Annotated in this window: 55 protein-coding genes (1 of these 55 running past the window's edge); 20 read left to right on the top strand and 35 right to left on the bottom strand. The window is 42.4% G+C overall.

Annotation, left to right across the window (positions count from 1 at the left end; all coding sequences use genetic code 11):
- Nucleotides 1–105: the 3' portion of a chitinase C-terminal domain-containing protein gene (locus tag ACED48_RS16215; protein WP_029627240.1), read on the top strand. Its footprint begins 3,063 nt before the window's first position; the window shows 105 of its 3,168 coding nt (coding positions 3,064–3,168); its start codon lies off the left edge, out of view; the stop codon is at nt 103–105.
- 145 nt (nt 106–250) lie between these two features.
- Here ACED48_RS16215 and ACED48_RS16210 read toward each other — a convergent pair whose 3' ends face one another.
- Complete coding sequence (locus ACED48_RS16210) at nt 251–505, bottom strand: YgjV family protein (protein ID WP_029627241.1); 255 nt, start codon at nt 503–505, stop codon at nt 251–253.
- A gap of 268 nt (nt 506–773) precedes the next feature.
- Here ACED48_RS16210 and ACED48_RS16205 point away from each other — a divergent pair, with 268 nt between their 5' ends.
- The 3 genes from ACED48_RS16205 to ACED48_RS16195 all read left to right on the top strand — a co-directional run bounded on the left by ACED48_RS16205 (nt 774) and on the right by ACED48_RS16195 (nt 3,228).
- Nucleotides 774–1,364 carry a DUF4136 domain-containing protein gene (locus tag ACED48_RS16205; protein ID WP_017058160.1) on the top strand — a complete coding sequence of 197 codons (591 nt, stop codon included), beginning with the start codon at nt 774–776 and terminating at the stop codon, nt 1,362–1,364.
- Nucleotides 1,365–1,529: 165 nt separating this feature from the next.
- Nucleotides 1,530–2,717, top strand: coding sequence for a D-alanyl-D-alanine carboxypeptidase family protein (locus tag ACED48_RS16200; RefSeq protein ID WP_017058161.1), 1,188 nt, complete (start codon nt 1,530–1,532; stop codon nt 2,715–2,717).
- 214 nt (nt 2,718–2,931) lie between these two features.
- Entirely contained in the window at nt 2,932–3,228 is a 297-nt protein-coding gene (locus tag ACED48_RS16195) for a YkgJ family cysteine cluster protein (RefSeq protein ID WP_077681393.1), read from the top strand.
- Between the two features lie 272 nt (nt 3,229–3,500).
- Here ACED48_RS16195 and ACED48_RS16190 read toward each other — a convergent pair whose 3' ends face one another.
- From ACED48_RS16190 to ACED48_RS16165, 6 genes are all read right to left on the bottom strand, one after another.
- The gene (locus ACED48_RS16190; protein WP_017058165.1) at nt 3,501–5,171 is read right to left on the bottom strand and encodes an RluA family pseudouridine synthase; all 1,671 of its coding nucleotides are present in this window, start codon (nt 5,169–5,171) and stop codon (nt 3,501–3,503) included.
- A gap of 150 nt (nt 5,172–5,321) precedes the next feature.
- The gene (locus tag ACED48_RS16185; protein ID WP_017058167.1) at nt 5,322–5,942 is read right to left on the bottom strand and encodes a glutathione S-transferase family protein; all 621 of its coding nucleotides are present in this window, start codon (nt 5,940–5,942) and stop codon (nt 5,322–5,324) included.
- Between the two features lie 35 nt (nt 5,943–5,977).
- Entirely contained in the window at nt 5,978–7,009 is a 1,032-nt protein-coding gene (locus tag ACED48_RS16180; protein ID WP_017058168.1) for an NADP-dependent oxidoreductase, read from the bottom strand.
- Between the two features lie 143 nt (nt 7,010–7,152).
- The gene (locus ACED48_RS16175; RefSeq protein WP_017058169.1) at nt 7,153–7,743 is read right to left on the bottom strand and encodes a TetR/AcrR family transcriptional regulator; all 591 of its coding nucleotides are present in this window, start codon (nt 7,741–7,743) and stop codon (nt 7,153–7,155) included.
- Between the two features lie 173 nt (nt 7,744–7,916).
- Complete coding sequence (locus tag ACED48_RS16170) at nt 7,917–8,390, bottom strand: FKBP-type peptidyl-prolyl cis-trans isomerase (protein ID WP_017058170.1); 474 nt, start codon at nt 8,388–8,390, stop codon at nt 7,917–7,919.
- A 76-nt stretch (nt 8,391–8,466) separates the two neighbouring features.
- Entirely contained in the window at nt 8,467–9,093 is a 627-nt protein-coding gene (locus ACED48_RS16165) for a thiol:disulfide interchange protein DsbA/DsbL (RefSeq protein WP_017058171.1), read from the bottom strand.
- 255 nt (nt 9,094–9,348) lie between these two features.
- Between ACED48_RS16165 and ACED48_RS16160 the strand changes: the two genes are divergently transcribed.
- Entirely contained in the window at nt 9,349–9,984 is a 636-nt protein-coding gene (locus ACED48_RS16160; RefSeq protein ID WP_017058172.1) for an OmpA family protein, read from the top strand.
- Between the two features lie 108 nt (nt 9,985–10,092).
- On the opposite strand, the gene ACED48_RS16155 is transcribed toward ACED48_RS16160, so the two are convergent.
- A complete protein-coding gene (locus ACED48_RS16155; protein ID WP_017058173.1) occupies nt 10,093–10,452 on the bottom strand; it encodes a glutaredoxin in 360 nt (119 codons plus the stop codon).
- Between the two features lie 89 nt (nt 10,453–10,541).
- The gene (gene norR, locus ACED48_RS16150; RefSeq protein ID WP_017058174.1) at nt 10,542–12,134 is read right to left on the bottom strand and encodes a nitric oxide reductase transcriptional regulator NorR; all 1,593 of its coding nucleotides are present in this window, start codon (nt 12,132–12,134) and stop codon (nt 10,542–10,544) included.
- A 366-nt stretch (nt 12,135–12,500) separates the two neighbouring features.
- Here norR and hmpA point away from each other — a divergent pair, with 366 nt between their 5' ends.
- Nucleotides 12,501–13,697, top strand: a complete 1,197-nt coding sequence (gene hmpA, locus ACED48_RS16145) for an NO-inducible flavohemoprotein (RefSeq protein WP_017058175.1) — start codon at nt 12,501–12,503, stop codon at nt 13,695–13,697.
- A gap of 134 nt (nt 13,698–13,831) precedes the next feature.
- On the opposite strand, the gene ACED48_RS16140 is transcribed toward hmpA, so the two are convergent.
- Together ACED48_RS16140 and clcA are read right to left on the bottom strand one after the other, a co-directional pair.
- Entirely contained in the window at nt 13,832–14,812 is a 981-nt protein-coding gene (locus ACED48_RS16140) for a TDT family transporter (protein WP_017058176.1), read from the bottom strand.
- 209 nt (nt 14,813–15,021) lie between these two features.
- A complete protein-coding gene (gene clcA, locus ACED48_RS16135) occupies nt 15,022–16,434 on the bottom strand; it encodes a H(+)/Cl(-) exchange transporter ClcA (protein ID WP_017058177.1) in 1,413 nt (470 codons plus the stop codon).
- Nucleotides 16,435–17,146: 712 nt separating this feature from the next.
- Between clcA and ACED48_RS16130 the strand changes: the two genes are divergently transcribed.
- The 3 genes from ACED48_RS16130 to ACED48_RS16120 all read left to right on the top strand — a co-directional run bounded on the left by ACED48_RS16130 (nt 17,147) and on the right by ACED48_RS16120 (nt 20,384).
- On the top strand, nt 17,147–18,130 hold the full coding sequence (locus tag ACED48_RS16130) for a GTP-binding protein (protein WP_017058178.1): 984 nt from the start codon (nt 17,147–17,149) through the stop codon (nt 18,128–18,130).
- A gap of 181 nt (nt 18,131–18,311) precedes the next feature.
- Nucleotides 18,312–19,598: a DEAD/DEAH box helicase gene (locus ACED48_RS16125; RefSeq protein ID WP_017058179.1), complete on the top strand. Its 1,287-nt coding sequence runs from the start codon at nt 18,312–18,314 to the stop codon at nt 19,596–19,598.
- A 165-nt stretch (nt 19,599–19,763) separates the two neighbouring features.
- Entirely contained in the window at nt 19,764–20,384 is a 621-nt protein-coding gene (locus ACED48_RS16120) for a LysE family translocator (RefSeq protein ID WP_017058180.1), read from the top strand.
- A 194-nt stretch (nt 20,385–20,578) separates the two neighbouring features.
- Here ACED48_RS16120 and ACED48_RS16115 read toward each other — a convergent pair whose 3' ends face one another.
- On the bottom strand, nt 20,579–22,615 hold the full coding sequence (locus tag ACED48_RS16115) for a PhoX family phosphatase (protein ID WP_017058181.1): 2,037 nt from the start codon (nt 22,613–22,615) through the stop codon (nt 20,579–20,581).
- Between the two features lie 251 nt (nt 22,616–22,866).
- Between ACED48_RS16115 and ACED48_RS16110 the strand changes: the two genes are divergently transcribed.
- Nucleotides 22,867–23,208 carry a YggL family protein gene (locus ACED48_RS16110; protein ID WP_017058182.1) on the top strand — a complete coding sequence of 114 codons (342 nt, stop codon included), beginning with the start codon at nt 22,867–22,869 and terminating at the stop codon, nt 23,206–23,208.
- 257 nt (nt 23,209–23,465) lie between these two features.
- Here ACED48_RS16110 and ACED48_RS16105 read toward each other — a convergent pair whose 3' ends face one another.
- A complete protein-coding gene (locus ACED48_RS16105) occupies nt 23,466–23,921 on the bottom strand; it encodes a hypothetical protein (RefSeq protein WP_017058183.1) in 456 nt (151 codons plus the stop codon).
- A gap of 140 nt (nt 23,922–24,061) precedes the next feature.
- The gene (locus ACED48_RS16100) at nt 24,062–24,991 is read right to left on the bottom strand and encodes a DMT family transporter (protein WP_017058184.1); all 930 of its coding nucleotides are present in this window, start codon (nt 24,989–24,991) and stop codon (nt 24,062–24,064) included.
- Nucleotides 24,992–25,140: 149 nt separating this feature from the next.
- On the opposite strand from ACED48_RS16100, the gene ACED48_RS16095 reads away from it, so the two are divergent.
- Entirely contained in the window at nt 25,141–25,599 is a 459-nt protein-coding gene (locus tag ACED48_RS16095; RefSeq protein WP_017058185.1) for an Lrp/AsnC family transcriptional regulator, read from the top strand.
- Nucleotides 25,600–25,763: 164 nt separating this feature from the next.
- Here the strand turns inward: ACED48_RS16095 and ACED48_RS16090 are convergent, their stop codons facing one another.
- Together ACED48_RS16090 and ACED48_RS16085 are read right to left on the bottom strand one after the other, a co-directional pair.
- Nucleotides 25,764–26,006 carry a hypothetical protein gene (locus ACED48_RS16090; RefSeq protein ID WP_017058186.1) on the bottom strand — a complete coding sequence of 81 codons (243 nt, stop codon included), beginning with the start codon at nt 26,004–26,006 and terminating at the stop codon, nt 25,764–25,766.
- Between the two features lie 269 nt (nt 26,007–26,275).
- Entirely contained in the window at nt 26,276–26,851 is a 576-nt protein-coding gene (locus ACED48_RS16085) for a hypothetical protein (RefSeq protein ID WP_017058187.1), read from the bottom strand.
- A 96-nt stretch (nt 26,852–26,947) separates the two neighbouring features.
- On the opposite strand from ACED48_RS16085, the gene ACED48_RS16080 reads away from it, so the two are divergent.
- From ACED48_RS16080 to phaC, 5 genes are all read left to right on the top strand, one after another.
- Complete coding sequence (locus tag ACED48_RS16080) at nt 26,948–27,628, top strand: hypothetical protein (RefSeq protein WP_029627244.1); 681 nt, start codon at nt 26,948–26,950, stop codon at nt 27,626–27,628.
- Between the two features lie 456 nt (nt 27,629–28,084).
- Entirely contained in the window at nt 28,085–28,825 is a 741-nt protein-coding gene (locus ACED48_RS16075; RefSeq protein WP_017058189.1) for an SDR family oxidoreductase, read from the top strand.
- Nucleotides 28,826–28,851: 26 nt separating this feature from the next.
- On the top strand, nt 28,852–30,063 hold the full coding sequence (locus tag ACED48_RS16070) for an acetyl-CoA C-acetyltransferase (RefSeq protein ID WP_017058190.1): 1,212 nt from the start codon (nt 28,852–28,854) through the stop codon (nt 30,061–30,063).
- Between the two features lie 130 nt (nt 30,064–30,193).
- The gene (locus tag ACED48_RS16065) at nt 30,194–30,541 is read left to right on the top strand and encodes a phasin family protein (protein WP_017058191.1); all 348 of its coding nucleotides are present in this window, start codon (nt 30,194–30,196) and stop codon (nt 30,539–30,541) included.
- A 75-nt stretch (nt 30,542–30,616) separates the two neighbouring features.
- On the top strand, nt 30,617–32,428 hold the full coding sequence (gene phaC, locus ACED48_RS16060) for a class I poly(R)-hydroxyalkanoic acid synthase (protein ID WP_017058192.1): 1,812 nt from the start codon (nt 30,617–30,619) through the stop codon (nt 32,426–32,428).
- 124 nt (nt 32,429–32,552) lie between these two features.
- Here the strand turns inward: phaC and ACED48_RS16055 are convergent, their stop codons facing one another.
- The 6 genes from ACED48_RS16055 to napF all read right to left on the bottom strand — a co-directional run bounded on the left by ACED48_RS16055 (nt 32,553) and on the right by napF (nt 37,187).
- Complete coding sequence (locus tag ACED48_RS16055; protein ID WP_010430103.1) at nt 32,553–32,690, bottom strand: TIGR02808 family protein; 138 nt, start codon at nt 32,688–32,690, stop codon at nt 32,553–32,555.
- Nucleotides 32,691–32,701: 11 nt separating this feature from the next.
- Nucleotides 32,702–33,283, bottom strand: a complete 582-nt coding sequence (locus ACED48_RS16050) for a NapC/NirT family cytochrome c (protein ID WP_009845456.1) — start codon at nt 33,281–33,283, stop codon at nt 32,702–32,704.
- Nucleotides 33,284–33,312: 29 nt separating this feature from the next.
- Nucleotides 33,313–33,768 (bottom strand): nitrate reductase cytochrome c-type subunit, encoded by a 456-nt coding sequence (locus ACED48_RS16045; RefSeq protein ID WP_010430099.1) that lies wholly within the window; start codon nt 33,766–33,768, stop codon nt 33,313–33,315.
- A gap of 125 nt (nt 33,769–33,893) precedes the next feature.
- Complete coding sequence (napA, locus tag ACED48_RS16040; RefSeq protein ID WP_371692194.1) at nt 33,894–36,383, bottom strand: periplasmic nitrate reductase subunit alpha; 2,490 nt, start codon at nt 36,381–36,383, stop codon at nt 33,894–33,896.
- Nucleotides 36,380–36,685 (bottom strand): chaperone NapD, encoded by a 306-nt coding sequence (locus tag ACED48_RS16035; RefSeq protein WP_017058194.1) that lies wholly within the window; start codon nt 36,683–36,685, stop codon nt 36,380–36,382. The genes napA and ACED48_RS16035 overlap by 4 nt, the downstream gene beginning before the upstream one ends.
- A gap of 22 nt (nt 36,686–36,707) precedes the next feature.
- Nucleotides 36,708–37,187, bottom strand: a complete 480-nt coding sequence (gene napF, locus ACED48_RS16030) for a ferredoxin-type protein NapF (RefSeq protein ID WP_017058195.1) — start codon at nt 37,185–37,187, stop codon at nt 36,708–36,710.
- 253 nt (nt 37,188–37,440) lie between these two features.
- Between napF and narQ the strand changes: the two genes are divergently transcribed.
- Together narQ and ACED48_RS16020 are read left to right on the top strand one after the other, a co-directional pair.
- A complete protein-coding gene (gene narQ / locus ACED48_RS16025) occupies nt 37,441–39,171 on the top strand; it encodes a nitrate/nitrite two-component system sensor histidine kinase NarQ (RefSeq protein WP_017058196.1) in 1,731 nt (576 codons plus the stop codon).
- Nucleotides 39,158–39,790 carry a response regulator gene (locus tag ACED48_RS16020; RefSeq protein WP_017058197.1) on the top strand — a complete coding sequence of 211 codons (633 nt, stop codon included), beginning with the start codon at nt 39,158–39,160 and terminating at the stop codon, nt 39,788–39,790. Before narQ ends, ACED48_RS16020 begins: the two co-directional genes overlap by 14 nt.
- Before the next feature lie 222 nt (nt 39,791–40,012).
- Here ACED48_RS16020 and dcuC read toward each other — a convergent pair whose 3' ends face one another.
- The 3 genes from dcuC to ACED48_RS16005 form a co-directional block, all read right to left on the bottom strand.
- On the bottom strand, nt 40,013–41,380 hold the full coding sequence (dcuC, locus tag ACED48_RS16015; protein WP_017058198.1) for an anaerobic C4-dicarboxylate transporter DcuC: 1,368 nt from the start codon (nt 41,378–41,380) through the stop codon (nt 40,013–40,015).
- A 308-nt stretch (nt 41,381–41,688) separates the two neighbouring features.
- Complete coding sequence (locus ACED48_RS16010; RefSeq protein WP_017058199.1) at nt 41,689–42,753, bottom strand: GGDEF domain-containing protein; 1,065 nt, start codon at nt 42,751–42,753, stop codon at nt 41,689–41,691.
- Between the two features lie 483 nt (nt 42,754–43,236).
- Nucleotides 43,237–44,379 carry a fatty acid desaturase gene (locus ACED48_RS16005; RefSeq protein ID WP_017058200.1) on the bottom strand — a complete coding sequence of 381 codons (1,143 nt, stop codon included), beginning with the start codon at nt 44,377–44,379 and terminating at the stop codon, nt 43,237–43,239.
- Nucleotides 44,380–44,545: 166 nt separating this feature from the next.
- Between ACED48_RS16005 and ACED48_RS16000 the strand changes: the two genes are divergently transcribed.
- Complete coding sequence (locus ACED48_RS16000) at nt 44,546–45,091, top strand: GNAT family N-acetyltransferase (RefSeq protein ID WP_017058201.1); 546 nt, start codon at nt 44,546–44,548, stop codon at nt 45,089–45,091.
- A 228-nt stretch (nt 45,092–45,319) separates the two neighbouring features.
- On the opposite strand, the gene ylqF is transcribed toward ACED48_RS16000, so the two are convergent.
- From ylqF to ACED48_RS15950, 10 genes are all read right to left on the bottom strand, one after another.
- On the bottom strand, nt 45,320–46,255 hold the full coding sequence (gene ylqF / locus ACED48_RS15995; protein ID WP_017058202.1) for a ribosome biogenesis GTPase YlqF: 936 nt from the start codon (nt 46,253–46,255) through the stop codon (nt 45,320–45,322).
- Nucleotides 46,256–46,968: 713 nt separating this feature from the next.
- Nucleotides 46,969–47,646 carry a response regulator transcription factor gene (locus tag ACED48_RS15990; protein WP_017058203.1) on the bottom strand — a complete coding sequence of 226 codons (678 nt, stop codon included), beginning with the start codon at nt 47,644–47,646 and terminating at the stop codon, nt 46,969–46,971.
- A 95-nt stretch (nt 47,647–47,741) separates the two neighbouring features.
- Nucleotides 47,742–48,623: a hypothetical protein gene (locus ACED48_RS15985; RefSeq protein ID WP_017058204.1), complete on the bottom strand. Its 882-nt coding sequence runs from the start codon at nt 48,621–48,623 to the stop codon at nt 47,742–47,744.
- A complete protein-coding gene (locus tag ACED48_RS15980) occupies nt 48,613–50,997 on the bottom strand; it encodes a fimbria/pilus outer membrane usher protein (RefSeq protein WP_029627250.1) in 2,385 nt (794 codons plus the stop codon). Before ACED48_RS15980 ends, ACED48_RS15985 begins: the two co-directional genes overlap by 11 nt.
- A 91-nt stretch (nt 50,998–51,088) precedes the next feature.
- Nucleotides 51,089–51,775 (bottom strand): fimbria/pilus periplasmic chaperone, encoded by a 687-nt coding sequence (locus tag ACED48_RS15975; protein ID WP_017058206.1) that lies wholly within the window; start codon nt 51,773–51,775, stop codon nt 51,089–51,091.
- A 2-nt stretch (nt 51,776–51,777) separates the two neighbouring features.
- Entirely contained in the window at nt 51,778–52,503 is a 726-nt protein-coding gene (locus ACED48_RS15970; protein ID WP_017058207.1) for a molecular chaperone, read from the bottom strand.
- A gap of 83 nt (nt 52,504–52,586) precedes the next feature.
- Entirely contained in the window at nt 52,587–53,084 is a 498-nt protein-coding gene (locus ACED48_RS15965) for a hypothetical protein (RefSeq protein ID WP_017058208.1), read from the bottom strand.
- 77 nt (nt 53,085–53,161) lie between these two features.
- On the bottom strand, nt 53,162–53,686 hold the full coding sequence (locus tag ACED48_RS15960; protein ID WP_198928338.1) for a hypothetical protein: 525 nt from the start codon (nt 53,684–53,686) through the stop codon (nt 53,162–53,164).
- Nucleotides 53,687–54,457: 771 nt separating this feature from the next.
- On the bottom strand, nt 54,458–55,462 hold the full coding sequence (gene ltaE, locus ACED48_RS15955) for a low-specificity L-threonine aldolase (RefSeq protein WP_017058210.1): 1,005 nt from the start codon (nt 55,460–55,462) through the stop codon (nt 54,458–54,460).
- Between the two features lie 40 nt (nt 55,463–55,502).
- Nucleotides 55,503–56,018, bottom strand: a complete 516-nt coding sequence (locus tag ACED48_RS15950; RefSeq protein ID WP_017058211.1) for an NUDIX hydrolase — start codon at nt 56,016–56,018, stop codon at nt 55,503–55,505.
- A gap of 287 nt (nt 56,019–56,305) precedes the next feature.
- Here ACED48_RS15950 and ACED48_RS15945 point away from each other — a divergent pair.
- The coding region (locus ACED48_RS15945) for a regulatory ATPase RavA LARA domain-containing protein (RefSeq protein WP_371726456.1) at nt 56,306–57,671 on the top strand (1,366 nt) is incomplete at its 3' end.

The following is a 57,671-nucleotide window of genomic DNA, read 5'->3' as shown; positions in this document are numbered from 1 at the left end:
AACACGGGTGACCAAGTCGTTTATAACAACGTAGTATACCAAGCGAACTGGTGGACAAGTGCCGAACCGGGTAGTGATGGTAGTTGGACGAAAGTATGTTCTTAACCATGCCTAATACGTCAACAATGTAGTGCGCGAATATTCGAGTGGAATAGTAATTAGGTAAATTCACAACGATGCGTACTAAAAAGCCCAAATAGTTTGCTCTATTTGGGCTTTTTCAGAATTATTTGAAGTGCTAGTCGCTAATTTAAGCTTTTGCTTCTTTCATCGCTTCCGTTTTTTTTTCCTTTTGCATTTTTGCAAGGAAGTAGATATTTACGCAAGCGATAAAGCCATTAGTTGCAACAACCGGCCATGCGTCAATCATAACACCGTATGCTGTGAAGAGAGCACAGCCAATAAAGTTAAGAACACGCAGACGAACGATATCTTTCATTGTTAATGAAATTGCGACCATAATAGACGCCGCGTAACCTAAAATCTCAACCATATTGAATTCCATTGTTTGACCCTCTTAAATTTGCCGATACTTTGTCGGTACCAATTCTTCTCTTCATGAGATGATTGAGGAAGCTCCGTGCCTCGAATGGTCTGGCTATGTTTAACTGGATAAACTATACCAACTCTATTTTTGTGATAAAACCCCCAAAACAAGCAGAAGTGAAGGTTAGCGATTACGCAAACGTTTAATGACCCTTTTGTTAATATAATTACTGTTTATGTTGGAGGTTAAGTTAATAATTATTCTTATATAGATCAGGAAGCCACTAATGAATAAACAATCCATATATACAATAGAAGACATAAAGAAAGCCGCACTAGTGGTTTTGATAGCGGCTGGACTGGCAGCTTGTACAACACAAGAAGTACCCACAACCCACAACTATGGTGTGGTGACCAGCGGTGACTTTGATTTTATGAAACATGATGTCGTCACATACTCATGGCATCCTGAATCAGAGCAGATGTATCTTTCTCAAAAGTACGATAAGACGGTAGTCACTGACTTGGTGCGTGACGCAATTAAAGATCAACTCTCTATGAAAGGTTATCAGCTTAATCAAAATGGTGGCTTTAGTGACGTCGTCGTAGGTTTTGGGTTGGCTGAAGAATCAGAGCTAAATAATGAATCGATCTTTGATGCGATTAAGTTATCTACAGGCGTGCCATTTTATAATGATGAAGGAAAGTTAGCCGAGAAAGGGTCGTTGTATATTGCTTTTTTCGTACCTAACTCTGAAATCGTGCAATGGCAAGCATTAGCTCAGTCTGGTATCCAGAATGATGTTGAGCCCAGCGAAAGTAAACAGCGCATAATGGGCTTTATAGAGATGCTATTTAGACGCATGCCCACGCGCTAGATGGATTCATTGGGTCAATATTACTTGTTGAATAAATGGACAGATCGCAGATTATGCTTTTTTATTTGTAACTAAAGGTACATTTGCGTAAAGCAACGTAAAGTTCGCGCTTCTTTTACTAGCATTTGTCTATACTGGACAAAACGTTAACTTAGGTTTGATCCAATGAAACTGTTCTCCAAATACTCTCTCTCTCTATTAAGTATATTCATTGTAAGTAACGCAGCAGTGGTAAGTAATGAAGCTGTAGCAGCACCTTCTATAGTACCAAGCCCACCTAGTCTAGGATCCAAAGGGTATGTACTAATCGATTTTAATTCTGGTGATGTGCTAGTAGAAAAAAACGCACACACTAAATTAAACCCAGCAAGTTTGACTAAGCTGATGACCAGCTATGTGGCTGGGCAAGAAATGAAACGAGGTAACATTTCTGCTGACGACCAGGTGCGAATCAGCGAAAACGCGTGGGCAAAGAACTTTCCTGACTCGTCAAAAATGTTCATCGAAGTAAACACAGACGTAGCAATGATGGATCTCTACCGTGGATTGATTGTGCAATCAGGCAACGATGCGAGTGTTGCGATTGCAGAGCACGTGGCGGGATCACAAGGTGCTTTTGTGGACCTTATGAACTCTTGGGCAGCGTCTCTAAAATTAGAAAATACACATTTTTCGAACGCACATGGCTTAGACGCTGACGATCTATATTCAACCCCTTATGATATTGCGTTATTAGGCCGTGCAATTATTCGTGATTTACCGGATGTGTATGACTTATACAGTGAGCGTTCGTTCAGTTACAACGGTATTACACAACATAACCGAAATGGTTTACTTCGCGATAGAAGTTTGACAGTTGATGGTATGAAAACAGGCTATACATCTGGCGCGGGTTACAGCTTAGCCAGTTCTGCAACACAAGGTGAGATGAGACTGATCGCGGTTGTCATGGGGGCGTCTAGCGTTAAGAGCCGTGAGTCAGATAGTAAGCAACTGTTGAGCTATGGTTTCCGATTCTTCGATACACTCCACCCTCACCAAAGTGGTGAACAAGTTGCTGAAGAAAAGGTGTGGTTTGGAGCCCAAGACAAATTGAAGCTCGGTGTTGCAAAAGATACCTTTATTACGCTTTCGAAGTCTGACAGTAAAAAACTGACTGCGTCTATCGAACTTGATTCTGAGATAAAGGCACCGATTGCGGAAGGTCAAACCTTAGGTGTGGTTCATTACATGGTAGATGGTGAAGATGTTCAAACTCAGCCATTGATCGCGCTTGAAGCCGTTGAGCAGGGCAGCTTTTTAAAACGTTTGATGGACTATGTTAAATTGTTCTTCGCGAGCTTGTTTAAATAGTATACGCAGGTGGAATGCCGTAAGCCTTGGTACGTGAGTTGTTACGTTTGTAATGGTAATCAGTGGCGATAAAAACAGCAATACAATAGGCGTTGTGATTCATCACAACGCCTATTGTTATTTTTACACACCTAAAATATGTCGTCTGCTTTCTTTATTAGCCGTAGCGGACGGTTTCTATTACTATACGAAAAATTTAGCAGTGTAGTCACTTATGACCATAGAGATAAAGAACGTAACCGAACCTGAAGTAACTTGTGCCAATTGTCAGGCATGCTGTTGTCGGTTAGAAGTTATGATCATCACAGATACCGGCGTTCCTGAAGAGCATATTGCTTATGACGAATGGGGCGGCGAAACCATGCTGAGATTAGACGACGGCTGGTGTTCGGCTGTTGATAGAGAAACGCTAATGTGTACTATCTACGAAAACCGACCTTGGATCTGTCGTGAGTTTGAAATGGGCTCTTTTGAGTGTGTCGAGCAGCGAATTGATGTGATGGGTGAATAGTGTTAGTTGGCCTTAAAAGCGAGCTCTCAATCGCTTAATATGAATGGCCTGCTCATTGAGATCAATGTATGAATGCAGTGGGTTTAGTTTATTCACTATCGATAGATAGTGCCTCGAAATAGCCATAGGCTTTATTAAACCACACAAAGCGTTGAAACAAGATGATACTCTGAGACAACAGAGTACCTTGGAACATTAATTAGGTATTCGGTTTGATGAATACCTAACCATTCTCTCTTTCAGGCTTTCGTACTCCTCACAGTACATTTTGTTTAGAACTCTGAAGGCACCTCAAACTCGATCCACTCTCCCGTTACTGGGTGAATTAATTTGAGGTACCCAGCATGTAGATGTAGGCGATCGCGTTTGTAACCATAAAGATCATCACCGCGGATTGGAACACCAAGACCGAATGGATGAGCACAGTGCACACGTAACTGATGTGTGCGGCCCGTCTTAGGGTATAAGTGAACCTTGGTTTTGCCATTTTTCGTGCTGACAACTTCCCAATGGGTTTCTGCATTTCGTCCATGTTCATGGCAAACCAGCTGTCTTGGTCTGTCCGTGATGTCGCCGCGCAAGGGTAGGCTAATGTCACCAGATCTACCCTCTATTTCATCATCTAGCAGAGCGGTGTAACGCTTCTCAACTGTTCTATCGATAAATTGTTTTTGGATGTGTTTGTTTGACGCTGCTGTAAGCGCTAAGATCAATAGCCCTGAAGTCGACATGTCCAGTCTATGGATGATCAAAGGGCCTGTCGCATTTGGGTAACGCGCCTTAATGCGTGTATAAACCGAGTCTTCGATAAACTTGCCGGGAACCGAGAGAAACTCTTCTGGTTTGTTAACCACCACGATCTCGTTGTCTTCATAAACAATATCGAAAGACTTACTCGACGCAGGGTTCACGATAAGTGGGTTATCTTCTAATTCAATGCCGTTTAGCTGGTGGTCGAGAATCTCGAAGCTTTTGCTTTGGCAAACAGGGTATAGGTTTCCGTGTTGTCGGATGACATCTGCTGGAGGCAATCCCCACCAAAATTCAGACAACGCTAATGGCTTAAAACCGTATTCAAAGGCAAAGTTAAGCAGCTTAGGTAGGCAGCAGTCACCAGAACCTTCAAGTGCATCTTTGCCTTCCAACAGATCAAGTAAGCTCTTAGATTCAGTTGCTTGGTTGATAAAGCGGTAGTGGTTCAAACGTTGAGCTTCTAATTCAGCAGAAATAGCTTGGTAATCTTGCTTACGATTTTTCAATTCACTCTCGATCGCATCTACCTGTAATTGGCGCTCTGTGATCTTTTGTTTCCACTCAATACGAAGGGCTTTAAGGTCGCGTTTCTCTTGGCTGCTTTGGTGACCTAATTTCTTGAGTAGGCTTGCTGCCGACTCTAGATTCCCGAATGTCTTTTCTTGATTGGCTTGCTCTCTTAGTACGGTGCGCTGCGCTTTGTTCTCGGCCATTGCTAACTGAAAGGCTCCAATAGCTTGAGTTGACTCTGCTTTCAGCGTTTCAAGGTCAGATTCTAATGCGTCTAGGTTGTGTGATTTTTGTAGCTTCTCAATGTCATCCGCTAGTCGTGATTGGCGAGCGAGGTTTACACTATTTTGAGGTTTAAATTGTTCTGAGTCGAATGCTGGTGGAACGAAGTCGATACTTTTTAACTGAGAGGCCAGTATCGGATCTAGCTGTAAGCCTGAAAACGCAGAAAGATAGCCTATCTCTTGCGTTATTGGATTCTGAACAAGAAGAACGGCATAGAGTTTACCTTGCGAGGTTTCATTTACACCATTGTCAATGAGTGACTGCTGAAGCTGTTGCATGGCTAATTTACATGTAGGGTGCGGGGTATAGTAATACGGGAACGTAAAACGATTCGGCAGCGCTAAATCTACATTTTCTAGTTGCAGAGGTGTGTATTGAGCAAGGTTTGTTGGCATTAAGATCAAACTCTGTGGCTGTTCAGTTAGAGTTCGATATTGTTGTCGAAATGAAGACAAATGAGAAGCCAAAGCAGAAGATAAATCGGCTTTGGCATCAATTATTGTCTCGTGTTTACCCTAAGAAGCAAGCGTTTGAGTGAAACTCGATCAGTTCGAGTGCTCTAGCTCTATTTGCTCCGCTTTTTGGTAAGCAGGGTGGCTAGCTAACAGCTCGCCGTATTTAGCAATGTTAGGATAAAGCGCCGTTGCACCAAAGTTTCCTACGATTTCTACGATGAACGACATCATAAAATCAGCTCCCGTTAGTGTTTCCGCAACTAGGTAGGTTTTGCCTTCCAATGCATTATTCACATAGGTTAAGACTTTTTGGCTTTCATCATCTGCGTAACCGCTTAGGAAGTTGGTCTCAGTACCATCTCTCATGACAAAGATTTTAAGTAGCATCGGTAAAATACCAGAGCTTTCAGCGAAGTGTAGCCACTGTGAATATTCAACATACTCAGCTGTGCCACGTTCCGGTGCAAACTTACCTTGGCCAAACTTGTCGATGAGGTACTCGGTAATCGCGCCTGATTCGCTGATCACAACGCCATCGTCTTCAATAACCGGAGATTTACCCAATGGGTGAACCGACTTTAATTCTGGCGGCGCTAGAAACGTTACACTGTCTCTTTGGTATGGTTTAATTTGGTAGTCAACACCAAGCTCTTCCAATAGCCAGATGATACGTTTTGAGCGTGATTTATTTAAGTGATGTAGAGTAATCATGATTGTACCTATTTAACTTATTCCGTTTATTGAATTTACTTAGCGTCGTTAGTTTTAATAACAAGTTTACCGAAGTTTTGACCTTCTAATAGGCCAATAAATGCTTGCGGCGCTTCTTCTAGCCCTTCAATTAGATGCTCGCGGTAATGTATTTTTCCTTGAGACAACCATTCAGTCATTTGCACTGCGAACTCGTTGTAACGGTGCGCGTAGTCATCAAAGATTATGAAGCCTTGCATCTTAATACGCTTGACTAGCAAGGTACCAACAAGACTGGACATGCGATCTGGACCTTCAGGAAGCGATGTCGCGTTGTATTGAGACACTAGGCCACAAACAGGAATACGAGCACCGGTGTTAAGCAATGGCATTACTGCGTCGAAAACCTTGCCGCCAACGTTTTCAAAATAGACGTCGATGCCGTTGTCACATGCTTTAGCCAACTGCTCTGCGAAGTCGTCGGTTTTGTGATCGATACATTCATCAAAGCCAAGTACCTCTTTAGCGTACTGGCACTTCTCTTGACCGCCAGCAACACCGATAACACGACAGCCTTTTAGTTTACCGATTTGTCCAACGGTTGCACCTACTGGGCCTGTTGCTGCAGCTACGACCAGAGTATCGCCTTTTTTCGGTTGGCCAATATCTAATAAACCCATGTAAGCCGTAAAACCAGGCATGCCCATGATGCCAAGTGCGTAAGAAGGGTGCGTTGGTTCTTTACCTAGTTTGATTAGGCCTTCACCGTTAGAAACACCAAGATCTTGCCAACCTGTATAAGCCAATACCCATTCGCCGACTTCAAAATCGCTGTTGTTTGATTCTTCAACCTGACATACGGTTGCGCCGACCATCACTTCGTCAATTGCAACTGGGTCAGCGTACGATTTAGCGTCGCTCATTCGACCACGCATGTATGGGTCTAGAGAAAGGTACACTGAGCGAAGTAACATTTCGCCATCTTTAATTGTTGGTACGGCTACTGTCTCTAAACGGAAGTCGTTTTGAGTCGGTGCGCCAACTGGGCGAGAAGCCAATACGATGCGGCGATTGTCTTGTTGAGTCATTGGATGTCCTTAATTTATATTATGCTTATTTAGAATTAGACCAGTCGTCTATGGTTGTCATCTAAAAATCCCGCCATCATCAAATTGATAAGAGGGCGGGTGATTTCTTTTAAGTTAAAGCGAATAAAACGCGCTGCGCGTTACTAGCTTTCACCTTTTAAAATTCGTTCGGTAAGGCTCAAAGCTGACTGTAAGCTATGGGAGCTTTGGCTTAATTTACTTAACAAGCTAGCACCTAACCACATAGAATATAAGTTTTGAGCCGCTTCTTGGCTGTTTTCAAGCTTTATAGAGCCAGCTGCAATACCACCAATAATGCATTGCTTGATTGTATTTGTTACTTTTTCAGCACCTTTTAGTAGCGCTTGGCGCATAGGATCAGAAAGATCAGAGACTTCTGCGCTTAGTTTAACCACTAAGCACTTGTGAGCATTACATGTACCGTTTTCGGTCTTAGTCCATAGTGAAAAGTAACTCATGATTCGCTGAAAATGACTATCTTCACTGTGTACTAAGATTGATTCAATCTTGGTGATGTAGTCTTCAAAATAGTGTTGAATTAACGCCTCACCAAATTGTTCTTTAGATTTAAAGTAGTGGTAAAACGAACCTTTAGGCACGTCCGCTTCTTTAAGCAATTGCGATAGGCCTACGTTATTAAAGCCGTTGTTTACCATTAGTTGATAACCAACATTCAAAATATGTAAGCGAGTGTCATTCGTTTTTTCTTTCATGAACAGTACTATAATTTAAATTAGACCAGTCGTCTAGTTTGTATGTCTAGATCATTTAATCCGTTATCCAACTAGAAGAGTTAGTCTTTAAATATCCTGAAGTTGTCGTGCTTTCTAGTAGATAAAAAGCCCCAACATGGTTTGTATATTGGGGCTTAAGTCAACGAATTCTGTTATTTGATGGAGATTAATTCAACATCAAAAATCAAAGTTGATGACGGTGGGATAGGGCCTGAACCGCCTTTACCGTAAGCTAATGGACTTGGGATAAATAGACGAACTTTTTGGCCTTCAACCATGTAAGTCAATCCTTCTTGCCAGCCTTTAATGACTTGCTTAAGAGCAAATGAAATCGGCTCGCCGCGCTCAACCGAGCTATCGAAAACAGTGCCGTCAATCAAAGTGCCGTGGTAGTGAACCGTTACTTTACTGTTCTTAGTTGGGTGTTCAGTCCCTGTACCTTCCTCAAGCACAAGGTATTGAAGGCCGCTTTCAGTCGTAATCACGTCTTCTTTAGTGCCGTTTTCCAGTAGGAATTGTTGGCCTTGTTCGAAGTTCTCCTCGCCAGATTTATGATTCATCCAGGTACGGTAAATCATGAAACCGGCCAAAACAAAGACGATGACCGGGATGATAAATTTAGACATAGTAAAACCTATTTATATTGAGTGCTGAATTTCGTAATTAATGCAGAATGTGTTAATCAGTTGGCTAAAGCCGTGATTATGGTTGAGTCAAAAGGTAGTTGATCGTTTTCGCGATGCTGGCAACGTCTTGGTGGCCGGCCGTGAGTACTTGGTATTTACCGTTGATGATAAATGTCGGTACTGAGTTGATCTGACCTTTTGCAGAGATCTCTTCGGCTTTCTTAACGTAGTCAAAAAGCGCAACTTGCTGTTCTTTGTTTAACTGGTATGGGCTAACCAAACCGCGAGAAGTAAAAGCTGTTTCTAGAGCTTGTTGGCGCTGCTCCGGTGTTGCATCGGCACCCATTTGAACCGCACCGAATAGGTCGTCCATGAAGGAGTGATCAGGTGTCGCATCAAGCTGCATTACTGCGGTGTAAAAGATCATGGCGCTAATTTGAGCACTTTCATTAAATGTGACATGCACTTTTCCAATTTTTTGGTCTGTCAGGGACTCAATCTCAGGAATAGCACTTTCCATTTTACGACAATGACCACAGTTAAGAGAGAAAATCTCGGTGACCGGAGATAGATTCAATTCTGTAAGAGCAGTAGGAAGCGCTTCGTATTGAACACCTTTCTGTGGCTCGTCTGTTTCACTACAACCCGCGATAATAAGTACGGCTGCGAGTGCTGTAATGAATTTAGCAAATGGTTTAAACATAATGTTTACTCTAGTGTTAAGAAGTCGTGAGATTCTAACTATTTAGTACGAATTGGAAAACAATTATAAGGTAAATAAATGCAAACAATTCAAACAAGCGAGTGATGGCAGGCCGGTTGATGGTTAACTGTGATTAAAAGCACTTTTTTGATGTGCGTTTTTTTTGTCTAAAGTTTTTCCCTCGGTGCCGATATAGACATTAGTGAATGGTTATCTGCATAAGTGGTTGGTGAAGTAATGAGATATTTAGCGATAATGTTAAGCATAGCTTTGGCTGGTTGTGAAACGACGTTACCAACAAGTATGTTAGGTGGTGGAATGCTAGAGACTGCACCGCAAACGGATTACGATCTTATCCATCCTGAATGGGGTGAGGTTCAAGCGACTCATGTAGCAAGTAATCGTGGATACTCGATTCAGAGCAGCACTCATCAACAAAGAACCATCACTACCAACTACGGACGTGGCGTGTCGACCAATGATCCGTTGGAAGTCTTTTTAAGACAAAATCGAATCGATTTCGAAGTTTTACCTGGCAACCATGTGATGGTAAAGCTTGAACAACATGTGAACTTTAAAACAGGTTCTGCATACCCCGAACCTGCGTATAACCAATGGTTAGATACGTTGGGGAGTTACTTATCTCAACGCCAAGATATCGATGTTGTGATTGAAGGTCATACCGACAACACAGGTACTGATCAAATCAATGATCCTCTTTCAGAGAAGCGTGCAAAAGAAGTGAAAGCTCGATTAGAGAGTAACTACGTTTCTAGTCGTTCTATTTATACTCGTGGCTTTGGTGAGTATGTCCCGGCTTGTACCAACGCTTCATCACAAGGTAAGGCGTGTAACCGCCGTGTAGAGCTGATGCTGATTGTGGCGAAATAGTCATTTGAGCTTTTGCTCCTAATTTAAACGACTAGCACCAAATAATAGACATAAAAAATCCCTCACATTCGAGGGATTTTTTGTATCTGGCTTTTGTCGCTTAATTGCTTATGCAAACTGCTTTTCTAAGTAAGTCACGATATCTGAAGATTCGTACATCCACTCAGTTTTGCCATCTTTTTCGATACGTAGACAAGGCACTTTCACACGACCGCCACCAGCTTCAAGCTCTGCACGATGTTGTTCATTGTTTTTTGCATCACGAAGTTCGAATTGAACCGATTGACGTTTCATGGCACGGCGCACTTTTACACAAAACGGGCATGCTTCGAATTGGTATAACGTGTGCGTTTTTGCTTGTTCATTCACTTTGCTTTGCTCTTCCTGAGAACGTTTCACACCACGTGGGCTGAAGATAAAATTCAATAGCAAGATGACACGACCTAAAAACCAACGGATAAACTTCATAACTCTCTCTACATATTTAAAATTAGCGTTACAATTTGCAGCATTATATACACAAGTATTGCCAGATGCTCGCAACAAACCGCTAATATCTATTTTGTCCGTTCGATCGTGTGAGACTTAGCCACATTTAGCCCTAAACGTTTAGAGAGTCGAGTTAAGTTTGCTCGGTCTGTTTTCAGCACTCGCCCTGCCTGCGCCCAGTTAAAGTTGGCGTTTTCTAACACCTCAGTAATGATGCTGCGTTGAAAGTCATCTGTTGCTCCTCGCAACCCTTCCGAGAGATCGATCGTTGGTGTCGATAGCGGTGTCGTCTTCGCTTGTGTGGTTGCGATCGGTTGATCTTGGTCGAGTGGGCCACAATCTTCTTTGGTAATTGTCACCAGGTTTTTATTGGTGCTACGCGCTAACGCTTTCAATGCTGAGCGGCTGATCACGTGCTCAAGTTCACGCACGTTACCTGGCCAACCATAACGATTGAGAAATACTAGAACATCAGAGCGGAATTTCACTTGGTTGATGCCAAGTTTACGGCGTGCTTGTTCTAGGAAGAAACCCGCAAGCAAGCTGATATCGTCACCACGATCTTTTAGTGCGGGCACAGCAATAGGGTAAACACTCAACCGGTGATATAAATCGGCTCTAAATCGACCATCTTCGACTTCTTGTTTTAAGTCTCGGTTGGTCGCGGCTAATACACGAACATCAATGGTTTGAATGTTATCTTGGCCAACAGGTTGAATTTCGTTATTTTGCAGCGCACGCAGTAGCTTACTTTGCGCAGCTAAAGGCAATTCACCAATCTCATCAAGGAACAGTGTGCCACCATCGGCCAAAGCAAACTTACCTAAGCGGTTTTTATCTGCGCCAGTGAACGCGCCACGAACGTGACCAAACAGTTCACTTTCTACTAAGTTTTCAGGAATAGCAGCACAGTTTACGTAGACGAGTGGGTTACGCTTACGTTGAGATTGATGGTGCAAAGTACGAGCCACGAGCTCTTTACCAACCCCCGTGTCACCGTGAATTAGGATATTGAACTCTGAAGGCGCAACAATCGCAATGTCATTCTTAAGCGCCATCATAGTATCGCTTTTACCGATCAGTTCTCCGCCATCTCGTTCCCACGCCTCTACATTTAACTCTTCTAATAACTGCTTTGACTGTTTTGCTTGATGTTCAAGTTGCGAGAAAGTCAGCGCCATCTGCATCGTTGAGGCTGCAATAGCTGCCAGCACCTCAAGGTTGCGCGCTGGAATATTCGCAAAGACATCAGGTTTCAAGCTATCTAGGGTCAAAATGCCCAATAGCTTGTCGCCAAATAGCAAAGGCAAGCCCATACAAGCATGCATTGGTAAATCGCCATCATGGTCAATAAGCAAACCATCGAAAGGATCGGGTAGGGAGCTGTCAGCATCGAAACGAACAGGAGAGCGAGACGCGCAGATCTCTTCAAACCGCGGGTGCTCTGAAATGATAAAGCGACGACCGAATGTATCTCGGCTGAGCCCTTGCATTGCGATGGGTACTAGCGTGTCGCCTTGAAGGCTTAAAAGCGCGACACAATCACACGTTATGGTTTTGCGAATGGCATCGATGAGGCGATTGAAACGATCTTGATCATTCACACCACTTGCGAGGCCAATGGTCATTTCCATGAGGGTAGATGCGGAGATATCTTGCATAAAAAACTCTAACTGTGTGTTTATCTACATAGTAGAGTCTTATTGACTTAAAAAAAAGGTCTTTTTGACGTTTTTATAAGATGGATTTTGAAAAGAAAACCAGTAATGACGGGGATTGATAAAATTGGCACTGATTGTGCAAAAGAGGCATCGAAGCCCAATTATAGCGCTGATTAAACAGACTATTATTGATCTCAATCAATCAGGTGGCATTAATCAGGTTTCGCGATTTTTTGAAATGAAAACGAGTCAAAATAACTCAGTTTCTAAAAATAACTAAGGTTTCAGAAAATCGATAAGTCATTCTTAATTTTTAGTAGTCAAAATGACATATAGGTCATAAGGCTCAGTGTTCGGAGTAAATTCATGCTTAACAATGCACATATCGAAATCATCAAATCTACGATTCCTCTACTTGAGAGCGCAGGCCCTGCTTTAACTCAACACTTCTATCAACGTATGTTCACGCATAACCCGGAATTGAAAGATATCTTCAATATGACTCATCAAAGAACAGGTCGCCAAGGTGTGGCACTGTTTGAAGCTATCGCGGCTTATGCAAAAAATATTGAAAACCTTGCAGCGTTAACCACAGCGGTTGAACGTATTGCACAAAAGCATACCAGTTTTAACATTCAACCAGAGCACTACCAAATTGTTGGTTTACACCTGATTGAAACACTACGTGAATTAGCTGCTGACGCGTTTACGCCAGAAGTGGAAGAAGCATGGACAGCCGCTTACCTATTCTTAGCGCAAGTATTCATCGATCGTGAAGCTGAACTTTACCTACAGCGTAAGCAAGCGGTAGGTGGTTGGGAAGCAGCACGTGCGTTTGTGATTGCAGACAAAATTGAAGAGTCAGCGCTAGTAACTAGCTTTATCCTTCAGCCAAAAGACGGCGGTGAAGTTCTGGATTACACACCAGGTCAATACATCGGTATCGAAGTGAAACCGGAAGGCTCTCAATACAGCGAGATTCGTCAATACTCACTCTCTGATAAGCCAAACGGCAAGCAATACCGTATTTCTGTTAAACGTGAAGGACAAGATCAAGAGACACAGGGCGTTGTATCTAACCACCTACACGATACGGTTGCTGTTGGTGATGAGATTAGCCTATACGCACCAGCAGGTGACTTCATGTATCAAGAGCGCAGCAAGCCAGTAACGCTTATCTCTGCAGGTGTTGGTGTCACGCCGATGCAGTCTATGCTTGAGTTCCTAAACACGGAAGATAAAAACGAGCCAGTACTGTACCTTCACGCTTGTGAGAACGTAGGCCAACACTCTTTCACGACTCGTGTTAAAGATATTATTACCGACAAAGGTTGGGAAGCGAAAACGTGGTACATGAACAAAGATGAATCTGCATGTGACAACACACATCACGGTCAAATGGATCTAGCGTCTATCTCGGATACTAAAGGGTTTGATGAGAGTGATTTTTACATCTGTGGTCCGGTTGGCTTCATGAAGAACATTGTGGAACAACTAGACGCACTTAACGTTGACCGCTCACGCGTACACTACGAAGTATTTGGCCCTCACGCTAACTTCTAATCGTAAGGTCTGTTCTATTAAAAACTTTGCCCATTAAAAAGCCTCACAGTGTGAGGCTTTTTTTCGTTTGGTTCATTCTGCCTGAACCGGAAATGGGGGGACGTTTTATCAAATAGGCGCTTCTGGCGAACGATTTAAGAACGTTTGATCTTTTGAGACGTATAATCAGAATCAAAACACTCTGGCCAATACATTTTTATGTAACCGCCAGCCACCCAAATAACCAATATTGTAGCTATGGTAAGTTCAAAGAAGCCAAACTTGTGTAGCCAATACCATTGTGGATATTCAGTGCCGAAAAATGTGGTTAAGCGATGCATAGCAATAGCACTTATTACCGATGGAAAGGTCACCGCAGCAATTGAAGGTTGGAATTTCAAGCGCATTAAGCGAATGTAGCACAAGTAAATCAGCAGTGTCATGGTGATGGCGATACCAGCCAAAGCGCCTGTTAGTATCGGGTCTGGACTATCGAAATTGACTAAATAAGCGGCTAAAGATAAGTTCACAGGTGCTGCCATAATGGCGAGTGTTGGCCTTGCTCTGCGAGGAAGATTTCCTTCGAAAACCAAGCGATACAGTACTACGGGAAGCATGAAGAAATAGATAGTAATACATGTCGTTGCGAGTGTTTCAGAAAACACCGTATGGCCAAATTGTGTTCCCGCCAGTGAACTGCTAATTAAACCTACAGGATAAAGAAACCAACTCGGGACAATATTCGACATTTTGAAATTGATGATCTGAAAGCTAAAGAACAACACCATCATGGTAAAATGCAGTAATAGTGCACAGAACCAAATTGGATAGGCAATAACTGGCGATATTTCAGCTAAATAGTCACACAGAATTAGAAGCGCCATGCTCATCGGTGCCATTAAGCTTCCACTTAACGGGTGGCGGATATCATTTAAAAAGGTATTAAAGCTTGTTAGATAACGGAGTAGAACGGGCAGTAGTAACAAACCGCCAAATGAAGCAAGGTAGGGGCGAATGATTTCACCAATACCTGGAACATATAAAGCCCAAGCTTGTCCTAGTCCAATTATTCCAAGTGCTAAAGACGCCTGAGATGGCGGCACATTTTTTACTTGGGTTAACCTTTTCCAGTTCAACGATTTGCTCCAGCTCAATTGATTTTAGAACGTATAATCTAACGACAACATTCAATTGTGCCGTCACAGGATGTCATTGGGCACTCAGAGAAGTTTGAGAGGATAATAGCAAGTATAACGTTTGCTTTTTTTACTTTGATGCGAAATCGGGACATTAAGCACGACTAATCTGTGCTTTAGGATTGGTCGTCTCATTCGATTTGTCGTTCTTATCGCGATAGAGTTTCTTCTTGTGGAGGAAGGTCTTGTTGTCGTAGCTTTTCGTTTTTCAACGTGCGATTCAATAACTGAGTATAAATTGGCTGACCACCTAGCATCTGAGCAATGATAACCGCCCCTAAACAGGTGATGATCAGAGGGAGAATGAGGTAGTAGTTATTGGTCATTTCGATCACCAATAATATACCTGTAATTGGCGCACGCACGGTTGCCGCGAATAATGCGCCCATGCCGGCAATCGCAAACATACCTGGTTCAATATTCAACTCAGGAAAGAATGCCAAAGCGATAAGTCCAAACGCGTAACCAAAGAGAGTCCCTAGCGCTAGCATAGGTGCAAAAATACCACCTGGCGCACCAGATCCGAAACAAAGTAGTGTGGTGAGAACACGCCCTAAGAAAATGAGTAGTAGTACGTTGGTACTATAATTACCATTAGTAATGTTCGGAATGATGCCAATACCACCGCCAGTTAATTCAGGTATATATAGCAGTAATAAACCAAAGCAACCACCAAGCAGGGTCCCGGTGATTAGGTAGCGTTTACGGTCGTTCTTATGAATCTTTACAAACAGGTCTTGGGAAAGCGTAATCAGTCTATTGAAAGTGACACCAAACAAACCGAACAGTACCCCTAATAACAAGAATAACCAAAGCGCATCTAATTCTGGCGGTTGATACTGAGGCATTGTGATAACAGCGGACTGACCATTGATTGAACGAAAAACAATATTGGCAGAGATTGCAGAGATAATGACCGCTTTGATTGAAATGAGTGAATAGCGAAATTGTGGTCTCATTTCTTCGACGACAAACATAATTCCGGCCAATGGAGCATTGAATGCGGCGGCTAAACCGCCTGCGGCACCTGAAGCGAGCAATGAATGTCGAGTATCGTCATCTTTGACTCTAAAAATGTCTGTGATCATTCGACCGATGCTACCGCCCATTTGAACGGTAGGTCCTTCACGACCTAACACCATCCCCGAACCTAATGCGCCCATACCACCAAAGAATTTTACTGGCAGCACTCGCCACCAGCGAACAGGCCGCATGCCATCCATTGCGCCTTCGATCTCAGGGATACCTGAACCTGCAGCTTCGGGAGCAAAGCGGTGCACGAGGAAATAACCGATAAAGGCAAATGCAGCACTGATAAGGAATGCTGCAAGCCAAAGTGGTAAGTGGTGAACAATTTCATCTTTCAGCCAATCAGTTCGAGTCTCTGATATGAAATGAACGGCAACTTCGAAGTAAGTACCAACAACGCCGGCAAGCACACCAACGATACAAGAAAGAAAGAGAACCGAAGCTGGTGTCTTATCCCTAGAGAGAAATTGGCTAATAGCATCCCTTGGCATTTTAGCTAATAAGGACTGCTTTATTTTCTCTCTTCTGGTCATAGAGGTAAGGTTCCTGAGTTGATAAGGTGAGTATGCACAAATTATACGCTTCCTCCGAATATCCTATAGCAACAAAGATGAAAAGTTGAATTTCATTTATGGTATATGTTCGTTTCATAAATGAAACATATGAGCAATAGTGGAATCACCGTCACAATTTTGCGCAATTATCTGGTGGTAGCTTGAATCTCCTCAAAAATGAACCATAGTTAAATCGTAAAGCAACATAACGAACCGCAAGGAGAAATGAGGTTTTACACACAATTTGGACGGACTCAAAGACAACGTTTAGTTCCTCGTTAAATGTTCAGGTCGATGTTTAAGACTTCCTGATTCGCGAACTCACGATTGAGTAACGAGGGTGAGGCGTACTGATAAAGTACGCCTTTAGTTCGTTTGGTGCCTCAACTTTCCCGCTTTATATCCCTACAAATTATCTTTTTGATCATATTAAAGACATCTCCCCATTAACTATTCTCAGTGTAATACCAATCGTAGTAAATAATTGGTCATCCTAGCTGGTTAAAACGCTCGATAACTGCGTTATAATTTTTTATTGTAGAATAACTACTTATCAAAAAATTACGCCTTGTTCTCAAGCCTTTTTCCTGCGCTATTTCTGATCACTTACTTACTGTGATTGGTATAAACAATCGATTGGGGTCAACTTTTTAGTGATTGAGTATATACTCCCTTAAAAAGGAGAACTGATATGAGCAAAAAAGTTCCTACAAACATCATTACGGGTTTCTTGGGTGTTGGTAAAACGACAGCCATCTTGAACCTGCTAAAAAATAAACCTGAAAATGAAAACTGGGCTGTTCTGGTTAATGAGTTCGGTGAAGTTGGTATTGATGGGGCGCTAATGACGGATCAGGGAGCGCTTATCAAAGAAGTCCCCGGTGGTTGTATGTGCTGTACTGCGGGCGTACCTATGTCGGTTGGCATTAATGCATTGTTACGTCAAAAACCAGACCGTTTGCTGATTGAACCAACTGGGCTTGGTCATCCAAAGCAAGTGATAGCGACGCTGACTTCAGAGCAGTACACGCCATACGTTGATCTTAAAGCTACGCTAGGTTTGGTTGATCCGCGTAACTTATCCAACGAAAAATACACCTCTAATCAGAACTTTAATGACCAGCTAGACAGTGCCGATGTAATTCTTGGTACTAAAGTCGATCTTGTTCATTCTGAAGACATCGATGTATTTAACGATTGGGTAACGGATCAAACGCCAGCCAAAGTATTTCATAAGCTGATTCACGATGGTGAAGTGCCATTGGAAGTGTTGGACATTGAAAGAGTGTATGGCAGTGCTTCATCCCATATTGAAGCGCATCATCACGATCACGCTGAACAAGAGCCTCAATTCCAACTTCCTCCCGGTGAAGCGTTCATCCGTAAAGAGAATAAAGGTCAAGGCTACTTTAGTTGCGGTTGGCTGTTTGGTGCCGAGTATAAGTTTGATTTCGATGCGCTCTTCTCAATGTTGTCGGATCTAACGGCTGAGCGTGTAAAAGCCGTGGTGAATACTGACCAAGGTTGCTACGCATTCAATGTGGCGAATCAAGTTGTGTCAGTCAATGAAATCACGCTCGATGGTTTTGAATCTCGACTGGAAGTGATTGACTCGCAGCTTATGCCTTGGGGCGATCTGGAACAGATTTTACTCAAGCTGTGTGGCATCAAATAGAACAATTATCCTGTTTGAAACGATTATTCTGGTGTTTGCTTCGCGGATGGTGAGGTGAACACTGGATTAAATGAGAAAGTTTGCGTTATGTCACGATAAATGTGAGATAAATCACTCTAATTACTTTATAGTGCTCGGCTGAAATAAGAATATAGGCTGTCTGCTTAAGGAACCCGTAACAATGTCATTTTCTTCTCAAGGTTTTGCTCCTGAATTAGTCAAAGCGTTGACTGAGTGTGGTTATGAAAAACTCACTCCAATTCAACAAAAAGCAATTCCAATGGCTCGTAAAGGCCATGATATTTTTGCTACTGCTCAAACTGGTACGGGTAAAACAGCGGCATTCTCATTGCCTGTTATTCAGCACCTACTGAACAGCGGTAAAAAAGCATCTCGAGGAACGGCTCGCGGCCTTATTCTAGCTCCAACTCGTGAGCTTGCTGCACAGATCGCTCAAAACATCAAAGACTACGTTAAATACACTGAACTAAGTGTTTCAGCGGTTTACGGTGGTAACAAGATGTCTTCACAAGTTCGCCAGCTAGAACTGGGTGTGGATATTTTGGTTGCAACACCTGGCCGTTTAGAAGAGCACTTAGAAGCGGGTAACGTGTCTATTGCTAACCTAGAATTCCTAGTATTTGATGAAGCTGACCGTATCCTTGATATGGGCTTCATCAATGCCGTTCGTAAAATTATGTTGGATGTAGAAACATCGCCGCAAATCATGATGTTCTCTGCAACGACTTCTACTCAGTTGAACCAACTGTCGGTTGATATTCTACGCAAACCTAAACGTATTAGTGTTGAGCGCGAAAACTCAACAGCTGCGACTGTCGGTCACGTAGTGTACCCAGTTGACCAAGAGCGTAAAACAGAGCTACTTTCTGAGCTGATTGGCCGCAAAAACTGGCGCCAAGTGCTTGTGTTCGTGAACTACAAAGAAACTGCGAACGATGTAGTTAAAGAGCTTAAGCTTGACGGTATTAAAGCGGTACTGTGTCACGGTGATAAAGCGCAAAGCGCTCGTCGTCGTGCGTTGGATGACTTTAAAGAAGGCAGAGCACGTGTGATGGTGGCAACTGACGTTGCGGCTCGTGGTCTGGATATTGAAGACTTACCACACGTGATTAACTACGACATGCCTTTTCTAGCGGAAGATTACGTTCACCGTATTGGCCGTACAGGTCGTGCTGGTAAGCAAGGTCACGCTGTGTCTTTCGTTAACCGCGAAGAAGAGCTGACGGTTGTTCAAGTTGAGACACTGATTCAACAGCGTATTCGCCGTGTTGAGCAACCGGGTTACGAACCGAAGAAGCGTGATGCTTACATTGAAAAGCTGAACACTAAGTCGGCTTACAAAAACCGCCAAGGTCGTAAGAACAACGCGAACGAAGAACCGCAAGATCAAGCAAGCGCTGAACGTCGTTTGACTATGATGAAGCGAATTAAAAATCGTCGTAAGTAATTACGGTCGGTGAATTGAAAAGAGTCACTGTTATGTGGCTCTTTTTGTTTGTATTGTTCGCAATATTGTTTATTGTCATTACTGCTTCGTTTCAACATCGCTTCGCTTTAAGCCCGCTTAAGAAACAACAACCATAAAATAAAAATAAGTCGATAAGGTAATAATATGGATAGCGCACTACTTTGGGCTTTTATTCCCACGTTTTTCTTTGTGTCAATCACGCCCGGTATGTGTATGACTCTGGCGTTGACACTAGGAATGAGTGTTGGATACAAGCGCACATTATGGATGATGATCGGCGAACTGGCTGGTGTAGCTGTTGTGTCAGTTGCTGCTGTATTGGGCATTGCGTCAATCATGCTCAATTACCCGTGGCTGTTTACTGGGTTTAAATTTATCGGCGCAGGTTACTTGTTCTACTTGGGTGTACAAATGTGGCGTTCAAGAGGTAAGTTGGCGATCAGTACTGATAATCTAGAGACTCAAGTAAACAATGATTGGGACTTGGTAGTTCAAGGCTTTGTTACTGCGATTGCTAACCCGAAAGGTTGGGCGTTTATGATTTCGTTATTGCCTCCTTTCATTAACAGCAAAATCGATTTAGCGCCGCAGTTGTTCATTTTAGTTTCTATTATTCTGGTGTCTGAATTCGTTTGCATGACCTTGTACGCGACAGGCGGGAAGAGCCTTAAGCATATGCTAGGCAAGGCAGACAACGTAAAGTTGATGAACCGCATTGCTGGTACGCTGATGATGGGCGTTGGTGTGTGGTTGTTCGTTAGTTAGCTTTAGTTAGCGATAACGAACAAAGGCCATTCGCCATTCTTCCTTGTGACGATAGCTTGTGAGTTAACAGAACAAGCTAATCAATAGAATATCAAAAGAGCGATAGGGCTTTGGCCTTATCGCTCTTTTTGTTATTACTTGCCTATAACTTGACTCTTTAGCTTATATTGTTAGACAAGAGTTTTTAACTGATCTTAAACCGCTATTTCACCGCCATCTTCACGACGAATCACAACCGTTGCTGCACGAGGACGCACCGACATACCTGACGGAGTCTCCTCTGCTGCATTATTGCTGTATGGCCAGTTTCCCGGATGCTGAATATTTACAAACAATGACTTATAGTCTGGACTGATGGTAAAACCTGTTACTTCACAACCGTTTGGACCAACAAAAAAGCGTTTTAACTCTGCTTGGTTGTCCTTTGTAATTACTGCTTGATTTCCATTTTCATCCGTCAATTTAGAGGGTACGACTGCCAGCATTTGATCATTGGTGTAGCCTGTCACTTCGTCAGCACCGTTATCGGTTTGAATCCACAAAATGCCACGAGCGTCAAACGCTAGGCCGTCTGGGCTAGCAAATTGGTTCAGGTCCGTTAATCCAGAACGGTTAATGTCTGTATCGCCATTGGCTGGTGAACCAAATAAGAAAATATCCCAAGTGAAGTCCGTTGCTGCTTCACCTTCATCCCAACGAATCACATGACCAAATTTGTTGTTTAAACGTGGGTTTGCTGCGTTCGTATCATTGGTGCGTTTGGTGTTGTTGGTTAGTGTTAGATATACAGAGCCTGTGTATGGATCGACGGTACACCACTCTGGGCGATCCATTGGTGTTGCACCAACGAGGTCCGCAGCACCCGCAGTGTTTATGATGATCTCAGCCAAAGAGTTGAAATGGTCTGCCAAAGTCCCGCCAGCTAACGTAATGCTATTTAGATTCAATGGTAACCAAGTACCTGAGCTGTCTTCATTGAAACGTGCCACATAAAGCGTGCCTTCATCCATGTATTTATCACCGGTTGCTAAACGGTTTGATGGATTCGCATCTGCTGGATCCCAGCCTGCTGCCGATTCAAATTTGTATAGGTACTCAAAACGAGAATCGTGTCCTGAGTAAAAGACAACGGGTTGACCTTTTTCTAGTTTACCAAAAGTGCAACCTTCGTGACGGAAACGACCTAGTGCAGTACGCTTCTTCGCTCGAGAGTTCTGTGTATATGGGTCGATTTCAACAATGTAACCGTGGCCGTTCGCTTCGTTACGGTAATCGTCCATTGCGCTTGCGCCTGTCGGCTCTACATTAAAGCGGGTAAATTCATCTAAACGTTCTTCTGTGTTACCAGCGAGAGTGTCCCACAAGTAACGTGTACTTGTGTCATCGACGCCAATACGATCTTGCTCTTCAGTACGAACACCTGCATTAACGAAGTAACCTGGCCAGTTTTCTTCACACGTTAAGTAAGTGCCCCATGGTGTGAAACCATTACCACAGTTGTTCAATGTACCGCGTGCTTGGCTGCCATCAGGGGAGAAGCGAGTCACGGTGTGAGCGGTATGTGCGACAGGGCCAGACAAGTCCATAGTCGTCGCACCTGTGTAGCGACGGTTGAGTGGATCAGTATCAACCAGTTTCCACATGTTGTCTTCGAGTTGAATTCGAACAACTGATACGCCATGGGCATTAATTTCTTTACGTACCTCATCTACAACAGTACGTACACCACTTTCTACGGTTGGGCCACTTGGGTGCAGCGCCATCGAGTCTATGTATTCATGGTTGATACACAATAAGCCGTCTGTAGTTCTGTCATTTAAAGGAAAGAAGTGCATACCATCGTGGTGCATACCTAGAGCATTTAACTGTTCTTCACTTGTGTTGCTGCCGTCATCTTTCCATGCACTACCTTGTGCATTTAGAGGTGTCCCCCATGGTACTAATACTTGCGCTATGTAACCTTGTGGAACCGAGACTGCATCGGTTAGTGATCCTGGAATGGAATCGAAGTTCAACATTGCACTTGATACACCTGAACCATTACCTGCTGGAATGCTTGAGCTAGAAGAGTTACACCCGGAAAGTCCAAACGCACCAAATGCGGTCATTGCACTGATACCTAAGCCGCCTTTCAATATGTTCCTTCTCGATAGATTGGCGTCTAAAACTTCTTCGAAAGGTTTATTTGTGCTCTTGTTGAAACGAGTGCTATCAAATGTTTCCTTGCTCATCTGTACTGATTCCTATTGATTGTATTTATTCGTTGTCCATGAATGATCTAGCTACTTACTAACGAGTAAATCGCTTTGATCAATGTGTGACTAATCGTGAAGCAGTTAGGTGACAGATTTTTATAGTTTTGATTAAGGTTTTGTTTATGTAGAACAATTTTTACTCGGAAGGCCTTCGTGTAATACAAAACTCTTGGGGATTGATTAGGAACTGTGTATAAGTGCCTTATTAAACGTAAAGAGAGACAGTTATGAAATTAGATAAAATCGAAAATAAAAATCGTCGCCTACGCAAAAAGCTATATTTGGGTGAATTCGCTATTCTAGGTTTTGAAGTAAGCTGCACTACATCGATGACTGATTTTGACCAATATGATGTGTTCATTGATGAGTTTGTCGACTTTATCGAAAGCCTTAACCTGTGCTTTGGAGGCGGTGGTTTAGAATTATTTGAAGGTTTCTTGTGTTCGGTTGAACGCTACCGTTCAGTAACAGAAGCAGAGCAGTTACAAGTTGCACAATGGCTTGAAGCACGTGCAGAAGTAAACAAAGTTGAAGTCAGTGAACTTGTTGACGCAAACTACGCGTTCTAAATTTAGGTTGTGCTGTTGGCTTACCTTGAAGGCTAATCAGGCTTTGCTGAGCGAACAACAACACACCCAATTAAAGGCCTAATCGTATACCGATTGGGCCTTTAATATTGTCGAAGTTTATAGTTTCAAAGTATGTCATATTAAGGTTTTTAATAAGCTTGGTTGGACAACGGCAGAGAACGTATTTTAACAAAGCTTCTACTTATATTAGGCTTCGTATCTATGTGAACTTATGCGCTTTCTTTCGTTTTGTTAGCTTATTTAGTTTCGTCGCCTTCATTCACTTTCGCGTAGAAGTGAAGTAGTTCAGTCAATTCTTTAACCCAACCAAATGCATCCTTCGGAGCATTAACTAAGATCTTCTCGACTTTCTCACAGTGCACTTCAATCGAAATTGCTTCTTCAAGATTGAACGAAATCGAATAGAAATGCCAAAGCAGCAAACGAGTCATACGCTCAATGTTTTGTTGTGAGTTGTCAGATTCAGAGAATGCTAGGTTCACTTCACCAAGGGCAATCGCGCTCATTCGTAGCATTGCGTCAAACTTCGCTGATTGCATACGTTCTTCGCTGGCCACTTCTTCTTGCTCAAAAGTGAACAATTCCGTCATTGCATCTTCAGGAACCAGGCGATGAATCATTCTTAAACTAAATTCTTCTAGTTCATGGCGAGGCATGGTGATTAAGCAATTTAAGGTGTAGTCGCGTTGCATGGTGTTCTCTTGGATGGGCAAAAAGGCCTGACAGTTTAATGGAGAAGCGAGTTCAGAAAAAGCAGATTTTAGATAAGCCTACGTTGGTAGGCTTATACGGGTCAAAACTTCAAATTAATCTATATAGATAATTAAACGAATCAAGTTTTGCTATGGCTTGGCGGTTGGTATTGCATCGATTGGTCGCTTCTCATGAAAATGTTGCTTGCTACTAAGCTGCCGATACAAATAGAACCTAGAGCGAACCAAGTCATAAGATCAGGGGTTTCGTTAAATAGAGGGATAGCTAATAACGTTGCAACGGCTGGTGTCGCGCTCCCGAACGCCGCAGAACGCTCTGCCCCGAGAGTGTTAACCGCATAAAGGTAAGTGAATGCGGCAATTAGACCTGCTCCAACCCCTTGTACTGCGGAATGTACGGCAAGCTCTGAGAAAGGCCATTGAGTGATGGGTGCATCTACTAAATAGCTAGGGACAGTTCTTGTTAGGATCAAAAACAACAATAGCAAAGTTGAACTGATAGCGATTAACCCCGCGCTCACCAACGCATTAAGATTGGCGACACGCGCTGAGATGGTAAAGGTCGCCCACATTAAGCTTCCGCAGAGAAGTAACAAGTGGCCTTTTGTATATTCAAAGTTGAAGCTGCTTAAACTACTGCCTAAGAACAATATAATACCGAGTAACACCAAGGTTAAACCTGCACTGCGATGGCGGCTAAGTGGCTGTTTGAAAAAGAGTATTGCAATCCCGGTAACAAACAGAGGCAGTGTTCCGGGTATCAAAGCACTGCCGTGTGAAACAGGAACAAACTGCATTGCTGTACCTGCGACGAGCAGATAAGGCAGGCCACTGCCGACAAACATACCAACCAAGTAACGATTAGGCACTGCTGTTATGGCATTACGAGCTTTCCACACCAAGGGTAATAGTACCAAGGCGGGAATAAGGAAGCGTGTGAGTGCGATGTCTGCAGGCGTTAAATTTGAATTCGCGCCGCCTTTAAGAGAAAGAAAAAAGCTCGCCCAGATGAGCAAAGTGACAGTAATAGATAGATAGCCAAGCGTCATAATAAATAAGGAAATTGAATGATGACTAATTATGGGGGAGAGTACGTGCCATAAGTTGGCAAATTTAGTTCTAATTTTACTTATCATTAATTGTTTCTGCTAATATTCTTTAAATTATTAATGAATATAACTAATGGGCAGTATTCGCTATGGATAGAATTGATAGACATCTTCTTGAGTTGTTACAAATAGATGGCAGGTTAACCACGGCGGAGCTCGCTGATGAAGTGGGTTTATCACCTTCACCGTGTGCAAGGCGTATCAAAAGGCTCGAAGAAAAAGGGATTATTGACGGTTATCGTGTGAGTTTGTCTCGAGAGCAAGTTGGTATAGCAATGAGTGTGTTTGTTGAAGTGAGCTTAAACAACCACCAAGAAGTGTCTATCGATAAGTTTGAAAGTGCAATTGTCGAGATGGAAGAGGTCATCAGTTGCCACGTTGTATCTGGGGCTTATGATTATCTGTTAGAAGTGGTTAACCCAAACTTGATGGCCTACGAGGCATTTACAAGAAAGCTCCAAAGGCTCTCTAACGTCAAAGACATCCACACTCACCTTGCGATAAGACAAGTGAAAGGTAACGCGCCGCTACCGGTTTATACCGACTAAGCTGTAGGTAAAGGGATACGTTATGTGATGAAATGAGCAGAAAAGGTAATTATTCCTGATAGGAATCGCGGGAGCAATTAATGATTGTCTATTAAATTGCAGATACGCAACAATAAAAACGGAGCAACTCGTGAAAGGTACTCCGTACATGATAGGTGCAAAACTTAGTGATACTTAAAGTGAGAGATTGAACAATCCCCAGTTTGTGCATTAATTCTGAATGAAAAAGCATGTGAATGATAATCCACACCATCATTCCAAATTGTTTCTCCAAATATCTTACATAGCTCTAGCTCACTGACTGAACCGAACTCTTCCATGTGTTTAGCTACAGATAAAAGTTTACCTCTTACCTCTGCAGTCCATTCCGTGTTACTCAAGCAGTTGAAAGCCATAGTCTTTTGCATATTACCTAGCCAAAATGTGTCTTGTTATTAAGCTATATGAATATTCATGATAACAATTTTCTGGCATTTGTAAATCTATTTTGTGATGAATATCTCATATAGCCACCTGAATTGGTTGGAAATTAAGCTTTCTTGTTGGTATTTGACACATTAACTTTACAAGTTATTGATAAAGCTTTGATTAGCGAACTATTTGATTATTCTTAATGGAACGTAGCTATCTATTCAAGTTAATTCCGTCAAAGAGCAGAGAAAGTCGAGTGTGGGTTTTAGTTTTGGACGTCTTTTATAGGCGCTGTTGTACGGCGTGCTTTATCTATTATGGCGGCTTCTTGACGATACTTTGATGACAGCTGACGAAACTTTTCGCTGAGTGTATGGAGATCTTGGGAAAGCGATTGCGAACTTACCACGTGCACCTGCGCGCTTTCTGATTGGCTTGGTAGCTTTGCCGTTGCACAGTGTTTAGCGACAGCTTGCCATGAATCGCTGAGAAACTGAGCCCCTTCGAGTTCTGTAGACACCACGTATGCCTGCTTTAACAAAACCTCAGAGATATCATAAGCGGTATTCATATGATTCTTGAGCTGTACATTAAATCTTGGTTCATACTTTACCCAAAGTTCAATGATCTGTGTTTCAGTGAAATGTTTAGAGAGAAGGGTTTGGGATTCATAAGTTGAAAGAACTCGGTTGAATTCTTTGGTGTATTGGTTATAGCGACTTTCGAATGCGAGCTGGCGATCCAACAGTGTTTGCCAGTTTTCACGATTACAATGGTTTGCGAACGAGACATTCGCACTCCAAGCTACACTCATAATCATAACCTTCACATAAAAACGCATGACTTTCCTCTACTTACCGTACTCTCTTTAGAGAGTATAGATGAGTGACAACATGAGTTGATGTACACTTAAAGCATACCTAAAACGGAAGAGTTGGTGGATTTGATGAAAAAAGCGCTGATCGCTTTACTTGTATTGTTAGTATTGGGCGGAGGAGGAGCGGCGTACTACTTCTTTGTTATGAAAAAAGACTCAACACCAACAGAGAAAAACGAAGAATCAATTGAAGAAGTTGCTCAGCAATCTGAATCTGACTTAGAACCGCTCATGGAGCTTAAACCTGAGCCAGAACAGACAGAGTTCTATGTTTTGGACAGAAAGCTTGAAGTGGTGGAACAGCCGGAAGTTGATGGTTTGATAACGGATTACCTCTATAAGAGCGAAAAAGTCGAAGTATTAGAGAAGCAGGGTAAATGGGCTCGTATCTCAGATTACATCGTCCTAAAAGAAGGTGGCCCTCAGACGGCAGAATGGGTCGCAATGTCTGGTTTATCTAACGATGAAGTGATTATCTCGGAAAAAGAAAACAAAGAGATATTGGACTCATACTTGGTTAAATCCGACGATCTTAAGATCCATCAAGAGAAGTTTCGTAACACAATTGCTAAGCTGCTCTCTGAAGGTGAATGTACCCCAAGTGATTTCGAAGAATTAGGCGGCTGGGTGAAGTCGGTGAAGTACAGTGGTCGAGATGTCTATTTTATCTATTGTGGCGGACTATCTCTTGAAAATAAAATTTATTTAGATGTAAATACAAATGAAATATTTACTAAGTAGGATCCACGCCACTATTAATGTCGGATGTATTAATAGAAATTAACCTTTCTATTTAAAAGTTTAAAGCCCACTCATTAATTGAGTGGGCTTTTTATTTTATATCCGTTATTGATTATTTTTACTTTCTATATTGCATTCTGGTTGAAACAAGCTTTGAGCTGTCAGTTTATCTTGGATTAACAAAGGTTTACTATCTTGATGATATAATTAAAATTAATTAAATAACTTTAAAATCATAGAATTACCTATATTTACATATGTGTAACATTTCATATTTTTTGAGAGGCAAGTCAGATTTTTAGCTATAATATGAAAATATTTTATATTTGTAATAATACTTTTTGATTTTGAGATGTAGGGTTTAATTAAAGCAAAACGTAAACTTTAATTATCAACTAAGACATTATTTTATTAACATCATTGTTATTTAATTGCTTTTAAGGGATGGAACCATTAATGAAAAAGCTTGCTTTAATTACAGGATCAAAAGGCGGTATCGGGTCGGCAATATCTTCGAAACTAGTCGCAGATGGATATCGTGTGATCGCGACCTATTTTACAGGGAATTATCAATGTGCAGTAGATTGGTTTAAGGAAAAACAATTTACTGAAGATCAAGTCAGATTGTTTGAATTAGATGTTACTAACACTGCTGAATGTGCATTGAGCTTAAGCAAGTTGTTGGAAGAAGAAGGCACGGTTGATGTGTTGGTAAACAATGCTGGTATTACGCGTGACAGTGTCTTTAAAAAGATGGATGCGGAAGCTTGGAAAGATGTGATTGAGACAAACCTCAACAGCCTTTTCAATGTGACACAGCCTTTGTTTGCACCGATGTGCGAAAAGGGTAACTGCCGAGTCATCAACATTTCTTCAGTCAATGGTCTTAAAGGTCAGTTTGGACAAACCAACTACTCGGCTGCTAAAGCCGGAATGATTGGTTTTTCGAAGGCCTTGGCTGCAGAAGGCGCTCGCAGTGGCGTAACAGTGAACGTGATTGCCCCTGGTTACACAGCAACACCTATGGTTGAGCAAATGAAGCCTGAAATTCTTGATTCAATAAAGAAACAAATCCCAATGAAACGTTTGGCTACACCTGTTGAAATTGCGGACGCAGTGGGCTTTTTAGCGAGTGAATCTGGCGCGTACATTACAGGCGAAACATTGTCTGTGAATGGCGGCTTGTACATGCACTAATTGGCAAAACTGAAGGGATTGGAATGATGGAAAAAGTATTTATTGTTGCGGCAAAACGTACCCCAATTGGTGCATTTACCGGGTCTTTAAACAACGTATCCGCGGGTGAACTAGCTGGTGTGGCGATTAAAGGTGCGTTGGACGCAGTTGACCTACCGTTAGATGCGATTGACGAAGTGATAGTCGGCAACGTGATTTCGGCAGGTCAAGGCATGGGGGTTGCTCGTCAGGCTTCCATCTATGCAGGGCTTCCTGAAGAAACACCAGCATACGGTGTGAACATGATTTGCGGAAGCGGCATGAAATCAGTGATGGACGCAGCGGCGCACATCAAAGCACAAGATGCTGAAGTGGTTATTGCTGCTGGCGTTGAAGTGATGTCACAAATTCCTTTTGTGGTACCAGCGAGCGTTCGTAATGGTCACAAAATGGGTGACATCTCAATGAAAGACTTACTGGTTGGTGATGGCTTAACCGATGCGTTTAATCATTACCACATGGGCATGACCGCTGAGAATATCGCGAACACGCTGAATATTTCGCGCCTAGCTCAAGATAACTATGCTTTAGAAAGCCAACAGAAAGCCGTTGCTGCGATTGAAGCGGGTAAGTTTAACGACCAAATCGTGCCTGTAGAAGTTAAGCAGCGCAGACAAACCGTCACTTTTGATACCGATGAGTATCCGAAGTCAGACGCGACATTCGAAGGTCTGCAAAAGCTTCGCCCAGCCTTTGACCGTGAAGGGTCTGTCACGGCGGGTAACGCTTCGGGTATCAATGATGGCGCGAGTGCAATCATCTTAGCGTCTGAGTCGGCGGTAGCGAAATATGGTCTAACACCTTTAGTGGAACTGACCAGCTACGCACAGTCAGGTTTGGACCCAAAGATTATGGGTTTAGGGCCAGTAGAAGCGGTTTCTAAAGCGCTTGATAAAGCGAACCTCACTCTCGAAGAAATAGATTTGTTTGAATTGAATGAAGCGTTTGCAGCACAAGCTCTTGGCGTAATGTACCAATTGTCAGAGCAGCATGACTTACCGCTTGATGAGTTCAAGCCAAAGGTCAATGTGAATGGTGGTGCAATCGCGCTTGGCCATCCTTTAGGTGCGTCAGGCAATCGAATTATTGTTTCACTCATCCATGAAATGCTTGAACAGAAAACGACTTATGGCGTTGCTTCACTTTGTGTGGGTGGAGGAATGGGAACCGCTGTTTTGCTAAAAGGTATTGACGGTTAGAGCCTGATATATCTGTAGCAAGCTTAAATATCGGATCAGCTTTTCAAAGCATCGTGAGTTAATCGATGAGCGTTGGCTGAAACGATAGTGACACAAATTTATTAAACTATGTATTCATCAGGAGTTACTTATGTACACGGATATTTTCAAAACAATGACTGACCAAACTGAAAAGCAATTTGAACCGTACTTAAAGTTCAACAAGTTGGTTGCAAAGAACGTCCAAACGATGACAGAGCTGCAAATGAATGCAATGCAGACATACACGAACATGGGTCTTGCGCAAATGAAAGCAGTGACTGAAATCAAAGACGTGGCTAGCCTAACGGCTTTCAACAGCCAGCAACTAGCAGCGCTAACTCAATTGTCTCAACAGATGATGAGTGATAGCTCAAAAATGCAAGCTGCTGCAAAAGAGTTCAAAGAAGATGTTGAAACACTAACAACTGAAAACTTGAAAACAGTTACACCTGCATAAATTTAATCGCCATCGAGTTAGCGCAGTGTTTACTGTGAGGTTCGGTGGCGATTTTCCGATTATTGGAGCCATGTTATGTTTCAACACTTCTTTTCGGACTACCTTGTTAAACTTCAACAAACGAACCAGCAATGGTGGGAAAGCTTTGAACAAAACAAGGAAGCCGCGCAATCTCCCCTAAACCAAGCGATGCAAGAATTGAACTTTGATGATGCATCAAAAATCTTCGAGCAAGCCGCCAACCAACCCGCCGTTCTGCTTCAGTTACAATCTCAATGGTGGGAACAGCAACTTAAGATCTGGCAGAATGCCGCGCTGATGGGCAACACCGAGAGTGTTATCTCAGAAGACCGCAGCGACAAGCGCTTTATTGATGAAGCGTGGAAAAACGACCCGTTCTACAGCTTTATCAAACAATCCTATTTGTTGTTTAGTAAAAGCTATATCGACACCATCAACTCGATCGAAGGTATTGACGAAAAAACCAAAGAGCGAGTGGCATTCTTTTCTCGTCAGGCAATCAATGCACTTTCTCCAAGCAACTTTATTGCAACGAATCCAGAGTTGATGAAACTGACACTTGAGCGAAATGGTGAAAACCTTCTCGATGGGTTAGAGCAGTTACAAGCAGACGTTGAAGCAAGCGCCGATATACTCAAGATCCGCATGACCAACAACAACGCTTTCCGATTGGGTGTGGATGTTGCGAACACCGAAGGTGATGTTGTCTTTCAAAACGAGCTGTTTGAGCTGATTCAGTACCATCCAAAGACACCGCAGGTTAACGCTACGCCTTTGTTGATCGTTCCGCCGTTCATCAATAAGTACTACATTCTTGACCTTCGTGAGAAGAACTCGATGGTGCGCTGGTTACTTGAGCAAGGGCATAGCGTATTCATGATGTCTTGGCGTAACCCAGGTGAAGCGCAGAAAGACACTGAGTTTGGTGACTATGTCACGGAAGGCGTGGTTAAAGCCGTTGCTGCAATTGAAGACATCACGGGTAAAGAGCAAATCAACGCGGCAGGTTACTGTATTGGCGGCACGGTGTTGGCTTCGACGGTGGCTTACTACGCTGCGAAGCGCATGAAAAAGCGCATTAAAACCGCGACTTTCTTTACCACCTTGTTGGATTTCTCTCAGCCGGGAGAGGTGGGCGCGTACATCAACGAAACGATCATTAACGCGATCGAGAAACAGAACGACGCGAAAGGTTATATGGATGGTCGTTCACTGAGCGTGACGTTCAGTTTGCTTCGTGAAAACAGTCTGTACTGGAACTACTACATTGATAACTACCTCAAAGGCAGCAGCCCGATGGAGTTTGATCTTCTGTACTGGAACAGTGACAGCACAAACGTGGCGGCCAAGTGTCATAACTTCTTGCTGCGAGAGCTTTATCTTGAAAACAAACTGATTCAAGACAAAGGTGTGAAAGTGGGCGGTGTTTGGATTGATTTGAATAAGATCAAAATACCAAGCTACTTTATTTCAGCCAAAGAAGACCATATTGCTTTGTGGCAGGGGACTTATCGCGGCGCATTGAATACTGGTGGCAATAAAACCTTTGTGTTGGGTGAGTCTGGTCATATTGCGGGTATTGTTAACCATCCAGATAAGAAGAAGTACGGGTTCTGGCTGAATGACAACCTAGATGACTCGGCGGACGAGTGGCTAACTAATGCGACTCATAATGAGGGGTCTTGGTGGACACATTGGGATCAGTGGTTACAAGGTTTTGAAACTGACGAAAAAATCGAACCTTTCAATCAAGGCTCAGAGCTAAACCCTGTGATTGGTAAAGCGCCAGGCAACTATGTAAAACAGGTGCTGCCGATCGTCGATAAAGAACCTGCTGAGACAGAAGCTCCGGAAAGCAAAGCTTAGGCATCGTCTTTGAATTTACAGTAAAACAAAACACCAGGTAATAAAAAAGCCACTGATTTCAGTGGCTTTTTAGTGTTAACTTATCTCAAAAAACAATTGTCATAAGTTGATGTAATCTCGATTGTTAATCGATTTCTTTGTCTTTACCCATAGATAAAATCCAAAGAGATACGGCTGCTACACCTGCGAAGCCGCCAAGAATGATAACTGGCATCGCACTGTAACCTAGGATATGCCAAATTACGCTTTCTAAAGTACTCATTCAATCGCTCCTTATTGCCAGCCTTCAACGCCGTGCATGTCTGGTAGTTTGTGTGCAATACCTTTGTGACAGTCTACACACGTTTTTTCACCAGAAGCTAACGCAGTCGAGTGTTGTTTCGCACTACGAGGGCTCTGCTCTGAGAAGTCCATGTAATCGAACTGGTGACAGTTACGACATTCAAGTGAATCGTTCTTCTTCAATCGAGCCCATTCGCGTTCTGCTAGGTGAGCACGACGTGCTTTGAACTTTTCTTCAGTATTGATGGTTTTCGCAATAAAGTGTGCGTATAGCTCTTTAGATGCTTGAACCTTACGAACAATTTTATCAGTCCATTCATGAGGTACGTGACAGTCTGAACAGATAGCACGAACACCAGAACGGTTTGAGTAGTGAATTGTCTCTTGGATTTCAGCAACGATAGGTGCGTGACAGCCAGAACAGAACTCTTCCGTGTTGGTTGCCTCCATACCCGTGTTGAATGCACCCCAGAACAAAAGACCACCCGAGAAACCCAAGAACAAAACAACGCCAACGGCTGCTTTACTTGGTGTCGCGAGTCTTTTCCAAAACGCTTTAAGTAATTTTATCATATATAGCCTCTCTTACAGTCCGGCTACGATTAACGCAGTGAATCTACAGGTTTGAACTCGTTCTCAACTAGTGGCTTAGCATTAGCTTGAGGAACGTGACACTGTAGACAGAAGTAACGACGAGGTGATACGTCTGCAAGTACCGCATCTTCACGGTTCATGTAGTGAGTTACACTCACTTTAGTCGCACCCATTTCTTTTGCGTTTTTCCAGCTGTGGCAAGAAAGACACTTGTTAGCGTTAAGAGAAACTTCATAGCTACGAATAGTATGAGGCACTAGAGGTGGTTGGTATACGTAGTCACTCTCAAGTACTTGGTCACGAGGGAACTTTTTGAAATCATCTGCTGCGCGAGTTGCTTCAAGTTCACTTGCACCACGTAGAGACTCTACGCCACCAATGCCACCTGGGTTATCTAGCTCAGCTTGCGCTGCACCAGCTAGCAAAAGACCAGCTGATAGTAGGGCAGTAATCAGTTTTTTCATGGTTAATTTCTCCGCCTAAAGGCTAATTCTTTGAGTGGACTACTTCTTTCAAAAAGTAACGAAAAAAGCAGTCGCAATATTAAATACGTCAGATCTACGAGCTAAGTGGTAAGAACATATTGTCCTTAAGCGACCTTAGTGATCTTAACTGGACACTTCTTGTAATCCGTCTGTTTAGACAGAGGATCCGTTGCATCCAAGATCAACTTGTTGATCAGAATTCTTGCATCAAAGAATGGTACGAATACCAAGCCTTGTGGTGGACGGTTACGACCACGAGTTTCAACACGAACGCGTACTTCGCCACGTTTGTTTTCGATAAGAACTTCATCACCACGGCGAAGGCCACGAGCTTTAGCATCAGCAGGGTGGATGTAACAAAGTGCATCCGGTACTGCTTTGTAAAGTTCTGGTACACGACGAGTCATAGTACCTGTGTGCCAGTGCTCAAGAACACGGCCTGTACATAGCCACATATCGTATTCATCGTTTGGTACTTCAGGTGGCGCTTCGTATGGCGCATTGATGATCAGTGCTTTACCATCTGGCTTGCCGTAGAAGTCCCAATCAGAGCCTTTCTTAGCGTATGGATCTGAACCTTCTTTAAAGCGCCATAGTGTCTCTTTACCGTCAACAACAGGCCAACGTAGACCACGAACTTGGTGGTAGCGATCGTATGGTGCTAAATCGTGACCGTGGCCGCGACCAAAGGCTGCGTATTCTTCGAATAGACCTTTTTGAACGTAGAAACCTTGAGCTTGTGCATCGTCGTTAAGCTCTTGAGCTTCAGACAGTGGGAATGCATCAACGTTGCCGTTTTTGTAAAGCACGTCGTACATCGTTTTACCGCGATGCTGTGGTGCTTTAGCAAGAAGTTCTTCGCCCCAAACTTCTTCAACAGTGAAGCGTTTAGAGAATTCCATGATTTGCCATAGGTCAGACTTAGCTTCACCTACGGTTTTCACTTGTTGGTACCACGCTTGTGTACGACGTTCTGCGTTACCGTAAGCACCTTCTTTCTCAATCCACATTGCGGTAGGAAGAATAAGGTCAGCCGCTTGAGCCGTTGCTGTCGGGTACGGGTCAGAACATACAATGAAGTTGTCTGGGTTACGGTAACCTGGTAGACGTTCTGTGTTGATGTTTGGACCCGCTTGCATGTTGTTGTTACACATTACCCAGTACGCGTTGATCTTACCGTCTTTAAGCATACGGTCTTGAACAACAGCGTGAGCACCTGGTTTAGGTGGGATAGTCCCTTCTGGAAGTTTCCAGATGTCTTCTGCGATCTTACGATGTTTAGGGTTCGCAACCACCATATCTGCTGGTAGACGGTGAGAGAATGTACCAACTTCACGAGCAGTACCACACGCAGATGGTTGGCCTGTTAGTGAGAACGGACTGTTGCCTGGAGTAGAAATCTTACCGGTTAAAAGGTGGATGTTGTACACAAGGCTGTTCATCCACACACCACGAGTATGTTGGTTCATGCCCATTGTCCATAGAGACATCACTTTGATGTTTGGATCCGCGTATTGCTTAGCCAGCTTGATAAGGTCATCTTGAGAGACACCTGACATTTCAGAGGCTTTTTCAACTGTGTATTCAGCAACAGACGCTTTGTAGTCTTCGAAGCTAATATCAGTCATTTTGCCTGAGTTAGGGTTCGCAGAGGCTTTCTGTAGTGGATCATCGTCACGCAGACCGTAACCGATGTCTGTCGTTGCTTGCTTGAAGTTCGTGTGCTTGTTCACGAAGTCCCAGTTCACCGCATCGTTTTGAATGATGTAGTTAGCAATGAAGTTAGCAATTGCTAGATCCGATTGAGGTTCGAAGATGTAACCCGTGTCTGCAAGCTCGAAAGAACGGTGGTAGTAAGTAGACAGTACGTTTACTTTAACGTGTGGGTGGCTTAGACGGCGGTCGGTAATACGAGTCCATAGTACTGGGTGCATTTCTGCCATGTTTGAACCCCACAGTACGAATGCGTCTGCGTGTTCAAAGTCATCGTAACAACCCATTGGCTCATCGATACCGAAAGTACGCATGAATGCGCCTACCGCTGAAGCCATACAGTGACGAGCGTTTGGATCGATGTTGTTTGAACGGAAACCCGCTTTCATCATCTTAACAGCTGCGTAGCCTTCCATTACCGTCCATTGGCCTGAACCGAACATACCAACACCTGTTGGACCGTTCTTCTTAAGAGATGCTTTCCATTTCTCAGCCATCACATCGAACGCTTTGTCCCAAGATACTGGTGCGAAGTCACCGTCTTTATGGAACTCGCCATCTTTCATACGAAGAAGAGGTTGTTCTAGACGGTCTTTGCCGTACATGATTTTTGAAAGGAAGTAGCCTTTGATACAGTTAAGGCCTTTGTTTACTGGTGCTTCTGGGTCGCCTTGAGTTGCGACCACTTTGCCGTTTTGAGTACCCACTAGTACTGAACAGCCCGTACCACAAAAACGACAAGGCGCTTTATCCCACGTGATTTTTGTTTGATCAGAGCTAGCAATCAGGTTGGTTGCGGTTGCTGGTAGTGTTACACCTGCAACGGCTGCCGCTGATGCCGCTGCGTTTGCTTTCACAAACGCACGTCTTGTCATTTTCATACTTCACCCTCAAGTTGAGAATTGTTGCTTCCAGTTTCTAAATCCGTTTCTTCTAGTCCAGTTTCGATTTGGTGATAAACCAAAGCTGTCCCTAAAACGTTCTTAATGTTGTTTATTGCTTCGATGGTGTCCGTTACAAAACCTTGGTTTTCGGTTTCTAGGACCACGATGATTTTGCCTTCAGGGCTATCTCCGTAGATTTCAGCGTTATCGAATTGCTCGATCTCTGCTTTGATCTCATTTAGATGCTCAGGGCTCACATGCACGACTAAACTTGATATATGCACTTCATTTAGTGCCATAAATTGCTCTCGTTATTTTTATTTATGCATTACTCACAAGAATAGCTGAGGTTGGGCAAACTGCTACGCAGGCCCCACAACCGCTACACTCATCTAACTTGATCTTTGGTAGAGCAACACTGCCTGCTCTAAGTTGAAATTGAATGGCCATGGGTTCACACATGTCACCACAGCTTCGACATTCAACATTTTGTTGGGCTAAGCATTTATCAGAGATACTTGCTTTTGCTTGCCAAGGTGTTTCTTCCTTGGGTTTAAAAATTGGTTCAGGACAAACGTCTGCACACTGATAACAGAAGGTGCATTCATCGATAGAAAAGTTGACAGTAGGAAAACCACCATCGCCCACAATGATTATCTTAGTTTCACAGCTCTCGATACATTTACCACAGCGAGTGCAGTCATCTGCAAAGCTTTCTAGGTTATTAATCCAAGGCAAACGAATCTGACTTGAGTCAACCTTTCGTCTAGAGAATAGACGTCGTTTTGATAGATCTACCACTAAATACCTATAGATGTTGCTAATATGTTGTAACTGTAGGTCATTGTTTCATTAATATCTTGTCATTAATCCTCACAAGTAGTGTAGTTTTAGAAACAATTGTATAAATACCCCCTAAGGGCTAATTGGGGGGATATATTGTCTTAGATCAATAAATTACGAAGCGAGTGATCACATATTGAATGGAGCTATGATATTTGATGTGTGACAATACCATTTCGCTAGCTAGTTATTTATAAATAGGAAGGCTCTTTTGCTTATAAAACCGGTTTCATCTGTCACTAGTACAATAGCGAAATCATTGCTATTTATACTGCTGTTGTCGGTTGCGACTACTGGCTTTGCCATCTTTACTTTGGCTTCAAGTTTGAATGATGCGGAGGCGGTTAACGTCGCTGGTTCAATGCGTATGCAGAGCTACCGCTTAGCCCATGATATTCAAATAGAATCAGTTGATTATGATTCTCATATTCACGAGTTTGAGCGCTCGCTTTACTCGCCATCCATGACCAAGTTGGTCAGTTGGAATGTTCCTACGGACATCACAGAAGATTATTACTTGATCATTGGGCGTTGGCATGAATTGAAGCGTGTTTTGAATAGCGAAGATCGTAAGCACTATTTAGTGTTAGTCGAAAACTTCGTGAACGAAATAGACCATTTTGTTTTCAAGCTTCAACAATTCTCAGAGAATAAGCTGATAAAATTAGCGTGGGCTGGTGGCGTAGGGCTAGGTGGTATTCTCGTCATATCTCTTTTTGTTGTTCACTTTGTACGTAAACAGGTTGTTAAACCTCTCCATGCGTTAGTTGGAGCAAGTCAGCGAATAAAGAACAGTGACTTTGAGGTTCAGTTGGAAGTGACGAACAGCAATGAACTCGGTATTTTGACCAAAACGTTCAACTCAATGGCCAAAGATTTGGGTGTGCTTTACCGAAATCTTGAAGATGTCGTTGATGCCAAAACAGTTGAACTGCAAAATGCCAATCAATCATTGCAGGCGCTTTATTATTCCTCACAAGAACTCACAGTGACACGTATTGCCCCAGAAAACTTTAGAGCGATCTTACAACACCTAGCTAGCCTTGAAGGAATCGAATCATTAAGGTTAGAGATTGTTGATAATTCAGGTCGGTCACTGATTCTGGATGAAGGTTACGACTCAAATTGTAACTATGAAAAATTTGAGATGAAGTTGGATGATAACGAACTGATTTTGGGTTATTTGTATTGCGCATATCATCATGGTCACTCAACAAAAACTTTGATTGAAAGCTTTATTCAATTGCTATCGCGAGCGATCTATTATAATCGTGCTCAAAAGAAAGCTGAGCAGCTTATCATTATGGAAGAGCGTGCGACGATAGCGCGTGAACTGCACGATTCATTGGCCCAATCTCTTTCATATTTGAAGATTCAAGTCACTTTGTTAAAGCGTGTTGTTAGCAAACTACCTGAACATAAACACAGAGAGCAGTCAGAACAGATAGCCTCTGAGATAGGGGTTGGTTTAGCTAATGCCTATACTCAACTTCGGGAGCTGCTCACTACATTTAGGTTATCTATCAAAGAAGGTAGCTTTGGAGATGCTTTGGGTACGATGCTCGAACAACTCAATGAGCGTACCGATGCGAAGATTAGTTTAACCAATAATCTTTCATCTATTGAACTTGATGCTCATAGTCAAGTTCACCTGCTTCAATTGATTCGTGAGGCAACAATAAACGCCATAAAACACGCTAATGCAGACTTGATAGATGTATGCTGCATAAATGAAAATGGTGAAGTATTAGTTGTGATTAAGGATAATGGAGATGGCTTTAATCCCAGTAGTTCTAAAATGAACCACTATGGAATGAGCATCATGCAGGAGCGAGCGGCAAGACTGAATGGCGACTTAACGGTTGAAGCAGCAAAGGGTGAAGGCTGTACAGTCATATTAAAATATAAAATTTTGAAGGAAGTTCAAGTTGACGATTTGTAAAGTAATACTGGTTGATGATCATCCATTGATGCGCAGAGGTATAAGCCAATTACTGAGCTTTGAAGATGAATTCGAAGTGATTGCGGAAGCAAGCAATGGTACTGAAGCGATCGCTCTTGCTCATGAAGAAGAACCTGATTTGATCCTGTTGGATCTTAATATGAAGGGGATGTCAGGGCTCGATACTTTAAAAGCGCTTCGTACTGATGGGGCGAGCGCTAACATTGTTATTTTAACTGTCTCGGATAGTCCTGCAGATATTGAAGCTATAGTAAAAGCAGGTGCTGACGGTTACTTGTTGAAAGATACTGAACCTGATGAATTGATTGAGTTACTTAAGCAAGCGCATAGTGGCGACAAGGCCTACAGCGATGTTGTTGCTCGCTATTTGAGTGATACCGTCAGTCGTAAAGATATCTTCGATCAGCTGACTGAACGTGAAATGCAGATCCTTCAAGAAGTCGCAAAAGGTTATCGTAATAAGCAGATCGCTGATCACTTGTTCATTTCTGAATCGACGGTTAAGGTACATATGAAGAGCCTACTGAAAAAGCTACAGGTGCCTTCACGTACCGCCGCAACCGTTCTTTACCTAGAACGTTACGGAGAAATGAAGTAGGGCTTATTCCTTTGCAATTAAACTATTTTAAGCCGTACTGCTTAGTTTCGATGCCTAATTTACATGTGATCGCTTTTGTTGAAATCAGAACGCGAAGCTAAATAGATAAAAAGAGACACAAAAAAGCACTGACCTTATTAAGTTCAGTGCTTTTTTATTTAAGCATTTTATATCGGTACTGTGGTTCGTATTACTAAGCTGTTGCTCTTACGAACGTTAGGCTTACGCCGTCATTGGAACCAATACCAGCGTACCGAAGATAACCGTAATAAGACCACAAATTACGGGTACAGAAGTACGTTTAACGACTTCGAATGGACTAATTTTACCCATACCAGATGTAGCAACAACCACACCAGATACTGGAGAGATGGTACGGCCTAAGTTAGACGCTTGGAGCATTGGGATAATAAGGAATGCTGGGTTCAAGCCCATCTTAGCTGCCAGTGATGGAGCCAGTTCTACGAAAGCATAGAAAGGTGCGTTACCAGAGCCGGTCGCAATAGCCGCAGCAACCGTTAGGCCCGTTAGGATAAGCATTAAGGCAATACCACCAGCACCTGCCGATTCAGCAAGGCCGATTAGGTTATCAATCGCACCTATAGACATTAAGCCTTGAGCAAACACACCTGCCGCAACCAAAAGCATTACCACGCCTTTAAATGCTTCTGCCATACCTTGATAGCAAGAATCTAGGTCTTCCAGTGTTTTTTCTCCGTCGAATTTCTTAACAACGTAATCGATGAGCGCACCTACGAAGATAGAGCCAACTACGATGGTGTAGATATCAAGTGAAAGCCCCGGAATAGTGCGGCCGTTGAATAGGAAAACACCGATGATAGGTAGAAATGGTAATGCAGCGTAGAAAGCGGGTGCTGTTGTTTCAATTTCAGAAACGTCTACTTTTTCCATGGGTGTATTTTCTTTCTTATCTAGGTACTTGTTCCAGAAGAAAGCTGCAGCAGCCATCACGATGATTGCACAGATGGACACTGGTAGTACCGTTTGAACGGCAAACACATCTAAAGACATTCCGGATTTTTCAGCGGCAATAACAACATCACCAGATGTTGGTGAAAGGATGATTGCCGCAGGTGATGCACAAACCGCGACAGCTGCTGGGCGAGAAATACCCATTGCTGTCATCATTGGGAATAAGGTCGCCATCAACAACACCCCCAGACCTGTTGCCGAACTGACTGCAAGTGACATCAAACAAGCCACAATGTAAGCCGCTACTAGCAACACATAAGGAGATTTGATCACAGCAAGCGGTTTAGAGAACTGTTTCACTACCACGTTGTTCGCACCGATGTGTGTCATGTAAGAAGCAAAACCACACAAAAGCATGATCTGCATGCCTAGGCCGCCACCTCGATATTGGAGCATGTACTTAACGAATTCTAGTGAGTCGGTAACCACATTACCTGTTGAAGCGACTTTAGCTGGTAAAACGGTATGGCCAATAAGGCCAGTAATAAGAAGTAGGGCAAGGCCAGCAGTCAGTAATACACCTGCTGCCTTGTAGCCTTTGACAATAAAGTAACCAACAGCGATGGTAATCACAAATCCGATCAAGAGCTCTAACATAGAAATCTCCGCAAAGTTTAAAAAATATAAGAAAGTGTTTCAGAATATGATCATGAATGTACAGAAAACTGCGCTGTGGCACGAGGTATAGTTGAGGTTGGTATGATCTAAAACAAACATTTTTTTTGATGTTAATTCTGGTTATAAATCATGAATAACTAGTGTTGTTTAGATGTTAATTGGTGTTTCTCTTTAGTTTAAAGAATATAGAACGGATCACTTTAAAGCACTTTGTAGGTGTGATAGACGAAGTCGATAGAATTTGAGAAGCTTTGAGGCAAAAGCATAAAACATTGCGATAAATACATTTAATTAATTTTAGTCCCTAGTGAGTTAGCCTGTGTTGATGAACAAGCCGTATCGTATATGTGTACTTGGTTACGACCATTATGTTTTGCAGCATACAGAGCCTCGTCAGCCCGCTTCATCCAAGTATCAATTTCTTCATTAGAAATAAGTTCAGCAATACCAATACTCAAGTTAATTTGACAAGGTGCTGATTTTCGCCCTGCCGAAACTAGGTTAGAGAAATGCTTCACGATATCATTTGCCTCTTTTTTTGAAGTATCAATCAGCAAGAGTAAAAATTCATCCCCACCAAGCCTAAATAAAATATCACTTTTTCGTGTGTTGGCCTTAACTGTATCCACTACTTCTTTAATGATTTGATCCCCTACATCATGACCGTACAAATCATTGACTTGCTTAAAATAATCAATATCAATTATTGCTATAGAAGATTTACTTGGCGACTGTTGATTTGGCATCTTCTTATCGGCTGCGTTTTGTAAAAATGTCTCCAGTTGATAGCGGTTAAATGCGCCAGTTAAAGAGTCTTTGGTAGACAGGTTACGAAGTTCATGTTGTAACTTACGAATGGCCTCAATGGCAAAGTGAGAGATGAAAGAGCAACAAAGCAGCGCTAAAAAAAAGCGAAGGGTAATCGAGAGGGGTTGATGCTGTAAAGCCACCATGCTTGTCCCTAGGATAATAATACCATTGGTGGCAATAGCTAAGCGTTGAGGGATAACAAATACAATGGCTGTGATGATTGGAAATACCCAGTACGTTACAAGAGTTCCAAATATATCCACACTTAAAATAATCGAAAATGTAATAAGAGTTAGTGGGATCAAATGACCAATTATTTTTTTATGAAAGTATAAGGCGACATAAACTTCAATCAGCAAGGTAGCTAAAAAAGAGAGTAAAATTAAAGCGAGAAAAGCTTCACCGATAACAAAATTCTTGATGATCAATGGTAAGAAAGTGAGCATTGCAACTAACACGATAAACTTCAATACTCTTCTTTTATTATGCAAATCGAATAGAGCATCGGTGTCGCTGTCAAACATGAACTTACGTCTATTCATACTAAAATACCTTGTTATATTGTTCGTTGGTAAAGCAATAGTATGTATTAATGCAAACGTGCACATGGACAAAACAATCGCTCTTGAAGCTTTGCTCGAACCCAGTTGAATATCGTGTCAGCATCTACTTTTAGTTAAGCGTATTACGAGTCATATCACAATCATTATGTTATCTATGCTCTGAAGTTGAGAAGTAACAGGGATCATTAATAGATGACTTAAGGCCATTCTGGCGTCTTAAAGCCTAAATATAAAGATGGTAGAGGCGAAGATGAATACAGATTCAGTGAACATTGAGATATCTGTATTCATGTAGAGTGCGATTCTACAGATACTAGCATTTATAGAATCGTCATTGACGGGCTTAAGGCTGATAGCATTCGGTAATGCTCACAAAATAGTCCTCATAGTAATATGAGGACTTTAAATAAGGGTTAAACAGCGTTGTTACTGGCGCATTAAGCGGATTGCCCTACTTAAAAATTAAGCATACTGCTCTACCGTCATCGCCCAGTTTTTCTTCTGTTGCTCAAAATTCATTTTGATTTGCTGATAACGAACTTTAAGTACAGAGTGTTCGTATTTTTTCACCACGTCTTCGCGTTTGCTTTCAAGTAATTGTTTTTTGACTGCGTAGTATTCGTTCATGTTTGATACCAGTGCGTCGAACTCTTTTTGAAGCTTGTCTGCGATCTGCTGTTTGTCAGCGCGGTGCATGATTTTTTGTTGCGTCCGCTTCAGTAACATTGATGCTTCAGCTTTCTCAATACGTGCTTGAGGCGTTTTCTTAAGCTTGCTTGCTAAGCCCATCAATGAAGCACTCTTAATTAACCACTTTGTTGGATCGTATTGCCACCAATAAATACCATTACGATAGTCATTCTCAAAGATGTGGTGGAAGTTATGATAGCCCTCGCCAAAAGTAAGGACAGCAAGTACACCGTTGTCACGTGCTGTATTTTTATCAGTAAATGGTTGGCTACCCCAAATATGAGCGAGAGAGTTAATAAAAAATGTGGTGTGGTGGTTTAGTACCAAACGAACCGCACCCACAATCAATAACATCCCAATCACATCACCGTAAACAACGCCAAGAGTGATAGGTACGCCGAAGTTCATTAATAGCGCCAGCAAAATATAATTTTTGTGTTGCCACATTAAGATCTTGTCTTTCTTTAGGTCACGACAGTTTTCGTAATCTTCATACATTGAGGTGTTGTAGTTACGAATCATCCAGCCGATGTGTGAATACCAAAAGCCACGTTTTGCTGAATATGGGTCTTTGTCGTTGTTGTCAACATGCTTGTGGTGAACACGGTGGTCAGAAGACCAGTGTAGAGCGCTGTTCTGTAATGCAAATGCGCCACCCAAAGCAAACAGAAATCTTAGGCTTGAATGTGCTTCAAAGGCTTTATGTGACCATAAGCGGTGGTAACCCGTCGTAATTGAAAGATTACAGAACGTAAAACAGATCGCCAGCCATATCCAGTGCTCCATACCATAGCCAAAAAAGTAGCCATAAACGGGAGCCGCGACAACAGCAAGCAGCATACTAAAAGAGAATACAAAAATATTAAGCCAGATTAATGGTGGCTTTTTTGTTGATGGTGTGTCGGCACTATTCATTAGTAAATTTCCATTGGGCTTACATCTGTGCGCTAGAATATCAGCGTACACGTGTAAGTCAAGATTGAAAGTGTAAACGTGTATTAGTATGTTTTGCTTAAATATTGTATAAAGGTAGTGTGAAATGTAGTAGCAAGTCATAAATGGAAGTACTAAGGGCTAATAAATGGAAATTAAGGTAGCTGAATATAAAGATTATGAACGAATCGCCCAATTACATGCGGATAGCTGGAAGCTATATTACCGTGGCATTCTCGCTGACGATTACTTAGAAAGTGACGTTTTAGAGGACAGATCTGTTATTTGGCAGACTCGTTTGATCAACCCTCCTTTTAACCAACATGTTTTATTGCTTGAAGAGGGCGGTTTACTGGTTGGTTTTGTCTGCGCGTTTGGTAATCATAACTTTGAACGTGGCACGTTCATTGATGCATTACATGTAGACGATAATTATCGTGGCCGGGGCATAGGTAAGCGTTTACTGTCTGAACTATCTAAGTGGTTGAAGCAATATTACTCGGATTCAGGACTTTACCTAGAAGTGATGTCTGAAAACCACCAAGCCATTGCATTCTATGAAGCGATTGGTGGTAAAGAAGAGCTGGAACAAGTTTGGAATGCACCCTGTGGTAGTCAAGTGAATGAAAAAGTGATTTCTTGGGAGTCGCCACAAGATCTTGAACAGAAAACTGCTAGTGTCGTTTATTCTTAAGCGACTTTTGCGTAGGCAACTCTTATCTTAAAATGAAGCGTGACTGGATTAGACAAAGCCCCAAATCTGCTAGGTTTGGGGCTTTCTCGTTTAGTGATTATCTTGCGTTTTGTGATTGAAAACGGCAAGTTTTATAGACTTTTCAGTATCTAATTGAGATTGATGACCTGAAAGACGACATTTACGCTCTATCGAATATAGAGCGTGAATACGTTAGAGGCAGGTTGATTAACGTTTGTTCTTCAAGTAACGCTTACGACGTTCTTCTTTCTTCTTAATTTGTTGTTCGGCTTTTAGAGCAGCAGCTTCTTCAACTTCGACCAACTCTTTAGTGATCATTTCAGGTAGCTCTAGAGTGACTTTACCTAAAGTACCGTTGCGCAGTTCGTGAAGTAGAATTTCAGAACATTTGTGAAGGTCGATATGACCACCTGCACGAAGTGCACCACGCTTACGACCAATCGCTTCCATCAACTCGATGTCAGACTCTGGCAATTCTTCGATTTGGTAGCGTTCTTTAAGTAGATTCGGGTACTGTTTCGCTAAGTATTCAACCGTATAAAAAGCAACTTCATCGTATTCCATTGCTGTATCTTTAACAGCCCCCGTTGCTGCCAAGCGGAAACCACTGTGTGGGTTTTCTACTTTAGGCCAAAGGATTCCAGGAGTATCTGAAAGGATCACTCCGTTTTGCAAGTTAATGCGTTGTTGGCGACGAGTCACTGCCGGTTGGTTACCCGTTACCGCGATTGTACGTCCAGCTAAGCAGTTGATAATGGTTGATTTACCTACGTTAGGGATACCCATGATCATCGTGCGAATGTTTTTACCCATCTGTTCACGGTGCGGTGCTAGCTTACGGACTAACTCCATAACATGGTTAACTTCTTCTTTAACGCTGGTGGTAATTGCAATCGCTTTAACACCTTGCTCTTTCTCGAAGTGCTCAATCCAACGCTGAGTCAGTTCAGGATCCGCAAGGTCACGTTTGTTCAACACTTTTACACAAGGCTTATCGCCGCGCAGTGAAGAGATCATTGGGTTTTCACTACTGAACGGAATACGAGCGTCCAGTACTTCGATAATCACATCAACCTGTGGGATAACTTCTTCGATTTCTTTGCGGGCTTTATGCATGTGTCCCGGAAACCATTGAATAGACATAGAGATAAACCTTGATAAATATTTGCTGCATATTGTAAGGGTTGGATGATACGTGTAAAGGTATATCTATCCGATCTTCAATTAGCTCAGTGAATTTGCTTGAAGTATAGGCGACTTGGTGATGTGTTTTAGCTTAGGTTGACCTAATGAAGGTGAGATCCGTTACTGTTGTGAAGTATAGAAAGCCGCAATATCTTTTAAGTCTTGAGCGTCGAGTTTACTCCGTTGTGTTTGCATCATCTGAGCGTTAGTACCTAGTCGACCTCGGTTTGGTGAGCTTTCATTGTGTGATAGAAGTAAGTTGAATCTTGACCAAAAAGTTTTGGGTAATCAATGTTACTTGTTTCCCGCTCGTGGGGTTATGACAGAAAACGCAACTTGATGACTTCATTTTACCCAGTTCAGGATCGTTAAAACCAGAGGATGAAGGCTAGGGGAAAATAGTCAGTAATAGTAAAGCGAAGGATTGGTAAGTCATACATTAGTGTACTTTTTGCTCTGCTAGGTAAGTAGAATGGTTTCAGAAGTGATGTTTTGATTTGTGAAATGTAATTAAATCACAGGTGATACGATTTAGATTGTGTTTATCAGTTTGACAGAGATACTATGAGCGATTATTAATATAAGCTTATCTTTTCAAAGGCTTAAACTTTAATATGTTATATTAGCAAAATAATTGTGGGCCTTTCTTATATTTCCGACCATAACTTCAGCTACATTTCTGGTTGTATAGTAGTTTCTAAACTATTGATAAAATATGCTTTTCTTATCGCTTCTTTGCGATTTTTGACATTTATTTTTTTATATATATTGTATACGTGCGTCTTTACCGTACTTTCTGAAATAAATAGTTCGTTTGAGATTTCTAAATTTGAATCTCCTCTAATCACGCGATTGAATATTTGAACCTCTCTTTTCGTAAGGCTAGATAGTATTACTTTCGACTTGAAAGTGTAATCGTGTCTATTAGATAGAATATGTGACATTAACTTTCTCGGTAGCCACAGATCGTCGTCACACACTGTTTTTAAACAACGGCTAAGGTGATCAATAGGAGCATCCTGATAGATGATTCCTTTTATATTAAACAAGTTGAATAACTGAATTACGGTAATACTCTGTCCGGTAATGTCAGCAGGAACATCGTAGACTACCCATTTATTGGATTCTACTTTTGATAAAATGATGTTGATATCTTCGATATTCGCTAATAGTAAGTAGCTAATAAGGATGACATCGAAAGTCTTACGGTTACTCGAGCGGCCAATGCTTGTCATACATTCTCTGCTAAAAGAAAAATCACTGTATTTTTCTATTTCGCGCTGAATAAACTGGTTGTTAATACCGTAGTCACCAATTAGGAGCATGTGCTTTAAATTATTTCTATGCATAACTTATCCCGAGCCTGGTAAATCAAGTTTTGATTCTATGACGTTGTGTTTTATAAAATTGAGCTCTGCGGCTTAATTTTTACATAATTGCATAATTATGGTTGCTGTGAAAGTCGAGGTTCAATAGAAATTTGTAGTGTATCGTCATATTTCCCTCCTGGTTTGTTCTCTGTTTCACCAATGAGAAAATTCAAAGAAATAGATTGACCAGTCGTAGCGGAAAGACGTTGAATTCTTGCATCCAGTTGCTCAAGGTTTATTCTGTCGCTATCGAGGGAAAGTTGGTATGGAATATCCCATTTAGTCTCATTAGATTCATGACGTAGCACCCCTTGATGAGATGATTCGAATACGATGGTATAAGCTGTATTACTTTGAGCCCATAGGTTAGGTGCAGAGCGAATAATCTTGTTTGAATATAATGTCCCTAGATCAAGGTCATAATGTTGTTGGGGTAATCCATAAAAATGAATTTTCGCAGCAGGCGGAACGTTAACCGATACCGGAATGGAGCTAGGGCTAATTTCCACTTGTTTACTATCAGAGGTATAAGAAGGCGAGACTTCTAAAAGCCCTCGATAGGTTCCTGACGCTAACCATTGCTTGCTCGGAAATCGCATTTGTATCGTTGCCGAAGGGTGGTTATCGGTTAATGATAAGTGCCATTGATTAGCAACCGGCATGCCAATCTGTCCTGACCACTCAAAGTTGAGTTTGTCTTGGTTCGACCCTTTTAACGAGCGACTGGTATCGTTAAGTTGTAAAATTAAGTCTAATTTGCAGGGTTCGCCAATTATGATCGCATCTATACGGTAAGTGTTTATTGTTGCGAATGTGCCTGCGCTGAAAACATCATATTGTGATTTCGATGAGACGGGTTGAATAGCCAAGGCACTGGCTTCACACGCCACTGCCGAAGGTACATGGTTTATGGTAATGAGGAACAAGGATCCCCAAAGAACTTGTTTATTCCACATAAACACCTCCTAGTCTTATCAAGTTGTCACTGCGTTCACTTAGGGTAATGATGACTGATTCTTGCTCTTTAGTGTCGAGTATCAACTGGTACTTACCGGGCTTTAATCCAGAGATTGCGAATATGCCGTTACGATTGGTAAAGAAGTCAATCGGCAACTGTTTTTCCTCACCAAGGTAATGTGCTACACCAGCGACAAGTGAAATAGGGTTGTTACTTTGACGATCGAATAGCGTGCCAATAACAGTTAATACGGCATCAGAGCCGATCTGGAGTTGGAAGCCTCGTTTATAACCCGGCTTAATCCAAAAAGCGCCGTCACCTAAGTCATATCCTGGCGGCAAGTTATCGACCTCGTAACTGACTACTTGGCCATTATAAGCAACAAGGTCTGGGACCATAGCACTTGCATCTCCTTTAAGGTAAACGCGTGCGTACTCACCATCTTTTGTTGGGTCGACAGCCACGTCATTTTTTGCGAGGCTTTCGTGCTTGCTAACAATAGCAAATGCTTCGCGCACTGGTCTGCCGAGCGTCACAGATGAACCTGCAAAAGCAAGGGCACTACTTATAGTTACATCAGTACTGTGGTTTCGTGTCTCACCACTAATATCTTCAAGCCGCGAAGCGTGGGTCGCGTTTAATTCATAACGGTTGGCCGTGTAGTTAATACCAGCATCCATATCGGCATCCGTTTCTTCGTTAGTAATAACACTCGCAAACGCCGACACCCCCCCTGTGTTACCAATGTTATTTTGATAGCTGTAATCTAAGGCGGCTTCATTGAGCTCTGTGGTGTAACGACCGACAACACGAGTTTGTCGACTCAGAGGCCAGCTTATGGTGACAGTAGTGCTGATATCATCGTCTTCGCTTTCGTTATGCCGATAGTTAACGCGTGCACTCCAAGTAGCAGGAGTATCAAACAGTCCGTCCGATAAACTCGGGCTAATCAGCCAATAATCGTTCTCTTTGTCTATTCCCGAGCGATAATTGAGGGTCATGGCGGCACGTAAAGACTGACCAAGGTAAATGGAGCTAAATGCAGATACATAATGGGTGGTTAAGTTGATATCGATATCGGAAGCATCGAACCCTGAGACCCCAGCAAAATTGTTGGTCAGATATTCATAGCTCACACTCAGTTGTGGGGACAGCGTATTCGTATTGGAAAATTCCGCATCGAACGCAAATTTGTAAGCGCCGCCAGTTCCAAATGTAGGGTGTTCGCTACGTGAAGCATTGAGTTCAGTGACGCCCCATGTAGAAGCGAATAACGCGGTAGCACCATATTGGTAAAGATCTTCACGGGTTTGGAAGTTGGTACCTAACGTTAACCAAGGATTAATACCCACATCGACATAACCATGGAAAATGCGCTCGTTGGTTAGGTATTCTAGTTGTCCATTTTGTAATTCAGAAGGTGCTCCATACATGACGCTATATTCAAACTCACCGCTATTGAGCAAGTCGTTCCCGGTCGCAACAGAGAACTCGATGCGTTCTTCATTCCCGGAGCGGTCGGTGATGACGAGTACAATATCATTGCTACCTTGCGCCAGGGGTATGTCACTAAGGTTATAGCTACCGGCGCCTAGCGTTAATCGCTGGACGGCAATCCCATCTATATAGACATCGACATTTGAAGCTCTTTGAAGTGTGAATGATTGATTGGCCCGTGGTCGTGCATTTCTGGTTGGAATGAGTGTGAAATCTCGAGTTAAGCCAATACCAAGTATGTCGGTGCTGTCCTGAAAAGATTGACCACTGTTGTACATATCGCCGAGCACAAGTCGTGTGCCTTGTTCTGCAAAGTCAATATTAAGACGAGATCCTTCTCTTACGTATCGCGAATCTTGTGATGAGCTGTTTTCTAAATAAGATTCATACTCAAAGTTTAGAAAACCAATGTTAAGTGCGGAGTCAAATTGACTGCGATAGAGGTCCTGCCTTGACGAATTCTGATCGACATATTGGCTCTCATTAGCCGAAAGGGCAAAGTTAACGTATCCACTAAATAAACTTGGCTTGGCATAGTTATAAAAATCATCTGCACCGTTCATAGACAATTGCTGGGTTAAGCTAAATTCAAGCGGCACTGTCACGATGCATTCTAATGAAGAGAAATCGAAACTAAGGCCTAATCCTACGCTCTCAAAATGGTGCTGAGACAGCATCTTATCGTCTGTTGTGTCATTGAGTTTCCCAATACCTTCTTGAGTTACGACGGAAGAAAGGAGAGAAAGTGTACTTTCCTTTGGTAACAAGATCTCGTTGTTTGCGGTAATGATAATGTCCGCTTCCCCCAGTATGGTGTCACTTATCCTTAACAAAGAGGTAAGCTGAATATCTCGCCCTGTTGGATTCAAGACCATTTCCTGGCCCCAAGCTGCAGGGCTTAAGGCGGCACAATAAAAAAGTACTAATCCCAAGACATACAAAACTTGCCACATCTTGTGATGGGTTTCAGTTTTCATGCCCATGGTATGTGCCCATTGGTAAGTAATTTAAAGAAGAGGGCAAAGTAATAGTGGACCGTGGTGGAATAAACTGCTCACCTAAAGCCGCATGTACTTTTTGGCTCTGAGATTCGAGCCCCGCAAAATGAAGTAACGATGTATAGGTAAATCGTGACCCTGAATTAGTAAGTGTTAGTTTGCCTTGTTCATCTACGTGCAATTTCACGTCAGGTTCTAACGAGGATGAGTGAATGTGCAACAACGCATTGTAGTGAACTTGTAAATTGATACCGGTTGCTAAACCGATGGGTTTATCTATTCTCGCGTTGTTCTGGCCAATATTTACGGTACTGAAACGAATAAAATAACTCTGAGAGGTCTCGAGTGTTCTGTTTCCCAACCATTGTATACGGAACACTTGACGTTCTCCGGGGGCTAACATCGCGGCTGGTGGAAACACAAACATCTCTTCACTCGCTAGATCAGATGTCTCGAACGTACCATCAGATGAGAAGTTCAAACGACGAACGTTAGCTTCAAGTGGGAGAGCTTGTGTAGAGTTGTTAGTTACAACTAGTTGCGACGTTGCCCTGTGATCGGTGTTGAGCTCGATGACGGTTGGAAACAGTGTTATGCCAAACGTTTGTGCACACAGAAAGTAATAAATGAGCCCACCCAAGATATAACGTCTCATTGTTATTGGTCCTGCTCTATTTCAATCGATAGGGTGTTCACGTCATAATTTTTAAGTGGCTGCATTTCGAAAAAGCGAGTGGAGTAGGGAAGGACTAAAGTACCCGGAATACGTTTAGCGATTTCTACGCCTTTTAAATAGGTTGAATTTTTACCATCAGATATCTTCCATGTTGTATTGGTTAATCGACCATAACTATTACCACTGTTAAGTACTTCAAGAACCCATTTGTTCTTTTTGTCATTTTGTTCGATGCTTTTAATTTCTAGCTGAGAAGCTGTGTTCTGAGGTCGCACGTTGATAAGCGTATTAAACTGAAGCAAAAGACTTACTTGCCCTTGGTTGCTGCTCGCTCTTTGAACTTTTACTTGCTTAACAGCAATGCGATACGCTTTAGACTCTGTGATGGAAGGATCGCCCAAATAGCGCACCATAATGGATTGCGATCGCCCAGGTTCTATTATTGCGGTCACCGGTATCACTAATAGCTCGTCATCTGCAGGCGTCGTGGTCTCTTTCCCATATTTGTCCATTGTCATATATACCGGAGACAACTCAACCGTGAGTGGTTCGGTTGAAGAGTTTTCAACCCTCATGGTCATTTGAGCTCTTTTGCCAAGCGGTGTTATTTCCATAGACATCGGTTCGACTTTGAACGCATGAGCGGACAGACAAGTGAATGACAATAGGAAAAGAACGATCCATTTATGCATGATCCATTTATACATAGTGAAGAGCTCCAAATTAAACTTATGTCGTTGAGATTGAGATTAAGTCGGAGGCCAAATAATAGCCCCCGACTTATTAACCTCTAATTCGAGGTGATATTTACGGTTAATGTATCTGAGTAGCCACCTGCCCATGGGGAGGTTTCTGTCGTCACAATATCAATAGATGCGGCAACACCTGTCGCTAATGCTCCAGAACCGCCATAAGAATTACTGACTGAAACGTCATTTAGACCTGGGCCCCCTGGCGCATTAAGCGTGAAAGGAGCTAAGCCTGAAGGATTAAATGTCGCATCGTAGGTAAGAGCGTAGTCTTCGTTATCGTCTGACTCTAGACCACCTTCAGCACTTGTCAGTGTCACAGTTGCACCATCGACGTCATTACACTTCATGTTAAGACCACTAACAGAAAGGTTTTGAATTTGAGATACGTTACCAAAGTCCATCAGTTGCGTTGAAAGACCAGTAACCTCACATACAGGTGAAACAAATCCAACTAATTGGACATCACCGGGAGCGGCTTGGACTTGAGCGCCAAAAATAGCTGTGACTGTTGCTGCGTAGAGTGTTAGCTTTTTCATTAGAAATTCCTTTATCTTAAATGATTGGCTCGAATACTGCTGAGCGTATGTTGTTCTGCAGATACATTGCAGAGTTTTCACTTTGTTACGCTATGAATCGAAGGGTAAACTTCGATCTCAATAACGTCTTGATAATAACCTGCGAAACGCAAGCTATTTTCGAGTGCTACCCTAAGACTCCCATGTTGAGAGAACGGAATAACACCAGAACTGTCTATCATTACTGGTGAAGTAAGTTGACTGCTGTGCCTACTTTCATAAAGACGAATTTCGTCTATTTGTAATGACAAATTGTAATTCTCAATAATATCAACCCCTTGATGTTGATATTTTAAGCCTCCATATTTTGAGTTGATCGTTATACCCAACGGACGGTTACAATACATATTAAAAGGCAACGATTGCACATCACGGTGTTCCGTAAAGTTCATAATGTTGCCAGAAAAAAAGTTTATTTCGCATCGATCTTTGATCTGACCGCTAATTCCTAACGTTAAGCTATTAGCACTGGCATAGAATGAAAGCGATAGGCTAAAGATTAATACGGAGACGGTGAAGTTATGAAGGCTCCTAAATACTCTAACCATAATTTCACCTCTCACTGATTGAATGTAACTTGTTGCTTAACTTTCAAAACTATAAGTGCTTTAAAAAATGGTGAAGTAGTAAAAAAAGTTTATTATTTAGGAAAAGTATGAGTTTTAGTATGATTTTAAGCTGAGAGGTAGAAGCGAAATTATTAGAGAATAATTTAATATTCAATTAGATAGGTTGGTTTTACTCAATGCTAATATTGGCGGAGATTTTTTATTTAATTGATTAAAATAGGACTATGGTCTACACGGGTGTTTTGGGGTTTTTGATGGGTTACTGTCATCATGAATGTGACAGTATTATTAACGAAAATACTAATTTGATTATTTAATTTACAAGTTGATTGTATCGATTGTAAATTGTAATAATGGAGAGCGACTATCTACTATTTCTTTATTTAAATTAGTTCTTTACAAGAATCTATTAGAATTGATGTGTTCTAGTTTTAATTACCGTATGCGTGGTGATTAAAAACCTGAATCTATTATTACTAAGTCATTTACCTTTAGTGAAAATACAGTGCTGGTAAGCCATTAATGTAACTCCAACTTAAACAATAATTTAATGTTTAAATGCTAGAATAATTATTAGAAGGTATTCTCATAGGCCAAAACGAGATCGCGTTCTGTTCCAGTCAATTTAGTGTGCTTATTAGAAAACTAGTCTGTGTCAAGAAGATTATTTGCTGTGGAATTGTTGAATGAATTTTTTGAAAGACTAAAGCTTCTCACAGGAAGCTTTAGTCTTAATTACGGTAGAGGTTAATCTCATTAAAAGAGTTAAAGCGCATTTTCCAACTTAGTTAGGAAAGTAGCAATATCTTCTGCGCTAATGTCACGGTGAGTAACAAAGCGCACTGGGTTCCCTGGTGACATCGTAATGCCTTGTTCGCCCAGTTCGCGAGCGATGCGGTTGATATCTACTGACTCATCCAATTTAGCAAACACAATGTTAGTTTGAATGAAATCAGGGTTAACCGAAAAACCTTCTAGCTTGCTTAAACCAATCGCTAGATTTTTCGCATTGTCGTGGTCAGCTTTAAGTTGAGCAACGTTCTCCGTCAGCGCCATTTTACCTGCAGCGGCAAGAATACCTGCTTGGCGCATACCACCGCCGACCATTTTGCGCAGTCGACGTGCTTTGGCGATGTATTCTTTGCTGCCAAGAAGTAGTGAACCGATTGGAGCGCCTAAACCTTTCGATAAGCAAATCGTCATAGAATCGAAGTGTTGTGCGATTTCTTTAATGTGCACGTCTAATGCCACGGCTGCGTTATAGACGCGCGCGCCATCTAGGTGCATTTGAAGTCCGTGTTGGTTTACGAACTCACGTGCTTCCGCTAGATAAGACATTGGGAGGACTTTACCATTGATAGTGTTTTCTAAACTAAGAAGCTTGGTACGAGCAAAGTGGCTGTCGTTGGGCTTAATCGCAGCAGCAAGCTTTTTAAAGTCTAAAGTCCCGTCTGGGTTGTTCTCGATTGGTTGAGGTTGAATAGAACCCAGTACCGCAGCACCGCCAGCTTCGTACTTGTAGTTGTGCGCTTGTTGGCCACAAAGGTATTCGTCACCACGTTCACAATGTGCCATTAACCCGAGTAGGTTGGCTTGCGTACCTGAAGAGGTGAACATGGCCGCTTCAAAGCCGGTTTCATTCGCAGCCCACAGTTCTAATTCGTTTACGGTTGGGTCGTCGCCATAAACATCATCACCCACTTCTGCGTTTGCCATTGCATCACGCATAGCTTGTGAAGGTTTAGTTACGGTATCAGAACGAAAGTCCATGTTTTCTCTCCTAGAGTACTTTAGGTAGTCATATAATTGGCTATAGATAACCACATAGTTGGGCTTTACTTAAACAAGCGATAGTTTTGGCATCAGTGATTTGATCGTGTCGTATTTTGTCGTGCAGTTCTTGTAAGCTTAGCTCGATTACTTCTATGACTTCATCTTCGTCACATTCAAAGCGGGTAGTGAGGCTAAGGTCTTTCGCGACGAATAGATGTTGTATCTCATCACAGAAGCCAGCCAAAGGCGTAACTTGCCCCAAGCCTTGAAAGGAAGTTGCACTGTAACCGGTTTCTTCTTCCAGTTCGCGTTGAGCACATTGAAGAGGTGTCTCATCATTTTCCATGGTGCCCGCAGGTAACTCTAGAAGCCATTTTTTAAGGGAAGGGCGAAACTGATTAATGAGGATAATCTTTCCAGACGAAGTGATAGGAAGAATAACGGCCGCGCCAGGGTGGCTGATTGTGGTGTGTTTTACCACGACGTTCGTAGGGAGCGTCACGTTCTCTTCGATAAGAGAAATACTTTTCCATTGATGGATAACTTTACTCATGCAGTCTGGCCACATTCCTTGCCAATTTTTCGATAACTGAAGACGTGCACTACCATAACGTCTATGGTGTCGAAAATAAAAGAAAAATTGAGTTTAGTAATAGGTTTCGTTTTACGCCGTTCGTGATGTTACTCTCATATTTGGAATCTATGATTACATCAAAATTACGACCCTAACCATCTGATATAAATGCAACTCAATAATAAAATGCACTTGTAACAAAGTGCTAACAAATGTATAAAAACATATCTACACTCTCAACAGTTCAAAGATTTTCGGAGTAACGCATGAACCCTTCTATTTCCTCACATGCTGACAAGGCGCTACTCTCTGAAAGAATCAATAAATTAGCGCATGCTCTCTCAGATGGTGTCTATGAAAGAGAAGACACGATTAAGCTCTGTTTACTCGCGGCTCTCGCCGGCGAAAGTGTATTCCTATTAGGTCCTCCGGGCATCGCAAAAAGCCTTATCGCTAAACGTCTCATCCAAGCTTTTGACAACAGTAGCTATTTCGAATACTTGATGACACGTTTCTCTACGCCCGAAGAAGTGTTCGGTCCGCTAAGTATCCAAGAATTAAAAGATAACGGTCGCTATGTAAGACTGACCGAAGGCTACCTACCAACCGCACAAGTAGTGTTCCTTGATGAGATCTGGAAAGCAGGTCCTGCAATCCTGAACACACTTCTAACTGTGGTTAACGAAAAAACATTTAAGAACGGCAGTGACATTGAGCGTGTACCGATGCGCTTGTTGGTATCTGCATCGAATGAACTTCCAGACGAAGACAGCGGCTTAGAAGCGCTTTATGACCGTATGTTGGTTCGCGTGTTTGTTAACCGTATTCAAAACAAGCAAAACTTCAAATCGATGCTGACGACTGGCACATCTCAAGAGGCTGTGATTCCAAAAGGTTTGGCGATTACTGATATTGAATACCACCAGTGGCAGAAAGAGCTCGACAAGCTAGAGCTGACCGATAACTCGTTTAACAAGCTGTATGAACTGAAAACCATGCTTGAGGAAACAGTTAAGAAGCAAGGTTCAGCATCAGAATCTGATTTGTATGTATCAGATAGACGTTGGAAGAAAGCCGTTAAACTATTGAAAGCGAGCGCCTTCTTTAGTGGTCGAGACAGCGTAAACCCTCTGGATATTATGCTTCTGCAAGATTGTTTATGGCACAGCCCAGAATCACGCGATGTGGTTCGTAGCGTGGTAAAAGACTTTGCATTGAACCGTGCGTTCGATCAGCAAGAGTCAAAAGCACAAATCGAAATGTCTCGTGAAGAGCTAGAAGAGATTCAAGATGACGTTGAATCGACATTGTCAGTATCGCTGTCAATGGAGTCTACCAGTGGCTTGCTGCGTAAAGACGTTTACCAAAACGATATCAAGAACGCGAAGATGTACAGTGTTGGTAATGCGTACAACTTAGTTAAGTTGGTTCTGCTACAAAGCAACATGTCAGTTTCTGAATCTGAGAAAGGCGATAGCCGCTGGGTATACGTAGCCAAAGACGACTTTGACCGTGTGCTAAAAGAAGGCCACGGCGACATTTACGGTTACGTAAACGAAAACAAGAATCTGTGTCGCTTGAAGCTGGATCTTGATGCATCGAATCAATTAGTCATAAAAGATATCGCGAATC

Source organism: Vibrio sp. 5S239 (assembly GCF_041439575.1).
Taxonomy (GTDB): domain Bacteria; phylum Pseudomonadota; class Gammaproteobacteria; order Enterobacterales; family Vibrionaceae; genus Vibrio; species Vibrio kanaloae.
This window is presented reverse-complemented; position numbering and strand designations above follow the sequence as displayed.

What these genes read in the sequence shown, in the direction of transcription:
- ACED48_RS16085 (WP_017058187.1), bottom strand. Translation starts at nt 26,851, where the DNA reads ATGCGTTTTTATGTGAAGGTTATGATTATGAGTGTAGCTTGGAGTGCG.
- ACED48_RS16130 (WP_017058178.1), top strand. Translation starts at nt 17,147, where the DNA reads ATGAGCAAAAAAGTTCCTACAAACATCATTACGGGTTTCTTGGGTGTT.
- ACED48_RS15950 (WP_017058211.1), bottom strand. Translation starts at nt 56,018, where the DNA reads ATGAGTAAAGTTATCCATCAATGGAAAAGTATTTCTCTTATCGAAGAG.
- ACED48_RS16155 (WP_017058173.1), bottom strand. Translation starts at nt 10,452, where the DNA reads ATGAAGTTTATCCGTTGGTTTTTAGGTCGTGTCATCTTGCTATTGAAT.
- clcA (WP_017058177.1), bottom strand. Translation starts at nt 16,434, where the DNA reads ATGACCAGAAGAGAGAAAATAAAGCAGTCCTTATTAGCTAAAATGCCA.
- ACED48_RS16165 (WP_017058171.1), bottom strand. Translation starts at nt 9,093, where the DNA reads ATGTTTAAACCATTTGCTAAATTCATTACAGCACTCGCAGCCGTACTT.
- ACED48_RS15980 (WP_029627250.1), bottom strand. Translation starts at nt 50,997, where the DNA reads ATGGTCTTGAATCCAACAGGGCGAGATATTCAGCTTACCTCTTTGTTA.
- ACED48_RS16035 (WP_017058194.1), bottom strand. Translation starts at nt 36,685, where the DNA reads ATGGCACTAAATGAAGTGCATATATCAAGTTTAGTCGTGCATGTGAGC.
- norR (WP_017058174.1), bottom strand. Translation starts at nt 12,134, where the DNA reads ATGCAAGATATCTCCGCATCTACCCTCATGGAAATGACCATTGGCCTC.
- ACED48_RS16090 (WP_017058186.1), bottom strand. Translation starts at nt 26,006, where the DNA reads ATGCAAAAGACTATGGCTTTCAACTGCTTGAGTAACACGGAATGGACT.
- ACED48_RS16105 (WP_017058183.1), bottom strand. Translation starts at nt 23,921, where the DNA reads ATGCAACGCGACTACACCTTAAATTGCTTAATCACCATGCCTCGCCAT.
- ACED48_RS16115 (WP_017058181.1), bottom strand. Translation starts at nt 22,615, where the DNA reads ATGAGCAAGGAAACATTTGATAGCACTCGTTTCAACAAGAGCACAAAT.
- ACED48_RS16100 (WP_017058184.1), bottom strand. Translation starts at nt 24,991, where the DNA reads ATGACGCTTGGCTATCTATCTATTACTGTCACTTTGCTCATCTGGGCG.
- ACED48_RS16010 (WP_017058199.1), bottom strand. Translation starts at nt 42,753, where the DNA reads ATGAATAGACGTAAGTTCATGTTTGACAGCGACACCGATGCTCTATTC.
- ACED48_RS16195 (WP_077681393.1), top strand. Translation starts at nt 2,932, where the DNA reads ATGACCATAGAGATAAAGAACGTAACCGAACCTGAAGTAACTTGTGCC.
- dcuC (WP_017058198.1), bottom strand. Translation starts at nt 41,380, where the DNA reads ATGTTAGAGCTCTTGATCGGATTTGTGATTACCATCGCTGTTGGTTAC.
- ACED48_RS16190 (WP_017058165.1), bottom strand. Translation starts at nt 5,171, where the DNA reads ATGCCAACAAACCTTGCTCAATACACACCTCTGCAACTAGAAAATGTA.
- ACED48_RS16125 (WP_017058179.1), top strand. Translation starts at nt 18,312, where the DNA reads ATGTCATTTTCTTCTCAAGGTTTTGCTCCTGAATTAGTCAAAGCGTTG.
- ACED48_RS16175 (WP_017058169.1), bottom strand. Translation starts at nt 7,743, where the DNA reads ATGAAAGAAAAAACGAATGACACTCGCTTACATATTTTGAATGTTGGT.
- ACED48_RS16075 (WP_017058189.1), top strand. Translation starts at nt 28,085, where the DNA reads ATGAAAAAGCTTGCTTTAATTACAGGATCAAAAGGCGGTATCGGGTCG.
- ACED48_RS16170 (WP_017058170.1), bottom strand. Translation starts at nt 8,390, where the DNA reads ATGTCTAAATTTATCATCCCGGTCATCGTCTTTGTTTTGGCCGGTTTC.
- ACED48_RS16180 (WP_017058168.1), bottom strand. Translation starts at nt 7,009, where the DNA reads ATGACTCAACAAGACAATCGCCGCATCGTATTGGCTTCTCGCCCAGTT.
- ACED48_RS16045 (WP_010430099.1), bottom strand. Translation starts at nt 33,768, where the DNA reads ATGAAAAAACTGATTACTGCCCTACTATCAGCTGGTCTTTTGCTAGCT.
- ACED48_RS16070 (WP_017058190.1), top strand. Translation starts at nt 28,852, where the DNA reads ATGGAAAAAGTATTTATTGTTGCGGCAAAACGTACCCCAATTGGTGCA.
- ACED48_RS16160 (WP_017058172.1), top strand. Translation starts at nt 9,349, where the DNA reads ATGTTAAGCATAGCTTTGGCTGGTTGTGAAACGACGTTACCAACAAGT.
- ltaE (WP_017058210.1), bottom strand. Translation starts at nt 55,462, where the DNA reads ATGGACTTTCGTTCTGATACCGTAACTAAACCTTCACAAGCTATGCGT.
- ylqF (WP_017058202.1), bottom strand. Translation starts at nt 46,255, where the DNA reads ATGTCTATTCAATGGTTTCCGGGACACATGCATAAAGCCCGCAAAGAA.
- ACED48_RS15975 (WP_017058206.1), bottom strand. Translation starts at nt 51,775, where the DNA reads ATGAGACGTTATATCTTGGGTGGGCTCATTTATTACTTTCTGTGTGCA.
- ACED48_RS16065 (WP_017058191.1), top strand. Translation starts at nt 30,194, where the DNA reads ATGTACACGGATATTTTCAAAACAATGACTGACCAAACTGAAAAGCAA.
- ACED48_RS16055 (WP_010430103.1), bottom strand. Translation starts at nt 32,690, where the DNA reads ATGAGTACTTTAGAAAGCGTAATTTGGCATATCCTAGGTTACAGTGCG.
- ACED48_RS16110 (WP_017058182.1), top strand. Translation starts at nt 22,867, where the DNA reads ATGAAATTAGATAAAATCGAAAATAAAAATCGTCGCCTACGCAAAAAG.
- ACED48_RS16005 (WP_017058200.1), bottom strand. Translation starts at nt 44,379, where the DNA reads ATGAATAGTGCCGACACACCATCAACAAAAAAGCCACCATTAATCTGG.
- ACED48_RS16050 (WP_009845456.1), bottom strand. Translation starts at nt 33,283, where the DNA reads ATGATAAAATTACTTAAAGCGTTTTGGAAAAGACTCGCGACACCAAGT.
- ACED48_RS16095 (WP_017058185.1), top strand. Translation starts at nt 25,141, where the DNA reads ATGGATAGAATTGATAGACATCTTCTTGAGTTGTTACAAATAGATGGC.
- ACED48_RS16200 (WP_017058161.1), top strand. Translation starts at nt 1,530, where the DNA reads ATGAAACTGTTCTCCAAATACTCTCTCTCTCTATTAAGTATATTCATT.
- napA (WP_371692194.1), bottom strand. Translation starts at nt 36,383, where the DNA reads ATGAAAATGACAAGACGTGCGTTTGTGAAAGCAAACGCAGCGGCATCA.
- ACED48_RS15965 (WP_017058208.1), bottom strand. Translation starts at nt 53,084, where the DNA reads ATGAAAAAGCTAACACTCTACGCAGCAACAGTCACAGCTATTTTTGGC.
- ACED48_RS16120 (WP_017058180.1), top strand. Translation starts at nt 19,764, where the DNA reads ATGGATAGCGCACTACTTTGGGCTTTTATTCCCACGTTTTTCTTTGTG.
- ACED48_RS16185 (WP_017058167.1), bottom strand. Translation starts at nt 5,942, where the DNA reads ATGATTACTCTACATCACTTAAATAAATCACGCTCAAAACGTATCATC.
- phaC (WP_017058192.1), top strand. Translation starts at nt 30,617, where the DNA reads ATGTTTCAACACTTCTTTTCGGACTACCTTGTTAAACTTCAACAAACG.
- ACED48_RS15985 (WP_017058204.1), bottom strand. Translation starts at nt 48,623, where the DNA reads ATGTGGAATAAACAAGTTCTTTGGGGATCCTTGTTCCTCATTACCATA.
- ACED48_RS15970 (WP_017058207.1), bottom strand. Translation starts at nt 52,503, where the DNA reads ATGTATAAATGGATCATGCATAAATGGATCGTTCTTTTCCTATTGTCA.
- ACED48_RS15990 (WP_017058203.1), bottom strand. Translation starts at nt 47,646, where the DNA reads ATGCATAGAAATAATTTAAAGCACATGCTCCTAATTGGTGACTACGGT.
- hmpA (WP_017058175.1), top strand. Translation starts at nt 12,501, where the DNA reads ATGCTTAACAATGCACATATCGAAATCATCAAATCTACGATTCCTCTA.
- ACED48_RS16210 (WP_029627241.1), bottom strand. Translation starts at nt 505, where the DNA reads ATGGAATTCAATATGGTTGAGATTTTAGGTTACGCGGCGTCTATTATG.
- ACED48_RS16000 (WP_017058201.1), top strand. Translation starts at nt 44,546, where the DNA reads ATGGAAATTAAGGTAGCTGAATATAAAGATTATGAACGAATCGCCCAA.
- ACED48_RS16205 (WP_017058160.1), top strand. Translation starts at nt 774, where the DNA reads ATGAATAAACAATCCATATATACAATAGAAGACATAAAGAAAGCCGCA.